This is a genomic window from Bradyrhizobium sp. SBR1B, assembly GCF_014198205.1.
Classification (GTDB): Bacteria; Pseudomonadota; Alphaproteobacteria; order Rhizobiales; family Xanthobacteraceae; genus Bradyrhizobium.
Map to the genome: position 1 here is coordinate 401,837 of NZ_JACIHC010000006.1, position 51,852 is coordinate 453,688.

Annotated in this window: 42 protein-coding genes; 13 read left to right on the forward strand and 29 right to left on the reverse strand. The window is 64.9% G+C overall.

Going from position 1 to position 51,852, the window contains the following annotated elements:
- Positions 1 to 88: 88 nt before the first annotated feature.
- Both GGD61_RS19035 and GGD61_RS19040 read left to right on the forward strand, forming a co-directional pair.
- Positions 89 to 754 carry a hypothetical protein gene (locus tag GGD61_RS19035; RefSeq protein ID WP_092256753.1) on the forward strand — a complete coding sequence of 222 codons (666 nt, stop codon included), beginning with the start codon at positions 89 to 91 and terminating at the stop codon, positions 752 to 754.
- Between the two features lie 66 nt (positions 755 to 820).
- Positions 821 to 1,354 carry an REP-associated tyrosine transposase gene (locus GGD61_RS19040; protein WP_092256755.1) on the forward strand — a complete coding sequence of 178 codons (534 nt, stop codon included), beginning with the start codon at positions 821 to 823 and terminating at the stop codon, positions 1,352 to 1,354.
- 107 nt (positions 1,355 to 1,461) lie between these two features.
- On the opposite strand, the gene GGD61_RS19045 is transcribed toward GGD61_RS19040, so the two are convergent.
- The 6 genes from GGD61_RS19045 to GGD61_RS19070 form a co-directional block, all read right to left on the reverse strand.
- Positions 1,462 to 2,211, reverse strand: coding sequence for a phosphorylase (locus GGD61_RS19045; RefSeq protein WP_177237111.1), 750 nt, complete (start codon positions 2,209 to 2,211; stop codon positions 1,462 to 1,464).
- Entirely contained in the window at positions 2,208 to 4,205 is a 1,998-nt protein-coding gene (gene shc, locus GGD61_RS19050; protein WP_183230992.1) for a squalene--hopene cyclase, read from the reverse strand. Before shc ends, GGD61_RS19045 begins: the two co-directional genes overlap by 4 nt.
- A 64-nt stretch (positions 4,206 to 4,269) precedes the next feature.
- The gene (hpnE, locus tag GGD61_RS19055) at positions 4,270 to 5,526 is read right to left on the reverse strand and encodes a hydroxysqualene dehydroxylase HpnE (protein ID WP_092256765.1); all 1,257 of its coding nucleotides are present in this window, start codon (positions 5,524 to 5,526) and stop codon (positions 4,270 to 4,272) included.
- Positions 5,526 to 6,365 (reverse strand): presqualene diphosphate synthase HpnD, encoded by an 840-nt coding sequence (hpnD, locus tag GGD61_RS19060; protein WP_183230993.1) that lies wholly within the window; start codon positions 6,363 to 6,365, stop codon positions 5,526 to 5,528. Before hpnD ends, hpnE begins: the two co-directional genes overlap by 1 nt.
- Positions 6,355 to 7,239 carry a squalene synthase HpnC gene (gene hpnC / locus GGD61_RS19065; protein ID WP_092256772.1) on the reverse strand — a complete coding sequence of 295 codons (885 nt, stop codon included), beginning with the start codon at positions 7,237 to 7,239 and terminating at the stop codon, positions 6,355 to 6,357. Before hpnC ends, hpnD begins: the two co-directional genes overlap by 11 nt.
- 192 nt (positions 7,240 to 7,431) lie before the next feature.
- Positions 7,432 to 7,665 carry a hypothetical protein gene (locus GGD61_RS19070; protein WP_018315694.1) on the reverse strand — a complete coding sequence of 78 codons (234 nt, stop codon included), beginning with the start codon at positions 7,663 to 7,665 and terminating at the stop codon, positions 7,432 to 7,434.
- A 460-nt stretch (positions 7,666 to 8,125) separates the two neighbouring features.
- Between GGD61_RS19070 and GGD61_RS19075 the strand changes: the two genes are divergently transcribed.
- Entirely contained in the window at positions 8,126 to 8,623 is a 498-nt protein-coding gene (locus GGD61_RS19075) for a hypothetical protein (protein WP_018315692.1), read from the forward strand.
- A gap of 92 nt (positions 8,624 to 8,715) precedes the next feature.
- Positions 8,716 to 9,549: a hypothetical protein gene (locus GGD61_RS19080; RefSeq protein ID WP_092256781.1), complete on the forward strand. Its 834-nt coding sequence runs from the start codon at positions 8,716 to 8,718 to the stop codon at positions 9,547 to 9,549.
- Here the strand turns inward: GGD61_RS19080 and GGD61_RS19085 are convergent.
- The 5 genes from GGD61_RS19085 to GGD61_RS19105 all read right to left on the reverse strand — a co-directional run bounded on the left by GGD61_RS19085 (position 9,515) and on the right by GGD61_RS19105 (position 17,490).
- The gene (locus GGD61_RS19085) at positions 9,515 to 10,783 is read right to left on the reverse strand and encodes an MFS transporter (RefSeq protein WP_177237112.1); all 1,269 of its coding nucleotides are present in this window, start codon (positions 10,781 to 10,783) and stop codon (positions 9,515 to 9,517) included. The genes GGD61_RS19080 and GGD61_RS19085 overlap by 35 nt on opposite strands.
- A 222-nt stretch (positions 10,784 to 11,005) precedes the next feature.
- On the reverse strand, positions 11,006 to 13,372 hold the full coding sequence (locus GGD61_RS19090) for an RND family transporter (protein WP_018315688.1): 2,367 nt from the start codon (positions 13,370 to 13,372) through the stop codon (positions 11,006 to 11,008).
- Between the two features lie 208 nt (positions 13,373 to 13,580).
- Positions 13,581 to 14,366 carry an ethanolamine ammonia-lyase subunit EutC gene (eutC, locus tag GGD61_RS19095; protein WP_183230994.1) on the reverse strand — a complete coding sequence of 262 codons (786 nt, stop codon included), beginning with the start codon at positions 14,364 to 14,366 and terminating at the stop codon, positions 13,581 to 13,583.
- A gap of 6 nt (positions 14,367 to 14,372) precedes the next feature.
- Positions 14,373 to 15,959, reverse strand: a complete 1,587-nt coding sequence (locus GGD61_RS19100; RefSeq protein WP_183230995.1) for a B12-binding domain-containing radical SAM protein — start codon at positions 15,957 to 15,959, stop codon at positions 14,373 to 14,375.
- Positions 15,960 to 16,107: 148 nt separating this feature from the next.
- Positions 16,108 to 17,490, reverse strand: a complete 1,383-nt coding sequence (locus GGD61_RS19105) for an ethanolamine ammonia-lyase subunit EutB (RefSeq protein WP_183230996.1) — start codon at positions 17,488 to 17,490, stop codon at positions 16,108 to 16,110.
- Positions 17,491 to 17,712: 222 nt separating this feature from the next.
- Here GGD61_RS19105 and GGD61_RS19110 point away from each other — a divergent pair, with 222 nt between their 5' ends.
- Positions 17,713 to 19,452, forward strand: coding sequence for a methyl-accepting chemotaxis protein (locus GGD61_RS19110; protein WP_183230997.1), 1,740 nt, complete (start codon positions 17,713 to 17,715; stop codon positions 19,450 to 19,452).
- Between the two features lie 241 nt (positions 19,453 to 19,693).
- On the opposite strand, the gene GGD61_RS19115 is transcribed toward GGD61_RS19110, so the two are convergent.
- On the reverse strand, positions 19,694 to 20,086 hold the full coding sequence (locus GGD61_RS19115; RefSeq protein ID WP_183230998.1) for a hypothetical protein: 393 nt from the start codon (positions 20,084 to 20,086) through the stop codon (positions 19,694 to 19,696).
- Positions 20,087 to 20,650: 564 nt separating this feature from the next.
- Here GGD61_RS19115 and GGD61_RS19120 point away from each other — a divergent pair.
- Positions 20,651 to 21,991 (forward strand): epoxide hydrolase family protein, encoded by a 1,341-nt coding sequence (locus GGD61_RS19120; protein WP_183230999.1) that lies wholly within the window; start codon positions 20,651 to 20,653, stop codon positions 21,989 to 21,991.
- Between the two features lie 25 nt (positions 21,992 to 22,016).
- Here GGD61_RS19120 and GGD61_RS19125 read toward each other — a convergent pair whose 3' ends face one another.
- Positions 22,017 to 22,781 carry an SDR family NAD(P)-dependent oxidoreductase gene (locus GGD61_RS19125; protein WP_092256807.1) on the reverse strand — a complete coding sequence of 255 codons (765 nt, stop codon included), beginning with the start codon at positions 22,779 to 22,781 and terminating at the stop codon, positions 22,017 to 22,019.
- An 82-nt stretch (positions 22,782 to 22,863) separates the two neighbouring features.
- Complete coding sequence (locus tag GGD61_RS19130) at positions 22,864 to 23,880, reverse strand: zinc-dependent alcohol dehydrogenase family protein (RefSeq protein WP_183231000.1); 1,017 nt, start codon at positions 23,878 to 23,880, stop codon at positions 22,864 to 22,866.
- A gap of 220 nt (positions 23,881 to 24,100) precedes the next feature.
- On the opposite strand from GGD61_RS19130, the gene GGD61_RS19135 reads away from it, so the two are divergent.
- Complete coding sequence (locus GGD61_RS19135; protein ID WP_179733929.1) at positions 24,101 to 25,009, forward strand: LysR family transcriptional regulator; 909 nt, start codon at positions 24,101 to 24,103, stop codon at positions 25,007 to 25,009.
- Positions 25,010 to 25,074: 65 nt separating this feature from the next.
- Here GGD61_RS19135 and GGD61_RS19140 read toward each other — a convergent pair whose 3' ends face one another.
- The 15 genes from GGD61_RS19140 to hpaR form a co-directional block, all read right to left on the reverse strand.
- Positions 25,075 to 26,289 carry an acyl-CoA dehydrogenase family protein gene (locus GGD61_RS19140; RefSeq protein WP_183231001.1) on the reverse strand — a complete coding sequence of 405 codons (1,215 nt, stop codon included), beginning with the start codon at positions 26,287 to 26,289 and terminating at the stop codon, positions 25,075 to 25,077.
- Positions 26,290 to 26,475: 186 nt separating this feature from the next.
- Positions 26,476 to 27,687 (reverse strand): ABC transporter substrate-binding protein, encoded by a 1,212-nt coding sequence (locus GGD61_RS19145; protein ID WP_183231002.1) that lies wholly within the window; start codon positions 27,685 to 27,687, stop codon positions 26,476 to 26,478.
- 116 nt (positions 27,688 to 27,803) lie between these two features.
- Positions 27,804 to 28,379 carry an HdeD family acid-resistance protein gene (locus GGD61_RS19150; RefSeq protein WP_026201537.1) on the reverse strand — a complete coding sequence of 192 codons (576 nt, stop codon included), beginning with the start codon at positions 28,377 to 28,379 and terminating at the stop codon, positions 27,804 to 27,806.
- 128 nt (positions 28,380 to 28,507) lie between these two features.
- Complete coding sequence (locus GGD61_RS19155) at positions 28,508 to 30,031, reverse strand: FAD-dependent oxidoreductase (RefSeq protein WP_092256819.1); 1,524 nt, start codon at positions 30,029 to 30,031, stop codon at positions 28,508 to 28,510.
- A 27-nt stretch (positions 30,032 to 30,058) separates the two neighbouring features.
- Complete coding sequence (folE, locus tag GGD61_RS19160) at positions 30,059 to 30,685, reverse strand: GTP cyclohydrolase I FolE (protein ID WP_092256823.1); 627 nt, start codon at positions 30,683 to 30,685, stop codon at positions 30,059 to 30,061.
- 136 nt (positions 30,686 to 30,821) lie between these two features.
- Positions 30,822 to 31,712, reverse strand: coding sequence for an alpha/beta fold hydrolase (locus GGD61_RS19165; RefSeq protein ID WP_092256828.1), 891 nt, complete (start codon positions 31,710 to 31,712; stop codon positions 30,822 to 30,824).
- 113 nt (positions 31,713 to 31,825) lie between these two features.
- Positions 31,826 to 32,653, reverse strand: a complete 828-nt coding sequence (locus tag GGD61_RS19170; RefSeq protein ID WP_018315673.1) for a hypothetical protein — start codon at positions 32,651 to 32,653, stop codon at positions 31,826 to 31,828.
- 214 nt (positions 32,654 to 32,867) lie between these two features.
- On the reverse strand, positions 32,868 to 33,746 hold the full coding sequence (locus GGD61_RS19175; RefSeq protein WP_092256831.1) for a transglutaminase family protein: 879 nt from the start codon (positions 33,744 to 33,746) through the stop codon (positions 32,868 to 32,870).
- A complete protein-coding gene (locus GGD61_RS19180; protein WP_092256833.1) occupies positions 33,743 to 36,265 on the reverse strand; it encodes a circularly permuted type 2 ATP-grasp protein in 2,523 nt (840 codons plus the stop codon). The genes GGD61_RS19175 and GGD61_RS19180 overlap by 4 nt, the downstream gene beginning before the upstream one ends.
- Before the next feature lie 27 nt (positions 36,266 to 36,292).
- Entirely contained in the window at positions 36,293 to 39,562 is a 3,270-nt protein-coding gene (locus tag GGD61_RS19185) for a DUF2126 domain-containing protein (RefSeq protein ID WP_183231003.1), read from the reverse strand.
- Positions 39,563 to 39,883: 321 nt separating this feature from the next.
- Positions 39,884 to 41,188, reverse strand: coding sequence for a methyl-accepting chemotaxis protein (locus tag GGD61_RS19190; protein ID WP_177237113.1), 1,305 nt, complete (start codon positions 41,186 to 41,188; stop codon positions 39,884 to 39,886).
- Positions 41,166 to 41,684: a PAS domain-containing protein gene (locus GGD61_RS19195; RefSeq protein WP_183231004.1), complete on the reverse strand. Its 519-nt coding sequence runs from the start codon at positions 41,682 to 41,684 to the stop codon at positions 41,166 to 41,168. Before GGD61_RS19195 ends, GGD61_RS19190 begins: the two co-directional genes overlap by 23 nt.
- 230 nt (positions 41,685 to 41,914) lie before the next feature.
- The gene (locus GGD61_RS19200; protein WP_092256842.1) at positions 41,915 to 43,438 is read right to left on the reverse strand and encodes a UxaA family hydrolase; all 1,524 of its coding nucleotides are present in this window, start codon (positions 43,436 to 43,438) and stop codon (positions 41,915 to 41,917) included.
- 95 nt (positions 43,439 to 43,533) lie between these two features.
- Entirely contained in the window at positions 43,534 to 44,310 is a 777-nt protein-coding gene (locus tag GGD61_RS19205; RefSeq protein WP_008549964.1) for an HpcH/HpaI aldolase/citrate lyase family protein, read from the reverse strand.
- Between the two features lie 383 nt (positions 44,311 to 44,693).
- Positions 44,694 to 45,212, reverse strand: a complete 519-nt coding sequence (hpaR, locus tag GGD61_RS19210) for a homoprotocatechuate degradation operon regulator HpaR (RefSeq protein WP_018315666.1) — start codon at positions 45,210 to 45,212, stop codon at positions 44,694 to 44,696.
- 111 nt (positions 45,213 to 45,323) lie between these two features.
- On the opposite strand from hpaR, the gene hpaH reads away from it, so the two are divergent.
- From hpaH to GGD61_RS19240, 6 genes are all read left to right on the forward strand, one after another.
- Positions 45,324 to 46,130 carry a 2-oxo-hept-4-ene-1,7-dioate hydratase gene (hpaH, locus tag GGD61_RS19215; RefSeq protein ID WP_183231005.1) on the forward strand — a complete coding sequence of 269 codons (807 nt, stop codon included), beginning with the start codon at positions 45,324 to 45,326 and terminating at the stop codon, positions 46,128 to 46,130.
- 31 nt (positions 46,131 to 46,161) lie between these two features.
- Positions 46,162 to 46,560 carry a 5-carboxymethyl-2-hydroxymuconate Delta-isomerase gene (locus GGD61_RS19220; RefSeq protein ID WP_018315664.1) on the forward strand — a complete coding sequence of 133 codons (399 nt, stop codon included), beginning with the start codon at positions 46,162 to 46,164 and terminating at the stop codon, positions 46,558 to 46,560.
- A complete protein-coding gene (gene hpaE / locus GGD61_RS19225) occupies positions 46,553 to 48,091 on the forward strand; it encodes a 5-carboxymethyl-2-hydroxymuconate semialdehyde dehydrogenase (protein ID WP_092256850.1) in 1,539 nt (512 codons plus the stop codon). The genes GGD61_RS19220 and hpaE overlap by 8 nt, the downstream gene beginning before the upstream one ends.
- A 123-nt stretch (positions 48,092 to 48,214) precedes the next feature.
- Complete coding sequence (gene hpaD, locus GGD61_RS19230; RefSeq protein WP_018315662.1) at positions 48,215 to 49,198, forward strand: 3,4-dihydroxyphenylacetate 2,3-dioxygenase; 984 nt, start codon at positions 48,215 to 48,217, stop codon at positions 49,196 to 49,198.
- Positions 49,198 to 50,067, forward strand: a complete 870-nt coding sequence (locus GGD61_RS19235) for a fumarylacetoacetate hydrolase family protein (RefSeq protein WP_183231006.1) — start codon at positions 49,198 to 49,200, stop codon at positions 50,065 to 50,067. Before hpaD ends, GGD61_RS19235 begins: the two co-directional genes overlap by 1 nt.
- A 19-nt stretch (positions 50,068 to 50,086) precedes the next feature.
- Positions 50,087 to 51,715: a thiamine pyrophosphate-dependent enzyme gene (locus tag GGD61_RS19240; protein WP_092256858.1), complete on the forward strand. Its 1,629-nt coding sequence runs from the start codon at positions 50,087 to 50,089 to the stop codon at positions 51,713 to 51,715.
- Positions 51,716 to 51,852: the final 137 nt, after the last annotated feature.

Sequence of the window (51,852 nt, forward strand, 5' to 3'; positions counted from 1 at the left end):
CGTCCATGTGCAGGGAACAGGACATATCCCGATTTGCTCGGTAAGGGGACGACTAGCTCAAGCTGGTCGGGATGTCGCCGTGCGAGCAATGGCCGTCGCGCTGATCTCGTTCTCATTGCTTGCGTGCGGTGTATCGCCTTCCGTGGCTCAGGAGGACCAGAGCTTCCAACATTTCATCTGGCAGAGAGACGAATCCAACGGGATGGAAGTCGCGATGTCGACAGGCGAGCCAGCCTTCAATTTCTTTGATGTTGGCAACCTTTCGCCGAACAGTCTCTACCTCGTTCAACAGGTTCTCGGTGACATCTCGCGCGCCGCTGGAAAGAAGGTCGATCGGAGCCTGACGAGCTCTTCAATCGCGGTGTTTCATGACACGAACGTGTTTCTTCGTTTGAAGAATGACAGAGCCGCTTTCACGACTTTGGGAATCCCGGAGCATGTCATTGATGATCTCAAGGGGCGAATTACTGATGACGCAAGGTGCCTCTCAAATACTCGAACGGACGCCAAAGGCAATGTCATCTTCACGGTGATTCTTTTATCCGAGAGATTCAATGATTGCCTGGTCAGCGGGTTGAATTATTCATTTGGCATTCGTGCGTCGAACGTCAGTATTGCAACGCTCCTTAGCGTTTGCGTTCTATACGAGGGACGAAATCGCGGTCTTCGCGATCGCCAAAGTCTTTCCCGAGAAGCCCCGAAACTTCGCGATCTGTGTCTGGCCAAGGCTGAAGCGCACAGCCCGGATGGGTAGAGCCCGTAGGACGGGTCGAGCTGTTCGCGAAACCCATCACACTTGTTTCGTGATAACCTCACGCCCATGACCGGGTACCGTCGCAACCTAGTTCCGGGCGGATGCTTCTTCGTCACCGTCAATCTGGCGGAGCGGAAGCTATCGTTGCTGACGGATCATGTCGGACTGTTGCGCTCCGCGTTTCGTGAGACGCACCGGCGCCATCCCTTTACGATCGATGCCATCGTGGTGTTGCCAGATCACCTTCACACCGTGTGGACGTTGCCCGGAGGCGACGCCGATTTTGCGATGCGCTGGCAATTGATCAAGTCCGCGTTTTCGCGCCGTCTGCCGCGAAACGAGAGGATATCCCAGAGCCGTTCGACCAAAGGCGAACGGGGCATCTGGCAACGCAGATATTGGGAGCATACCATTCGCGACGAAATCGATTTCGTTCGGCACGTCGATTATGTTCATATCAATCCGGTCAAACACAGGCTCGTCGACCGGGTCCGCGACTGGGCGCCGTCCTCGTTTCATCGTCACGTGGAGCTCGGCACCTATCCAGCCGATTGGGCGGGCGATCAGTCAGATGATGGCCGCGATTATGGAGAGCGGTGATCGGAAAGTGATGGGTTTCGCAAGGGCTCAACCCATCCTACGCCCCAACGAAAAAGGCCCGGTCGCGCGACCGGGCCTTTCCTCTATTCCCAGCTTTCCGTCGCCCCTCAGGCCGCCTTCGACACCAGCTCCTCGCTCTCGATGATCTCGGTCCCGATCAGATAATCTCGGCAACCACGCAGCGACCGCAGCGCGCGGTTGAAGTCGATGCCGGTCGAGACCAGCGCATGCAGCGTTGCCGGATTGCGCACGATGCCGCGCAGCACGGCGGCGAGGTCGATCTGGCCGTTCGGCTTGATCGCGGCACGGGCGAGCGCCGGCAGCGCGCGGTGGGCGGGGTCACTGATGACGCGGACCGCGGCAAAGGGCAGCCCGGCCTCGGCGGCGTAGGCGGCGGCGATGTGGCTTTCCATGTCGACGGCCGAAGCGCCCGTCTCCGAGTGCAGCGCCGCCTTGCAGGCGCGCTTGGTGACCACTTCCTCGGCACCGGCGAGGCTGCCACGCACCACGCGGCGACGGCCCGAGGTCAGGCGGTCGATCAATTCGTCGCCGAGCGAGAGCCCTGCGGCCCAACGGGTGTCGCCGTCGAGCACCTCGGTCGCCAGCACGACGTCGCCGGAGCGCAAGCTCGGGTCGAGCCCGCCGGCCACGCCGAACGAGATCACGCCGCGAATCGTCTCCGGATCCACCACCGTCAGCAGCGCCCGCAACTGGGTCGGGCTGCTGGATGAACAAATAACCGCCATTCCGGGCCCGGCTGCGATGCGGGCCTCCTGAACCAGTCCGGTCACGATCAGTATCGGCCGCGGGTCGATGGCATTACCCGCGGTAAGATAGTCCCCCGTCCCCAAAGTCACATTCCGACCCCTACCACCCTGCTGTTGGTGTTCCGCAAGTTCCGATACCGCGCCAACGCCCACAGCGGGAAGAACTTCGGGTAACCATGATATCGCAGATAGAATACACGCGGAAAGCCTGTGGCGGTGTACCGTTGCTCGTCCCACAGTCCTTTTTTGTTCTGTGTTGCAATCAGGTACTCCACCCCGCGGGCGACGGCCGGGTGATCAACCTCGCCTGCCGCCATCAGGGCAAGCAAGGCCCATGCCGTTTGCGAGGCGGTCGAGGGGGCGGCCTCCCATCCCCGGTAGTCGAGGCGGTAGCTGACGGCGTCCTCGCCCCAGCCGCCGTCCTTGTTCTGGATCGAGGCCAGCCAATCCGCGGCCTTGCGAATCATGGGATCCCCGTGGTCGACCCCGGCCATGTTGAGGGCGCAGAGCACCGACCAGGTTCCATAGATGAAATTCATGCCCCAGCGGCCGTACCAGGAGCCCTCAGGGTGCTGGGTCTTCCGCAAATAGGCGACCCCGTCGGCCACGTGCTTGCTGGTCTTCTCGGTCTCGCCGAGCTGGGCCAGCATCGAGATGCAGCGCGCCGTGACGTCCTCGGTCGGCGGGTCGAGCAGCGCGCCATGGTCCGAGAACGGGATGTTGTTGAGATAGTATTCGAGATTGTTGACGTCGAAGGCGGCCCAGCCGCCATCGTCGCTCTGCATGCCCTCGATCCACTCCCGGCCGCGATCGATCGCGGCGTCGTAGCCGGTCGCACCGTGCTCCCGGCGCATGCGGTCCATCGACATCACCACCACGGCGGTGTCGTCGAGATCGGGGTAATGAGCGTTGTTGTATTGGAAGGCCCAGCCGCCCGGACGCACGTCGGGCCGCTTCACGGCCCAGTCGCCCTTCAGCTCGAGCTCCTGCTTCGGGATCAGCCAGTCGAGGCCCTGCTTGGCCGCCGGCACCGCCTTGTCGCCGCCAGCTTCCAGCAGCGCATGCGCCGTCAGCGTCGTGTCCCACACCGGCGAGACGCAGGGCTGGCAATAGGCTTCGTCGTCTTTGATCACGAGCAGCTTGTCGATGCCCCGGCGTGTGATCGCGCGCGGCGGGAAGTTTTCATCCTTGCCGAGCGCGTCGTACATCATGACGATGTTGGCCATGGGCGGGTAGATCGCGCCCATGCCGTCCTCGCCGTTGAGCCGCTCCTCGGTGAAGGCGAGCGCCGCATCGATGGCGCGCTTGCGCAAGGCCTTCGGGAACATCGGCTCGATCACGCGCAAGATGGCGTCGAGCGAGCGAAACAGCACGAACCAGGCCATGCTCTGGTGCGGCGCCTTCGCGGTCATGCCGATCGAGCGCGGATCCTGCAGGAATAATTCGTCGATGCCGACGCCCTTCGGATTCTTGGCGAGCGGCTTCAGCGCTGCGAGCACCATCAACGGCACCATCGTGGTGCGCGCCCAGTATGAGATCTTGTTGAGGTGGAACGGCGACCAGAATGGCAGCAGCACGATCTCGATCGGCAGCACCGGCACCGCGCGCCAGGTGACGACGCCGAACATCGCCAGCAGGAAACGGGTGAAGACGTTGCTGTGAATCGCGCCGCCGCGGGCGTGAATGGCCTCGCGCGCGCGCACCATGTGCGGGGCGTCGACGGGATCGCCGATCATCTTCAGCGCGAAATAGGCCTTCACGCTGGCGCTCATGTCGAACTCGCCGTCATGCACCAGCGGCCAGCCGCCATGGGCGCCCTGCACGCGGCGCAGATAATTGGCGATCTTGGCTTCGAGCACGGCATCGACCGGCTCTGCGAGATAGTGGCGCAACAGGACGTATTCGGCCGGAATCGTGCAGTCGGCCTCGAGCTCGAACACCCAATGGCCGTCCGCCTGCTGGAAGTCGAGGACGCCCTGTGTCGCCGATGCAATGCTCGATTCCAGGATGCCCGATTGCAAGATTCCTGGTTGCAAGGTCCCTGGTTGAAGGGCTTCGCGGCTGGTCGCGTTCACGGAATCCATCTCGCTCGATTGCTCCGATAGTCGATTGAAATTGGCCGGGACGTCTGCCCGTCAGGGCCGCCTTTCAGGATCCTTTGGCGGCGAGAACCAGATCGGCGGCGCGATCACCGGATCGAACCGATCCCTCGATGGTTGCAGGCAATCCCGTAGCAGTCCAATCCCCCGCGAGGAACAGGTTTTTCAGCGCAGTGACCGGCCCCGGACGCAGGGCATTCTGCGCCGGCGTCGCCGCAAATGTGGCACGACGCTCGCGCACGATCTGCCAGGGGGGCAATTCGCCGGATACCCCGCCGGCCTTGCAGACGTCGTTCCAGATCGCCTGCGCGAGTTCCTCGCGCGGCATGTCGACCAGCCGGTCACCGTTGCTGATGGTGACGGACAGCCGGTTCGGGAACGCGAACAGCCATTCCACGACGCCGCCGATCACGCCCAGGATCGGCGCCGAACCCGGCGGCGGTGTGATCCGGAAATGCGCGTTCACGATGGCGCGGAATTCGGTCGGGGTCTTCACGCCCGGCAGCAGGCTCGCAGCAGCGCGCGGCGGCACCGCCATCACTACGACGTCCCCCTCCCCGATCTGAACGACATCCTCGCCGCCGAAATTCAGCGCGCTGGCCTTGCCATCAGTGCCGGTGAAGGACCGCAGCTCATGGCCCAGCTGCACGGTATGGCCACGGTCCTGCAGGAACTTCACGGCCGGCTCGATCAGCACGGCGCTGAGACCATCGCGCGCGATCAGGGGACGGCAGGCCTGTCCGCCGGCAAGCAGCGTCTCGCGCACGATGGCGCCGGCAAGGCCAGCCGAGCCCTCGGGCGGATCGACGTTGAGCGCCGCGAGCAGCAGTGGCTGCACCAGACGCTGATAGAGCAGGCCTTCGCAAGGAATGGATTTGCCGACCAACGTGTCTTCCGACGCCCAGATCAGCGGCGCCAGCTTCAGATAATCGGTGAGGCCCGTGTCGGGCACGCGGCGGCCTTCGTCGAGCACCCAGGTCGGCAGACGACCATTGCCGAGATCGATCTGCCAGCGCTGCCCGGTCTTGACGTCGACGAAGGGAAACTGCGCAGTTTCAGGACCGACGAGGCCCGCCTCGGTGCCGATCGAACGCGCATAGGCGCGCGCGTGGCTATTGCCCGACAGCAGCAGATGATTGCCGTTGTCGATGGTGAGATTGGTGGCGCCGTCGAAATAGGAACGGCAACGGCCGCCGGCCTGCTGCGTCGCCTCGTGCACGGCGACCTTGAAGCCGGCATTGGCGAGCCGCACGGCGGCGGAAAGGCCGGAAATCCCGGCGCCGATGATATGTGCTGTCTTTTGCATCAGATGAAAGCGTAGCGGAGCAGGATCAGGATACGTGTGACCTTTGACACACGCACCGGCTGGCGCGGCGCGTTGAAGCCGCGCGCAATCAGGAGATCCAGAATGGAATGATAGTATTTCGACATGATCCGCGGCGCGCGCACCGTGCGGCGCTTGTTGCGGTTCATGATCTCGTCCGACTTCTCGAAATGCGCCTTCGCACGCTGCGTCAGCGGCAGGCAGACCTTCGGCAGCGCGCGCTCGGCGATGACGCGGTTCGGATCGTCGGAGGTGATGCCGGCATGCAGCAGCGCCTCCCGCGGCAGATAGAGCCGGCCAAGGCCAGCGTCTTCGTCGATGTCGCGCAGGATATTGGTGAGCTGGAGCGCGCGGCCCAGATGATAGGCGAGCTGGATGCCGTCTTCCTCGGGCAGGCCGAACACCCGCACCGACAGCCGTCCGACGGCGCTGGCGACGCGATCGCAATACAGATCCAGCGTCGCCATGTCGGGCGCGCGGATGTCCTGCGGCACGTCCATCTCCATGCCGTCGACGATGGCGAGGAAATCCTCGCGCTTGAGGCCGAAGGTCTTCACCGAGCCGACGTAGTCCTTCAGCCGCGGCGGCGGATTGCCCTGATAGAGCGCGTCGATGTCGTTGCGCCATTCCTGAAGCGCGGCGAGCCGCTCCGCGCGAGGGCCGTCGGAATCGGCGATGTCGTCGACCTGGCGGCAGAAGCTGTAGATCTGGAACATCGCTTCGCGCTGGTCATGCGGCAGGATGCGCATCGCGGCGTAGAACGAGCTGCCGGATGCGGTCGAGCCATAATTGGCGCCGGGCGAGGTCGCCTCAAGCGTCATGTGCAGTCCCCGGTCTGGAAATGGCCTTGCGTCCGATTGCGCGGCGGCCGGCCTCGCCGATCATTCCGGCAAGGCTGAAGATGAGCAGTTCGAACTTGTTCAGGTGCACCCGCTCGCGGAGGGGATCGCGCACCTTCAAGAGGCGCACGATGCGATCGGCATAGGCCTGGATCACCGCGACGTCGACGCCGAGGCGGAAATCCCGGATCTCCGCGGCCAGCGACCTGCCCTCGTCGAGCAGCGCTTCGTTGCGCGACGCAAGCGCCTGCAGGCAGGCCAGCATCGCCGGCGGCGACTGTGTCAGCCCGAGCTGCTCGACGGAAGCACCGTGTGCTGCCAGCGCATCGCGCGGCAGATAGACGCGGTTGAGCTCGCGGAAATCCTTGCCGCAATCCTGAAGGTGATTGTTGATCTGCAAGCCTGCGCAGAGCGCATCCGATGCGGCCCAGGTCGAGGTGCTCTCGCCGTGGACATCGAGCATGAAGCGGCCGACCGGCATCGCCGAGTAACGGCAATAGTGGATGACCTCGTCCCAGTTCTCGTAACGCAGCTTGGTCACGTCCATGCGGAACGCGATGAGCACGTCGAGCGCATGGCGCGGCGCCATGCCGCGCTCGGCCAGGGCACGGCGCAGGATGACGGCCTCAGCCTGGGTCTCGCCCTTGCCGAGCAGCTCCGCCTCGAGCAGGTCGAGATAAGCGAGCTTCTGGTCGGGCGGCAGGGTCGCGTGGTCGGCGATGTCGTCGGCGGTGCGGACGAAATTGTAATACGCCAGGATCAGGGCACGATGACGCGGATGAATGATCCAGGACGCGACGGGAAAATTCTCGTCGCGGTCACCCTTACCGGATCGCAATTCGCTCGCAGAGGTCATCGAGGGCTGGTTTACAATCGTTTGGACAGGAAGGGCTTGTTCGCTCGCGCGGGCTCATGCCGGCGATCCGCCGCGGCCCCCATATAGGGGAATACGGCCGCAAAACCAATCCTGTCTCTCGATGGCTGCCCCTTGCGGATCGGGCCCGAAAAGGCGGCCCAAAGGTCGCCTTTTGTAGGCCAGTGGCCGAGCTTACTGGTTGTGGGTCTTCAGGACCTGGTCGCAGGCCTGGGAGATCTTGGCCCGGTTCTCCTTGAGGCAGGCCAGGATGGTGAAATCGCCCTGGTCGATGACCGGACGGCAGAACTTCTGCACGTCGCGCGTGCAGGCCTTCTGCTCGGCGTCCGTGCCACGGCCCTGCTGGGCGAACGCCGCCGTCGAAACAGAAGCCGACAGCAGGGTGAGAGCGACGAGAAGCTTACGCATTGTATTCCTTCATTCTGACGGCAGAATCGCACCGGACTCGGACTGCACAGGGCGGACGACCGGAACGGATTGTTCTGATGGCATGTCGCCGCGGGAGGTGCGGCCTCAGAGAAGGCACAAGCACTGGCAAATGCGGCCAAATTGGCGCCACGCCCACCAAATCAGGTCTTCCCTGCGCCTTCATTGGCAGATGTAAGAGATTGATACTACGTCATAATTCGGAAGCGCTGCGTTTTACTGCATACCTGTTGCAGAGCTGCATCTGTCCGCCCCGCCTTTCCCGCCGGAAACACGCAGAAACAGGGCAAATCGACCGGTCCAGGACTGGCGAGAGGCGTCGTGAACCGCCATCTCTGGCGGCCGGGCTTTGAACCTGACACTGGCTCGGAGCACTAAACTTTCGATGTGGCGAGACGTTATCACGCGTAAGCGGGCGTCGTTCCAAAACGGGATATTTGAGATGAAATTCTTTGGGCGATCTGGACTGGCAATCAAGGCGGCCGGCATCGGAGCGGCGCTGCTCTTCTCGGTTTCGGCAGGCCACGCTCAGTCGTCCGGCCCCTTTGCCGGTTTCGACGGCGCGTGGACCGGCACCGGCACGGTGTCGCTGTCCGACGGCTCCACCGAGCGCATTCGCTGCAAGGCCGACTACAAGGTCGCCGGCAGCGGCCTCAATTTGAAGCAGGCTCTGCACTGCGCGTCCGACAGCTACAAGTTCGACCTCACCAGCGACGTGACGAGCCAGGGCGAGCGCATCTCCGGAAACTGGAGCGAGTCCAGCCGCAATATCTTCGGCAACCTCCAGGGCACCGCCGGCGGCGGCCAGATCGACGTGTTCGTCGAGGCCAACGGCTTCGCCGCCAATCTGTCGCTGCGCACCAACGGCACCAAGCAGACGGTGCAGATCAGCTCCAAGGGCGAGATCCGCGGCGTCAACATCACCATGACGAGGAGCTGATTTCGTCCGGCTTCAATGGAATCATGGCCCCCGGTTCTCGCGAGCCGGGGGCTTTTTGCTGACATGAACTTACCCGGAACGGACTTGCCGAGATGGACCCGATACGCAGGCATCTGCTCAAGGCCGCCGGGCTCTTCGTGGCCTCTCGCGCCTTCGCCAATGATCACCAGGGAGCGAACATGCAGCCTTCGTCCGTGAAGCCGCGTCACGTGCTCTGCTTCCTCGGCAAGAACGAAAGCCTGCTGCGACCGCCGAAGGCGGTGGCCGAGACGATCGCCGATTTCGGTTTCGAGATCGACCGCACCCATTCGCAAGCAAAGCCCGATCCGCACATGGCGCGGTCGTTCGGCGTGTGCTGGGACCGCGTCTTTCCGAAGGCATGGTCCGCGGCGGACGAGGCTGCCGTGGCCAACCACAAATCAGTCCTCTACGTGCTGGGCCCGCCGATGGCTCAGCAGAAGACGGCCGTCTTTTCGGCCGCCGCCTTGCAGATCGTGGACGAAATGTTCGACGCGGGCGCCGTGGCCGCAAAAGGCGAAAGCGCCGGCATTGCCCACGGCGTCGCGCGGTGGCGAAGTCTCATGGATCAGGCGCGCAAGGGCGCCATCACCAGCCAGGGCCTGAGCATGACCCTCGCCGTCGGCAAGGCCTGTCGCCTCGCCTTCGCCAAGCGCCCGCTCGCCGGCGATCGCTACTTTGAGAGCGTCGGCTATCACCTCGTCGGCCTGCCGGAGGTCCACGTCGCGAAACCACTCGGCAACGAATGGTCCGCGGTGATGCTGATGGAGGAGATCGCCAACGCCATGGCCGAGCACGGCATCGAAGCGACGCTGCGCGATCGCAAGCTCATGCTGTCGCACGAGCAGGACTACGCCGAGAGCGATTTCAAGTTCAATCCGTACGGGATCGTCCGGCTCGACGCGTGAGCGGGACAGCCGCGACGAGCAGCCCGAGCAGTCCGTAGGCACCTGCCAGGACCAGGATCAGGCCGCTGTCGCCGGCAGTGTCGACGGCAGCGCCGGTGAGCGGGCCGCCCAACATTCCGCCGATGCCGCTGGCGAGCGTGAAGGCCGCACTGCCCGCCAGCAAAGTCGGGCCACCGAAACGATCGCCCAGTTCGGCAAGCGCGACCGTGGTGACGCCGTATGCGCACGCGCCCCAGACGAACAGCAGTATGAACAGCATGAGCAGTCCCTGCTGGACGGCAATGGCGAGCAGGACAGCGCCGGCTGCGGTCGCGGCTGCAAGCCCCAAAAGCACGAGCCGCCGCGGACACCGGTCCGCAAGCCAGCCGACCGGCACTTGCAGGAACACGTTGCCACCATTGAGCAAGGCAAGGCCGATGGCCATCGCCTGCTCGGAATATCCGTTCCTCATCCCGAAGGCCGGCAGAAAGGTCAGCGTGGCATGATCGAACAGGGCAAAAGTCGCGACCGCGGCGAGCAGCACGGGCGCGCGCGGAATGAAGCTCGTGATCGGCGTGCGCTCCTTGACGGAGAAGCTGGGTAGCCGCGTCGCGAAGATGGCCGTGATCAGCGCAGCGGCGAGCAGGGCCAATATGCCGACCGCGAATGGCCACCACCCCGAGGAGCCCGTGAGCGCAAGCGCGAAGGGCCCAAGCGAGAAACCGGCGGCCAGCACGGCCGCATAGAGTCCCATGACGCGGCCGCGATAGACCGGCACGGCGATCTCGTTCAACCACGCCTTGTTGACGATGTAGAAGCCGCCGATGGCGAGACCAAGCACGAACCGCGCCGGAAACCAGATCCATAGCGTGCGAAAGACCATCATCAGGGCGAGCGCTGCGGCCGCGATCAGGGCAAGCCCGACGGCAGCCTTGTAGGCGCCCGTTCCCTGCACAAGACGCGGCACGCAAAGCGCGGAGCTCAAGAGCCCGATCGGCATCATCGCGGCATTGGTGCCGATCAGAAGGCCGCTGAATTGCTCGCTCTTGAGAACGAGAGCGAGCAGCGGCGACGACAGGCCGACCGCGACCGCGAACACGCCCACCGTTGCGGTCACGAGGGCGACCTTCGCCCAATCTGGCGCGGACGCGCCAGGTCCGGCCGTTCGAGCCAGGCTGGCAAGAGTCGGATCCGGCGCCTCGACGCTGTCGATGCCACCTCCAGACGCCGCCTCATCAGCCGGCTCAGCGCGCATGTCGCCCATCCTCAGAGCTGAGGCTGTCGTCGAAGTTTCTCAAAGTGCCATCGTTCGCACGCTTGTTTGTTGGAACGACAATATCAGCTGGAGCCGAGCTCTGGTTGAACAGGCCGGCACAGCAAAGGTTCGTTCAGCCGTGAAGAAAAGATCGGCAGTTCCGCGCGGACGCGGGTGGGCTCTCCCGGAATCGTGCGGATGCCGTGGTGTGGGCGATGACGACTAGATCGCCGGCTTGTCGGTCCCTTGCAGCTTGGCGTGCAGATTGATCAGCCACATCGCCGTCGGCCGCAGGATGAAGAGGTCGGCGACCAGGGCCATCACCATCGAGAACGCACTGAGCCAGCCGAACAGCCGCAGCGACGGCAGGTCGGAGAACACGGTGACGACGAGGCCGCAGGCCAGCACCACCGTGGTCAGGATCAGCGCCGGGCCGACCAGCACCGTCGCCCGCTCCACCGCGAGCGCGGAGCCGACACCCGGCTTGCTCTCGAGCCGGAGGCGGTTGAGGAAGTGGATGGTGGCGCTGAGGCCGAGCCCGAACGAGACGGTAAGCGCGACGACGCTGGCGAATTGCAGGCCCTCCCCCATCGCCCACAGCACCGTTCCAGACATCACCACCGGGAAGATGCCCGGGAGGATGCAGGCGAACATCACCACCCAGGAGCGGAACGCAAGGCCGATGAAGATCGCAACCAGCGCGAATTCGACGGTGAGCCCGCGGTTCAGCTTCTCGATCATGCTGGCCGAGTTGCGCGCGGCGATCGCGGCAAGGCCCGTCACCGCGACCTCGTAGCCCGGATGCTTCTTGCGGACGGCGTCGAGCTCGGCATCGAGCTTGTCGACGATCGGCAGGAGCTGGCTGGAATCCTTGTCCGGCACGCGGCCGGCGACCACCACCGCGTCCTGCTCGGCATCGATGAAGCGCCGCACCAGATGCTCGGGAATGACGCTGACATATTCCTTCAGCGTGGCGACGTCGGCGCTGCCGGCCTTTTCCGCAAGCCAGCGGCGCAGGGTCTCGACCGACCAGACATTGCCGACACCGGCCGCCTTCTCCACGGTCGCATGCACGTCCGCGATGGTCTGCAGAGTCTCCGGCGAATAGAGCGATTCACCCTTGGGGAACTGGATCAGCACATTGACCGGGTTGGCGCCGGTGAGCTTGGCATCGAGCCGGTTGCTGGCGGCGACGGCCTGACGCTTGTCCGGCACCTGGTCGGCAAGCCGGTAACGCGGCTCCAGATTGGCGTAGATGACGCCGAGGCCGCCGACGAACAGCACTGCGATCAGACTGAACAGGCCGGGCCGGCCCACCATCCGCACCGCGATCCAGTAGCAGAAATTGCGCAGCGCCTGGACGCCGGCATCTGCGCTCTGGAATTTGACCGCGAACGTCTTCTCGTTGCGCACGAGCAGCACGCCGAACACCGGCACCAGCGACAGCACCGCAACCAGCGCGATGATGGTGGCGGCGAGGCCCGCCTCGCCGAACTTGCGGATCAGGTCGGAGTTGGAGAACTGCAGCGCGATGAAGGAAATGCCGGCGGTGCCGTGCGTCAGCACGCAAGCCGGGCCCACCACCAGCACCGCGTTCTTGAACGCGGTGAACTTGTCCTGGCCCGCGATCAGCCGGTCGCGCGCGGCGAAGGTGAGCTGCATCGAGTCCGAGAAGCTGATGACCATGATGAGCGGCGTCATCACGTTCAGGAACATGTTGAGATTGAAATTGGCCCAGCCGAGCGCGCCGAGCGCCAAGAGGATCGCGATCATCGGCGGAAACGCCGCGGCGACCATGAACGAGATCTTGCGGAAGAAGATGATGGCGATGATGCAGCCGGCGAGGATGCCGAGGATGTTGTAGGTCAGCCCGTCGCGCTCGACGGCATTGCGGATCTCGAGCTGCATCACCGGCACGCCGGAGAGCTGCACGTTGAGACCGGTATCGCTGAGATCCTCCTTCATCAGCGCGCGGATGTCGCCGACGGTCTTGGTCAGCTTGCTGGACGCCACCACCTCCGGATCGAGCGACAGCACGACGAGCGCCAGCGTGCCGTCTTCCGACAACAGCTTGCCGCGGATGATCTCGTTGTTTTTGACGGTCTCGATGAACTTGTCGTAGTCGGCGCCTTCGGGCAGCTCGGCCGGGAACAGCGCCGCCGGCAGCTTGCCCGGCGCCGGCGCCTGGCGTGCCGAGAACAGCGAGACCAGCCCGCGCGTGCCTTCGACCAGCTGCAGGTCGGTGATGAAGTCGCGCAGCTTCTCCAGATTGTTCCGGGCCAGCAGGTTCTTGCCCTCGACCACAACGAGGACGTCGAATTCCTCGGCCGGGAACTTCTTCGTCACCTCTTCATATTGGTGGAATTCGCGACTGTCGGAGCGAAACAGCTGCGACAGCGAATCGTCGATCTTGATCCGGTGGATGCCGAACACGGCGCCGACGATCAGGACGAGCAGGACGATGCAGGAGACGATCGGCGCCCGGACGGCGATCAGCCCGATGCGCTCCAGCCCGAAGGCGATCGAGGACGTAGGTCCCTGCTCGACCTTGTCGACATGAACCTCATTCTCGCTGTGCTTTTCGAGCATGCCTTATCCAGTTCCTAAATCGGCTCGGTCTGAGAGCTTATTGCGCCCCGCGAACGGCTTGAAAACGCCATACCAATGGGAGGCTTGCCCTTTGAAAATGCGCGGAAAATCGCCGCCCGGGGTTTAGCAGGTCAATCACCCTTCTCGCAAGCAGGCGAAGTGTGGGCAAATCGATCAAGATGCGGCGATTTCGGGGCCTGACCACAGGTCATCCCGGCGAAGATGTGCCAATTCGACGCGGCGCGCGGTCCGCGCTCTCGTCCTTCAGCGCCACGCCGGTGACCTGCCGGGCCAGCCCCTCGCGAACCAGCCAGGCGATCTTGAAGGCGGCCTCGTCGTAGCTCAACCCAGCGTGGTGGATATTGGACACGCAATTTCGCTCGGCGTCGGTGCGGCCGGGCTTCGGGGCAAAGGTCAGATAGGCGCCAAGGCTATCGGGCGCGGACAGGCCCGGCCGCTCACCGATCAGCATAAGGGCCATGCGCGCGCCGAGAATGGCGCCGATCTCGTCGCCGAGCGCGACGCGCGCGCCTGAGGCGACGACGACATGGCCGACCGCGACGTCGTCCCATTCCGCGAGCAGCGGCAGCAGGCGCCCCACCAGCGCCACCGCATGGGCGTGGACCGCCGCCGCGGACAGGCCGTCGCCGATCACGAGCGCAAGCCGGCACGGCGCCGAGGCCGCTCGTGCCAAGACCTCGGCCGAGCCGGGGTCGAGTCGTCGTCCCAGATCCGGCCGCCGCAGATAGTCTTTGCGGTCGAGCGCCTGACTCCTCACCTCCGTGACGGCAAGACCCAGCGCGCCGAGATCGGCGGCCAGGCGCGGCGCATCGAAGGCGGCATGCACGGCATCGCGGGCGCGGGCATGATCGAGCGTGAAATCGAGCAGCGCCTTGGTCGGCACGCTCGCGCCGCTGCGGCCGAGCGCCACGCGCGCGGGCGTGAACGCCCGCAGATCGAGGGTCGGACGGCGCGGCAGGGCCGGATCAGACATGTCGCATCATTCGGCGGGAACGGCGGCCTCGCGCAGCCGGATCGAATAGTTCGAGGCGTTCTGCCTGCCGCTGGAGGCCGCGCGCGCAAAGGTGATGAGGTGGTGCGCGATCAGGGTGCATCCGATCAGGCCTTCGATATCGCCGCGCTTGATGCGCCCCAGCGCGAACTTCCAGAACACGCGCTTGTAGTCGCCGAGCACGCCGACCTTCCAGAAGATGTTGCGCAGCATGACGAGGCCACGCCTGATGTTGGCCCAGGTCTTCATCTCGTCCGGGGTCGGCACCTTGAGGCGGTGAACATAAACGTGGTCGCATTGATACTGGAAGCGCGCGTAGACCTTCTCGGGCGCATACGCGACCGCCATGGCGTGCTTCCAGGACGCGACGACGTCATCATAGGGCAGCAGGAAGTCGACGTTGGAATCGCGGCCGTCGTCCTCGATCAGGCGCCCCTCGCGCTCCAGCCGGTCCCACAGCGGCGTCTTCGGCAGCGCCTGAAGCAGGTTGATCGTCAGCAGCGGAATCCGGGACTCCTCGACGAAGCCGAGCAGCGCCTCGGACGTATTCGGCTTGTCGGTGTCGAGCCCCATGATGATGCCTGACACCACCTCCATGCCGTAGGAGTTGATGGTGCGCACGCCCTCCAGGATCGGGACCATCATGTTGTGGTCCTTCTGCATCGCCTTCAGCGCGTCGGGATCGGGCGTCTCGATGCCGCAGAAGATGGTGATGAAATAGGCCTCGCGCATCTTCTCGAGGATTTCGGGCCGCTTGGCGATGTTGAGCGTCGCCTCGCAGGCGAGCCGTACCACGTAGCCGGTCCGCTTCTGCCATTCGATCAGATGCGGCAGCAGGTCCATCGCCGCCTTGCGATTGCCGATGAAATTGTCGTCGACGAAATAGACCGTGTCGGTCATGCCGCATTCGCGCAGGCGGTCGAGCTCGGCGATGATCTGCTCCGGCGACTTGAGGCGCGGGTTGCGGCCATAGAGACCAGGGATATCGCAGAACTCGCACTGATAGGGACAGCCGCTGGAATACTGGATGCTGCCGAGGAAGTATTTCTTCACGTCGGCAAGCTCGTAGGCCGGGATCGGAAACTCCGTCATCGGCACGCGGTCTTTGGTGGTCAGCACCACCTGGGCCTCGGGACGCGAGGCGTCGCGCGACAGGATCTCGATCAGCTGGTTGGTGGCATCGCCGAGCTCACCGACATGGAGATAGTCGAAGGACGGATAATAGTCGGGGCAGGCGCTGACGGAGGGACCGCCGAGCGCGACCGGCAAATTGAATTCATGAGCGCGGCGGCAAATGTCGTTCATCTGCTGGCGCTGGATGTGCATGCCGCTGACGAAGACCGCTTCCGCCCACTCGAACTCTTCCCTGGTCGTGCGACGCAGGTTCTCGTCGACGAATTTGACCTGCCAATCCGGCGGCAGATAGGCCGAGATCAGCAACAACCCCTGCGGCGGCATGAAGGCACGGACACCATCGGTCAGGGGATAGGAATGCTCGAATGTCCCGAACGACGAGGTGTAGCGCGGAAACACACAGAGAATCCGCCGGGACGTTCCGTTACTTTCAGCTCGCATCTAAGCTCCCCCGCCACGACTGATGGTGCGGAAATTGCCAGCCAGACACATAGCGTAACGCTGCCGCCGGAATTTCTCAATATTGTGGCACAAGCATAATTCGGAGAGGGACCAATGGTTTCCTGAAGGCCTTAGGGAGCTTCCGGCCTCAGGCGATCAGCCGCGAGGCAAAATCGGGCAGCAGGCCTGCATCGCCGGCAAGACGGAAATCGGCGCCCGTAATCCCTGCCTGCGCCAGCCAGTCGTCGAATTCCGGCGCGCGGCGCAGACCGAAGACGTCACGGACATAGAGCGCGTCGTGAAAAGACGTCGACTGGTAGTTCAACATGACGTCGTCGGCGCCGGGCACGCCCATGATGAAGGTGACGCCGGCGGCGGCGAGCAGCGTCAGCAGATTGTCCATGTCGTCCTGATCCGCCTCGGCATGGTTGGTGTAGCAGATGTCGATCCCGAGCGGCAGGCCGAGCAATTTGCCGCAGAAATGATCCTCCAGTCCCGCCCGGATGATTTCCTTGCCGTCGTAGAGATATTCCGGGCCGATGAAGCCGACCACGCTGTTGACCAGCAACGGGGCAAAGGCGCGGGCGACCGCATAGGCGCGCGCCTCGCAGGTCTGCTGGTCGACGCCGTGATGGACGCCCGCCGACAGCGCCGAGCCCTGGCCGGTCTCGAAATACATCACGTTCTGCCCGACCGTGCCGCGCCCCTGCGACAACCCGGCCTGCTGCGCCTCCTTCAGAAGCGCAAGGTCGACTCCAAAACTGCGGTTGGCGGCCTCGGTGCCGGCGACCGACTGGAAGACGAGGTCGACCGGCACGCCCTGCCCGATCAGCGCCAGCGTCGTCGTGACATGGGTCAGCACGCAAGCTTGCGTCGGGATCTTCAGCCGCGTGATGATCTCGTCGAGCAGCCGCAGCAATTGCGCGATGACGGCCGGATCGTCGCTCGCGGGATTAATTCCGATGCAGGCATCCCCGGCGCCCAGCAGGATGCCGTCGAGGATTGAGGCGGTGATGCCCCTGGCATCGTCGAAGGGATGGTTGGGCTGCAGCCGCGTGCTCATCCGCCCTTTCAGGCCGATAGTGTTGCGGAAGGCGGTGGTGACCTCGCATTTCCGCGCCGCCAGAATCAGATCCTGATTGCGCATCAGCTTCGACACTGCAGCTGCCATCTCCGGCGTGATGCCGCCCGCCAGCTTGCGCAGGACATCCGGCGTCGCCGCATCCGACAGCAGCCAGTCGCGGAAGCCGCCGACCGTCAGGGACGCCACTGGCGCGAAGGCCTTCGCGTCATGGCTGTCGATGACGAGGCGGGTGACCTCGTCGGCCTCGTAGGGGATGACCGCTTCCTGCAGGAATTGGCCGAGCGGGACGTCGGCGAGCGCCATCCGCGCCGCGATCATCTGCTCGGCAGTGTCGGCGGCGATCCCGGCCAGCCGGTCGCCAGAGCGCGGCGGCGTCGCCCTGGCAAGGAGGTCGCGCAGGTCCGCGAAGGTGTGGGTCGTGGCGTCGATGGTATGGCGGTAGACCAAGGGTCGCTCCGGGGTGCGTCGGCCGGTGGCCGACCTGAGACTATCCTGAAACTCTACCTTCGGATCAAGACGCTGAAATAACTTGCCTTTCCTACGACCAAGGACGGAGGCAGCCAACGGCCGTGTTAACGCCGCATCCATTTTCGTTCTGCATAGTTTTGCATCAATTCTACACGATCCCGTTCACCGGCCGCTGCAGGCCATTCCGGGCCCCCGAAAACCATGACATCAGACGAATCTGGGAATGCCGCCAAGCTGGCCGGCCGTTTCACGCTTGCCACCAAGCTTTATGCGATCTTCGCGCTGTTCGCGTTGCTGACGGCGGCGATCGCGATGCTGTCCGATTACAACAGCCGCCGCGGCGCCGACCTGACCAGCGCGATCGAGACGGCGAACGCCGCCGCGCTGAACGTCGAGCGCGTCAACTCGCTGGTCTATGCAGTCGTGATGGAGTCGCGCGGCGTCTACATGTCGACCGAGCCCGCCGTGGTGAAGAAATACGGCGAGGGCCTGCTCAAGTTCAACGCCCAGATCCTCGATGTCGTGAAGCGCTGGGAGACCATCGTCAAAGCCGACGATGCCGAGCAGTTCGCCACCTTCAAGAAGCGCATCGAGCAGTTCGTCGAGTTCCGCAAGGAGCTGGTGCGCCGCGGCGTCGAGATCAATGCGGCCGCGGGCCGCGAATGGGGCGACAACGACGCCAACCGGACCGTGCGCTCGGCGCTGAACAAGGATCTCGAAGCGCTGTCCAAGGTCTATGCCGAGCGCGCCAAGCAGATCGCGCAGCAGACCGAGACCAATCGCGAATTGTCCTTCGTGCTGACCTGCCTCGGCGGCGTGGCGCTGGCCCTGGTCGTGATCGGCATCGTCATCATCGCCCGCTCGGTCGCCCGGCCGCTCGCCGCGATCACCGCGACCATCAAGCAGGTCGCCGACGGCACCGAGAATGTCGTGGTGCCGCACTCCGACCGCGCCGACGAGATCGGCGCGCTGGCGCGCGCGATCCAGGTCTTCCAGGAGGCCATGGGCCGCAACCGCAACCTCGCCTCGCAGGTCTCGCAGGGCTCTGCGGCGCGCGAGGAGCGCGCGCGTCACATCGAACAATCCGTCGAGGAGTTCCGCGGCGCGATCGGCGCCATCATGCGCGGCCTCAGCGACAACGCCTCGGTCATGCGCGAGACCGCGCAGACCATCACGCGCGTCACCGCGGATGCCTCTAGCCGCGCCGGCACGGCGGCCAACGCCACCGAGCAGGCCTCGCACAACGTCACGGCGGTGGCGGGCGCGGCCGAGGAGCTGTCGGCCTCGGTGGTGGAGATCGGCCGCCAGGTGCGGCAGAGCGCCGGCGCGGTCGAGCAGACCGGCCAGCGCACCGAGAAATCGATCTCCGAGATCGAGAGCCTCGCCGCGGCCACGCAGCGCATCGACGGCGTGCTCAATCTGATCCAGGCAATCGCCGAGCAGACCAACCTGCTGGCGCTGAACGCGACCATCGAGGCCGCCCGCGCCGGCGACGCCGGCCGCGGCTTTGCCGTGGTCGCTCATGAAGTGAAAGCGCTCGCGGGCCAGACCGCCAAGGCCACCGCCGAGATCAGCGAGAACGTCTCGATGATCCAGGCCTCGACCCGCAACGCGGTCGACGCCGTGCGCGAGATCGGCGGCGCGGTGCGCGAGATCAACGAGGTCACTTCCGCAATCGCCGGCGCCATCGGTCAGCAGGACCAGGCGACGCGCGAGATCTCGTCCAACGCGCAAAGCGCCGCACAAGGCAACGAGACGCTGGTCGCCAACATCACCTCGCTGCGAGACGCCATCGGCGAGACCGATACCGCCGCATCCTCGGTGTTGACGGCGGCGGGCAGCCTGACCGAGACCGCAGAGACGCTGTCGCGCGAGGTTGAGAAGTTCTTCCAAAACCTGCGCGCGGGGTCGGCGGACGGCCGCATCGCCAAGGCGGGATAACGGCGCGTCCACCGCTGCAGGGCCTTCGATGAGGTCGCTCCGACAAAAAACTGAAAAACAACCCCATGCACAGTAGCCAGGGCAGCTGAATCAATGGCTTAGCTGCCGTGCGAAATCATTCTGATTTTACGAAATAGAATTGACTCGTCGGGCAAGACACCGGCATGATGTCATCATGGCGATGGCGGTCTGCTCGGGATCCTAGTCGCCCCACTCGGGGGGCGTCCCGTTCGCCGCGCCCTCAGGCGCGCCGGACGTAACCATTGAAGCTGAGGAAAGCACCTATGGCGCCAGTTATCAGCGCTACCACGACGGTAGCGGCCCGGCCGCTGTAGACGGTCGAACCGATCGCCACCGCGACCTGCGGCAAGACGATACGCATGATGCCGCCGAGGGTCATCAGCCAGCCCATTGCTGTGATGATCGAGCGCCAGTCCGCCTGCCATCTATTGTGCAGATTGATGATCGCGAGGCCCGCAAGCAACGACAGCAAGCCGGACAGATAGAACAGGATGCCCGTGTGGAGCGCCTCCACGATCATGCTTTGGTACATGCCGAGGTTGATCAGTATGCCGAGCGCGACCGCGACAAATGTTGGCCCCATCAGCCTGGCGAGAAATAGCGAGCGGTCCATGGTGCGTCTCCGCCGCGCGAGCTGCCCGTACAAGGGACAATTCGATCATCGGGCAGGCGCGCTATGCGGCAATTCATTGTTGCCGAGTATCGGCTGGCCTGGTGCTCGGTCCAGTGGCGGATGCGGCCTTGCGAGGCCCATCGTACCAGGCGGCGTCTCGTTGCTCGCCGTCCTTGTGTCGACCCGATCAAGCGTCGTGACGAACGCCGCGAGTATTGCGACGATCACCGCAGCAGCGAAAAGGACGACTGAGGTGCGGTGGCTATTCCACTCGTTACTCATGAGGGGCCTCCACAACTAACAGAAACGTAATACGACTGGGATGGTTCCCAGCGCCGCTACCGCCGGCTGCCGCCGTTATCCCGGTCCGCCCTGCCCTTGTGAGCGGACATGGACAGCCATGCTGAGCTTGTCTCGCTTCGCCACGCCGAGCGTTCGCGACAGCTCACAGCATTTAACAACGCCTAACGAGCCATTGGCGAGCTTCCAGGCCATGTTGCAGGGACAGACGAAGGACTGTCCTGCCCCGCAGGCACCGATCGCCCGAAGCCAGGAGGCCATCCCATGCCCGTATCATCCAATTCGTCATCCGATTCCGGGATCATCATTGACAGAGATCGGCGCGCGCTTCTGAGCACCGCCGTGCTTGGAATTGCAGCAGCGATTTCCGCGAGCGTGTTTCCCGCGCACAAAGCATCGGCTGCCGGCGAGAGCGCAATTCGCCCCTTCCGGATCGATGTCCCCGAGGCCGATCTCGTCGAGCTTCGACGTCGTGTGCTGGCGACACGATGGCCTGACCGCGAGACGGTTTCCGATCAGTCGCAGGGGATCCCCTTGGCGAAGCTCCAGCCGCTGATGCACTATTGGGGGACGGCGTACGACTGGCGGAAGATCGAAGCCAGGATGAACGGGCTTCCGCAATTCATCACCGCTATCGACGGGATCGACATTCATTTCATTCACGTGCGCTCCAGGCACCCCAATGCGCTCCCTGTCATCATCACCCACGGCTGGCCGGGATCGGTTTTCGAGCAGCTCAAGGTGATCGATCCGCTCACGGATCCAACGGCCCATGGCGGGCGGCCTGAAGACGCGTTCGACGTGGTGATCCCCTCGATGCCTGGCTACGGATTCTCAGGCAAGCCGCTCGATACCGGCTGGGGTCCCGAGCACACCGCGCGCATCTGGGCAGAACTCATGAAGCGACTGGGTTACACCCATTACGTCGCCCAGGGCGGCGACTGGGGTTCGCCGGTCTCCAGCGCGATGGCGCGACTGGCGCCGGCAGGCCTGCTCGGCATTCACATCAACTTGCCGGCGATCGTGCCGCCCGAGATCGCCGCGATCCTCGCCGCCGGCGGGTCTGCCCCGGCGGGACTGTCCGAGAAGGAACGCACGGCGTTTGACGCATTCAGCGCGGCGGCCAGGATGGGCAACCGATCGTATGCGGTGATGATGGGAACAAGGCCGCAGACGATCGGCTACGGCTTGACGGATTCTCCCGTGGGACTGGCGGCCTGGATGCTCGGTCATCCAGGCTTCTCGCATTGGAATTACGATGGCACCGACCCCGAGAAGTCCCGCGACGAGGTACTGGACGACATCACGCTCTACTGGCTGACAAACAGCGCGGTTTCATCGGCGCGACTTTACTGGGAATACAGCGGGCGCAGTCCCGCTCTCGCCGCCCCCGAGAAGACCGCGGAGATCTCGCTCCCGGTGGCCATCACCGTCTTTCCCGGCGAGAGCTATCAAGCCCCGGAGACGTGGGCCCGGCGCGCCTATCGCAACCTCACCTACTTCCATGAGGTCGACAAAGGCGGTCATTTTGCGGCCTGGGAGCAGCCCGAGCTTTTTTCCGCGGAGCTACGCGCCGCGTTCAAACCGCTTCGGCCCGCAATCTGACGCACTCTGCGGCTCGACATGTGGATCAACGCATGACGAAGCCGCCGTCCACCGAGATGGACTGGCCGGTCACATAGCTCGCAGCATCGCTGCATAGCCACAGAACCGCATTTGCGATTTCCTCGGGGCGTCCGACCCGCCCCATTGGAATGCTCTTTTCCATGGCCTTGAGCGCATCGCCTTGCCCGTCGGCCACCATCTGGTCCACCATCGGCGTCCATATCAATCCCGGGCAAATGGCATTGACGCGGATGCCACGCGTTCCATATTCGAGCGCCGCGCTCTTGGTGAACCCAAGGATACCATGCTTGGCGGCGTGATAGATCCCGCGTTCCGCACCACCGACGAGGCCGCCGAGAGACGAACAATTGACGATGGCGCCGCTGCCCTGCTTGCGCATCTGCTGCAATTCGAACTTCATGCAGCTCCATACGCCCTGCAGATTGATCCCCATGACACGTTCATAATCCTCGCGAGTGGTATCGGCTGTCTCCGCGAGCACGTTCTGGACGCCGGCGTTGTTGTAGGCGGCATCGAGCCGACCGAAAGTCTCGACCGTCCTTGAGACCATGGTTTCGACCTCGGCATCATCGGCCACATTGCAACGGATGCCGATCGCCTTGTGACCTCGAGCATTGAGTTCGTCGGCGGCAGTGCGCGCCGCATTCTCGTTCCAGTCCGCGAGTGCGACAGACGCCCCCGATTCCGCAAAAGCTTTCGCCGCCGCGAGGCCGAGACCGGAAGCTGCGCCGGTCACCAAGGCGACCTTGCCTTCGAATGAAATGTTCATGTCGATCTCCTTTTGGACTCGTCGGGCTGCCGATCGGGAGCCTGCAAAAGCCGCTCCCGACAGACATCACCCTGCTCCGCGGTCACACCGTCAGCAGCGTCTTGATCGCGCGGCGCTGGTCCATCGCCTTGTAGCCCTCGGCGACCTGATCGATCGGCAGCGTGAGATCGAACACCCTGCCCGGCTGTATGCGTCCATTGAGGACGCGGTCCATGAGATCGGGCAAGAACCGCCGCACCGGGGCAGGACCGCCCATCATGCGCCGCTGGCCGAAGAACAGGGCCTGGCCGTCGAAAGTCACACCATGGGGAACACCGACATAGCCGATACTGCCGCCGGGACGCGCGCATTCGAGGGCCTGCGACATCGCTTCCTGCGTACCGACGCATTCGAGCACCGAATCGGCGCCGACGCCCCGGGTCAGGTCCTTGACGCGCGCGATGCCTTCTGCGCCGCGCTCCACGACGATATCGGTCGCGCCGAACGCTTTGGCCAGATCCTGCCGCGTCTTGTGGCGGCTCATGGCGATGATGCGCGAGGCGCCCATCTCTTTCGCCGCAAGCACGCCCATGAGGCCGACCGCGCCGTCACCGACCACCGCGACCACGGAGCCCTGCTTCACATTCGCAGCGTCGGCCGCGTACCAGCCGGTCCCGAGCACGTCGGAGGTCGCGAGCAGATGCGGGATGAGATCGCTGCCCGGCACCTCCCTGGTCGCGACGAGCGTACCATCCGCAAGGGGGACACGGGCGTAAGGCGCCTGCGCGCCCGACATGAACTCGCGCTTTTCGCACGACGATTGAAAGCCGAACTTGCAATGCGGGCAAGTATTGTCCGACAGGCAGAACGAGCCGACGACGAACTGGCCGGGCCTGACGGTCCGCACCGCACTGCCGATCTCGACGACCACGCCGCAATATTCGTGACCCATATGCGCGGGGCCGTCACTCGGCTGCAGGCCGCGATATGGCCAGAGATCGGAGCCGCAGATGCACGTCGCCGACAGCTTGATGATGGCGTCGGTCGGGTGGACGATTTTGGGATCGTCGACGGTTTCGTAACGGACATCGCCGGGTCCGTAGAGGATCGTCGCTTTCATTGCTTTTCTCCTTCGAGTCACAAAGCCGGACTCGCCGACACACAAGCGGCGCATCGCGTCGAGACACCAAGCAACAGCGCGAAGACCGCGATCCACGCGGCTGCGGGGTACGAAGCCCCAGCCTGCGCGTTTACGACAACATCTAGGGTCCCGGGCGGCGGTCGATTAGCCGATATAATTTGCTTGCATTAATCGATACGGGCCATGAATAGTGGCGGCCATGGCAAGCCAGGATTTCAACGATTTGCTGGCTTTCGTGGCCGTCGCCCGCGAGCGCAGCTTCACGAAGGCCGCCGCGAAACTGGGCGTGGTGCAATCGACGCTCAGCCATACGATCAAGCGCCTGGAATCGCAGATGGGGCTGCGGCTGCTCACGCGCACGACCCGAAGCGTCGGCCTGACCGAGGCGGGCGAGCGCCTTCAAAAATCAGTTGCGCCGCGCATCGAAGAGATCGAGCGCGATATCGCCGCGCTGATGTCGCTGCGTGACAAGCCGTCGGGCACGATCCGGATCACGCTCTCGGACCATGCGCTGGACACGGTCGTCTGGCCGAAGCTGTCGCCCGTCTTGGAAAAATACCCCGACCTCAAGGTCGAGTTCAGCCTCGACACCGCCTTCCGCAACATCGTCGAAGACGGTTTCGATGCGGGCATCCGCCTCGGCGAAAGCGTCGAGAAGGACATGATCGCGGTGCGCATCGGTCCGGACTGGCGGCTCGTCGCGGTCGCCTCGCCTGCCTATCTGAAGGAGCATCCGAAACCAAGACATCCGCAAGACCTGCTGAAGCACGTCTGCATCAAGCGGCGCGCGGCCGCCGGCGGCCATTACGTGTGGGAGTTCGCCAGGAACGGTCCCGACCTGCGGGTACGCGTCGAGGGACAACTGACCTTCAACGATTCCCGAGCGATGATCGACGCCGCCATCAAAGGTTTCGGCATCGCCTATGTCCCCGAGGACATGGTGACACGGCACGTCCGTTCCGGTGAGCTCGTCATCGTGCTCGACGACTGGTCGCCGAAATTCGACGGCTACTATATCTATTATCCGACCTCGCGGCAGAACTCGGCTGCATTCAAGGTGATCGTCGACGCACTCCGCCATCACGAAGCGCGAGGAAGACGCGGCTAGTTTGCCTCGCCGCCGCGCTTGAAAATAGCGCGAAGCCGCACATCAACGAATCAAGCGCTGGTGCTCTATCCCATCACCCCGCCGCGCTTGATCAGCTCCTTGCCGACAGCGGCCAGATGCACCTGGTCCGGCCCGTCGCCGATGCGGATGAAGCGGGCGTAGACATAGGCACGCGCCAGGAACGTATCCTGCGAGACGCCGGCGGCGCCGTGGATCTGGATGGCGCGGTCGATGACGCGGGCGGCCATGCTGGGCACCACGATCTTGGCCGCGGCGATCAGGTCGCGCGCGGCCTTGTTGCCTTCGCGGTCCATCTTGTCGGCAGCTTGCAGCGTCAGGAGCCGCGCCTGCGCGATCTCGCAGAACGAGTTTGCGATGTCCTCGCGCACCGAGCCCTGCTCGGCGATCGGCCTGCCGAAGGCCACGCGGGAGACTGATCGCTGGCACATCAATTCGAGCGCACGCTGGGCGCAGCCGATCAGCCGCATGCAATGATGGATGCGGCCGGGGCCGAGCCGTCCCTGCGCGATCTCGAAGCCGCGGCCCTCGCCGAGCAGGATGTTCTCCGCGGGCACGCGGACGTTCTCGTAGACGATCTCGGGATGGCCGCTAGGGGCGTCGTCATAGCCATAGGTGAGCATATCGCGGACGATGCGCACGCCCGGCGTGTTCCTGGGCACCAGGATCATGGATTGCTGGCGGTGGCGGTCGGGATCGTCGGGTGCGGTCTTGCCCATCACGATCAGGATCTCGCAGTCCTCGTTCATCGCGCCCGATGTGAACCATTTGCGGCCGTTGATGACGTAATCGTCCCCGTCGCGCTTGATGGCGCACTGGATGTTGGTGGCATCGCTGGAGGCGACCTGCGGCTCGGTCATCGAGAAACCCGAGCGGATGCGCCCCTCCAGCAGCGGCTTCAGCCAGCGCTCCTGCTGTGCAGGCGTGCCGTAATTCGCGAGCACCTCCATGTTGCCGACATCGGGCGCCGAGCAGTTGAAGATTTCGGGCGCCCAGAGGATGCGGCCCATGATCTCCTTCACCGGCGCATAGTCGAGATTGGTCAGACCCGGGCCGTGCTCGCCCGACAAGAACAGGTTCCAGAGCCCCTGCTCCCGCGCCAGCCGCTTCAGCTCCTGCAGCACAGGCGGCGTCCTGTAGCGCGCGGCCTCCGGCTTGACCTGCTCGTAATAGAGCTCCTCGACCGGCTCGACATGCGTCCGCATGAACTGCCGGACGCGCTCCTGGAGCTCCAGCGAACGTGAGGAGTGTTGGAAGTCCATTTTCAATCCTCCGCTCGCCGACGCTCGCGTCGGTCCCGTAGGGTGGGCAAAGCATCCGCCGTAGCTCGAAGAGCGAAGGCGGAAGCGTGCCCACGTTCCTGTTTCCGTATTGAGCAGGTCGTGGGCACGGCGCAAGTGCGCCTTTGCCCACCCTACGATTCCGAGATCGCGGAGAGAGCCCTGCCCTCACGTCCCCTTCAAGAGTTCGCTCGCGACCACCCAGTCGTTGCCGTCGAACTGCAGCATATAGCCATCCTTGATCGGGCGGAAATCCTGCGGGGTGGTGTTCAGCGTGATGCCGGGCATCAGCAGCGACAACGGCACGCTCCTCAGGTTCGCCGCCTGCGCCATGATGTTCTCGCGCGTCAGATTGTCCTTGCACTGCTTCAGCAGCACCACCAGCGCCTCGGCGACGGTGTAGCCGTAGAGGCCGGCGACGTTGTTGACGTCGGCATTGGGCAGGCGCTTCTTCATGAAATCGATATAGGCCGTCATCGCCGGGTCGTTCTTCGGCGCTTCGACGAACGGCTTGAGCGCGCCGAGCGAGAGCACGCCTTTGCCGGCCTCGAGGCCCGCAGGGACCATCACGGTCGCCTTGTTGGCGCAGCCGCTAGCGAGGAAGCGCGTCGGCTGCCAGCCGACCTCGTGGGCCTTGCGGATCGCCTGCGCGCAGGCGCGCGGCGTCACCGAATAGATCATGAAGACGTCGGCCTTGGTGTTCGCCAGGGTCAGCACCTGGGAATCGACGGTGGGATCGGCGACCTCGAAGCTCGAGGCCATCGCGATCGCCTTGTCGGCGTCAGCGCCGAGCGCCTCCTTGACGCCGCGCAAGTATTCCTTGCCGGCATCGTCGTTCTGATAGAGCACGGCGAAGCGCGCATTCGGGTTCTTGGCGCGGGCATAGGCGACGTCGATCGCAGCCTCGCTGGTGTAGTTCGGCGCCCAGGGCAGCGCCATCGACCAGGGCATGTTGGCCGGATCGTTCCACTTCGAGGCCGAGCTGATCAGGAACAGCTGCGGCACCTTGTTGCTGTTGAGATATTTTGCGATCGCCGAGCTTGGCGCCGTGCCCATGGTGGCGAAGATGAAGGCGACGCCGTCACCTTCGACCAGCCGCCGCGCCGCCTCCATGGTCTTGGGCGGCGAGAACGCGTCGTCCAGCGAGATCAAATTGAGCTTGCGGCCGGCAACGCCGCCCTTCTCGTTGACCTCGTCGAAATAGGCCGCGATGACCCTGCCCGTGATGCTGAGCGGCGACGCCGGCCCGCTATAGGGCATGGTGTTGCCGATCTTGATCTCGGTGTCGCTGACGCCGGGACCGTAGGATTTTTGCGCGGAGACGGATGTGGACAGGCAGGCGGCAGCGAGCGCTGCGGCCAGGGCCAAGGCGGCTTTCATGGTTTCTCCCCAGTGCTCATCGTCCGCGCGAGGCGGCCGCGCGGCGTGCTGCTTTTTGCCAGCGCGTCAGATCAGCGGAGTTCCGCAAGATGGTCTTGCGTCGAGTTGCTGATGGCTTAGCCGCGCCGCTTCAGGCTGAAGCCCAGGCTGATCCAGCCTGCTCCCGCCATGATCAGATCGATGCCGAGGAACAGACCGAGGATGTAGACGCTGTTCACCGGCCAGCGTGCGACGATCAGCAGGCCAAGCAGCAGCGTGATGACGGCCGACAGCGCCACCCAGACCCACGGGCTCTCGCGCTTCATGCTGAAGGCGAGAAACAGCCTGACGGCGCCCGAGGCGATCAGCGAGGCGCCGAGAAACAACGTCAGCAGGACCGCCGCGAACAGCGGATTCTCGAAGGTCAGGAAGCCCGCGATCACGTAGAGCACGCCGAGCAGGGCCCAGATCAGGAACTTGCCCCAGCTCTTCATCTGGAACGCGCCGATGATCTCGGTGACGCCCGCGACGATCATCATGGCGCCGACCACGATGACGCTCGCCACCGTCGCCATCACCATGCTGCCGAGTGCAATGAAGCCGGCGATGAGATAGACGACGCCGAGCGCGACGATCCAGCCCCATTTGGCATGCAGCGCCGCGATGCCGGAGCCGAGACTTGGGTGATGTGACGTGTCCGAAGCACTGGTCATGACGGCCACTCCTGCTTGCGTAGCCCGGGGGCACGCGCCAGAATAGCACGCACCGTGCCGGGACGACAGCCAGCAGAACACCCGTACCGGCAGTAACATTGACGCAAATCAAGATCGACTGCGGCGCATCAGCCGCGGGACCGCTCCATCTCTAGCTCGGCCTTGAGGTTGTCGAGATCGCGGTAGATCGACGCAACCGCCAGCACGCGGCCGTCCTTGCGGTACTTCAACAGGCAGTCCTTGCCTCCGATGCTGCCGTCGATCGCGATCTCGTCAAAGCTCTCGGCGTGGCCGACATAGTTGATCGGCACGTCGTAGTGTTGCGACCAGAAGAACGGCACCGCGTCGAAGCGCTCGCGCTTGCCGAGCATGTTGCGCGCCGCGGTCTGGCCCTGGCGTTCGGCAACGACCCAATGTTCGACACGGATGGTTTGCCGGGAATGCGGATCGGGCCAGCGCGCGATGTCGCCGGCCGCGAAAATGCCGGCGACACTGGTTTCGAGATATTCGCTCACGCTGACACCGCGATCCGCTGCAAGGCCGGCGTGCTCGGCCAGCGCAAGGCGCGGCTTGACGCCGATGCCGACCACGACGAGGTCGGCTTCGATGACAGCTCCGCTCTTTAGCGTGGCGCGGGTGCCGTCGAGCTTTTCGACCGTGTCCTTGAGGTGAAAGATCACGCCGTTCTCTTCATGGAGCGACCGGACGAAGTCGCCCATCTCCGAGCCGAGCACCTTCTGCATCGGCCGCTCTTCCGGCGCGACGACGTGCACCTCGATCTTGCGCGCCCGCAGGGACGCCGCGACTTCGAGGCCGATGAAACTGGCGCCGATGACCAAAGCGCGCCTGGCACTCCCCGCTGCCTTGATGATGGCGCGGCTGTCGGCGACGGAGCGCAAGGTGTGGACATGCGGCTGGTCGGCGCCCGGGATCTGCAGTTTGACCGGCTCGGCGCCGGTCGCGAGCAGCAGCCGGTCGAACGGAAGCCTGTCGCCATTGCCGAGCGTGACGTTGCGCGTCTTCGCATCTATGGCGGAGACGCCGGTGTTGAGCCTGAGATCGATGCCCGCGTCCTGATAATAGTCCTCGCCCCGCAGCGGCAGCCAATCCTCCGGTGCGCTGCCCGCGAGATAATCCTTGGAGAGGTTGGGCCGGTCGACCGGCATCGCGCCGTCATCGCTGAGCATGGTGATGGCGCCGGCAAAGCCCTCGCGCCGGAGCGTCTCGGCGGCCGCGAAGCCGGCTGCACCGCCGCCGACGATGACGAATTTCTCCGGCGTCGGCGCGTTGCGATGAGCGATCGACGGCTTCGGCGCCTCGCGCTTGCGCTGAACGATGACGTTGTCCCGATCGCGCGCGACCTCCCACACCGCCAGCGCGTTCAGCGCCGGCGGGCGGGTGGCTTCGCCGGTGCGCAAGGAGAAGCAGGCATGATGCCAGGGACAGCGGATGGTAACGCCCACCACCAGGCCCTCGGCGAGCGGCCCGTGGTAATGGCTGCAGGCCGGCTCGATCGCAAAGATCTCGCTGCCGGCCTGCACCAGCAGGACGTCTTCCTCGCCGACATGACCGAGCAGTTTGCCATCCCTGAACGCGGTCAGCGACACGCCTTTGCTCAGGTCGGGTCGGCTCGGCTTGTTGTTCTCGGTCATGGCGCCGTCTCCTTGAGCAGCCGCGGGTCAATCGTCCGAATTGGCGAGCCCCAACAGTTCCTGGCGCGTCAGCGCATTGTCGCGGAACACACCCAGCATGCGGCTGGTGACGAGATCGGTCCCGGGCTTGTGCGCGCCGCGCGTGGTCATGCAGTGATGCGTCGCCTTGATGATGACGCCGACGCCTTCAGGCTTGAGCACGTCGTTGATGGTATTGGCGATCTGCGCGGTCATCTTCTCCTGGATCTGGAGGCGCTTGGCGTAGATGTCCACCACGCGCGCAAGCTTGCTGATGCCGACGACACGGCCCTGCGGGATATAGGCGACCCAGGCGCGGCCGACGATCGGCGCCATGTGGTGCTCGCAATGGCTCTCGAAGCGAACGCCGCGCAGGACGATCATCTCGTCATAGCCTTCGATCTCCTCGAAGGTCTTTTGCAGGATTTCCGTCGGGTCCTGCGCATAGCCGGAAAAATACTCCTCAAAGGCGCGTGAGACCCGGTCCGGCGTCTCACGCAGACCATCGCGCGCGGGATCGTCGCCGGCCCAGCGGATCATGGTGCGGATCGCCTGCTCGACCTCGAGCCTGTCAGGCCGTTCGACCGGCGCCTGCGCCACCGCGACACGTTCCAGCTTGCGCACTTGTGACTTCATCGAGATCCTCCCCTGCAACGAGCCGCATACAGAAGCGGCTCCTCAGCTTGGACGGCTGCAATCGCAAAAGGTTCCCAGGATCAGGAAAAATCGGAGGGACGGCAGACAAGCCAGCCGGCCGGACGAGAAACGAGCTTTATGAGGCCGCTTTCCGGACCTCGACCACCGCCTGCGCCCATTCGGCCGGCCGCTCCTGCGGCAGATTATGACCGGCATCGGTGAAGACACGCCGCTCGAATGGACCCTCGAACTTGCTGGCGTGATGGGCGGTGCCGGGATTGACGCCGTCGCTGTCGCCGTCGATCGCAATCGTCGGGACGCGGATCGGCGGCTGGTCTGCGAGCTTCGCCTCGATCGCGGCATAAGCAGGATCGCCCGCGACCAGCGCGTAGCGGTGGCGGTAGGAGTGGATCACGACGTCGACGAAGTCAGGATTGTCGAACGACACCGCGCTCTGCTCGAACGTCGTGTCGTCGAACGCCCATTTCGGTGACCACATCGCCCAGAGCTGGCGGGCAAAGCCACGCCGGGTGCGCTCCAGCGCGCGGCGTCCGCGCTCGTTGTGAAAGAGATATTGATACCAGAGCGCGGCTTCCTCCGGCGGCGAGGCCGGCTCCATGGAACGGGCGATGTTCTGGATGTTGTAGGAATTGCCGGAAACGAGGGCGATCACGCGCTCCGGATAGAGCGCCGAGACCACGCAGGCCGCGCGCCCGCCCCAGTCGTAGCCGCCGACGACGGCGCGCTCGATACGAAGCGCGTCCATGAAGGCCAGCAGATCGGCGCCGAGCGCCGCCTGCTCGCCGGAGCGCGGCGTATCCGGGGAGCGAAACCGCGTCGGTCCGTAGCCGCGCAGCCAGGGCACCAGCACGCGCGCGCCGGCCTCGGCAATGATCGGCGCGGTCTCGGCATAGGCGTTCACGTCATAGGGAAAGCCGTGGCCCAGGATGCAGGGCCAGCCGTCAGGTGCGCCGTATTCGCGATAGGCAATGTCGAGGACGTCCGTGGTGATCGTTTTTTGTTGCATGGTTGTTCACGGCGTTGGGGATTTCGTAGCCCGGATGGAGCGCAGCGCAATCCGGGAACGCCAGCATCCGCGAATCCCGGAGTTCGCTGCGCTCCATCCGGGCTACAACAGGTCTACCGCTGCGGCCCGGACAGCGAGATGTCGCGCTCGGCGCGGAAGACGTTGCTGTAGAGATTGGCGATCCATTGCCGGCCGATCTCGGTCTTGTTGAGGTAACCGATCTCGGTCTGGATGTGCGGTGCGACGCTGTTCCAATAGAATTGTGGATAGCGGTTCACGATGTCGGCCGGTGAATCGTAGCCGAGCTGGCGATTGATGCCGACCTCCTCGAACTCGTAATAGAGCGCATTGGCCTTGCGCAGATAATTGGGATCGCCGAGCTGGCCGATGAAATCGGCGGCGCGCAGGATCGAGGCATCGACGTCATACTCATGGCCTTCCTGGGCCGGAAAGCGCGTTCCCTCGATAGCGCGGGCGATGCGTTCAGGATCGAGACCCGGAATGTGCTGCAGCCGCCGCAAGACATAGAGCTTCGAGCGGTCGACGTGATACATCATCAAGCTGGCGTCCGACGCACCGCGCGGCAACGAGATCTTGGTGTCGGCGGCATCGATGACGAAGCCGTCGATGTCATCCTCCTCAAACAGGCCGCGGACATAGCCGATATCGTGGGCGAGGCAGGCGATCAGGACATGGACGTAGTCCTCGGCCGTCAGGTGAGTATGGAGATTTCGGCCACTGAGGATCGAATGGCCCGCCAGCGTCACCAGCATCGTATGTTCGATATTGTGGTAAAGTGCATCGCTGTTACCGATGCATTCCATCGCGGTGCGGGTTGCGCTCTCGACCATGCTTGCAGCCGTCTCGCCGTACCGACGCCGCATAAACGTACCCAGCAGCTTCTCCAGGGATTCAGCCGCCAGTCTCGGCAACGTCATCATGGATGCAGCCCCGCGTGCCGGTGGTGTCCCATGTCAGCTCCCGAAGTCTCGTTCTTGTCCTCGACGCAACGACCCACCATAGCCCATCTTGGGCCGAGTGACCAAACCCCCGGGAACGCGATTACGGAAATATGTTACCGTTGTGCTATGCAAGATCGCGGTTGCGGTGAAGGCGCGGCACGCCCGCGTGGCGAGCCCGGCCGACGAGGCGCGTTTATTCCACCATCACCACGTCCACGGCGACGCCGAGTTTCTGCTTGGGTGAGCCGACGATGATGCCGTCGACCGGCGAGACGTCGGAAAAGTCGCGTCCGACCGCAAGCACGATATGGTCGTTGGCAATCAAGAGATCGTTGGTCGGGTCGAAATCGACCCAGCCAAGCTCCGCCCCGCACCACAGCGACACCCAGGCATGGGTGGCATCGGCGCCTTGCAGGCGGGCCTGCCCCGGCGGCGGAATGGTGCGCAGATAGCCGCTGACATAGGCCGCCGGCAGACCGAGCCCGCGCAGCCCTGCGATCATCACATGGGCAAAATCCTGGCAGACGCCGTGTCGCTTGTCGAAGACCTCGTTCAGCGGCGTCGAGATCACCGTCGCCTTGGGGTCGTAGCGAAACTCGGTGCGGATGCGGTGCATGAGATCGACTGCGCCCTCGAGGATGCCCGCGCCCGGCGCAAAGCTCATCCCCGCATATGCGCTGACCGGACGCAACACCGGCACCAGCGGGCTGGCGAAGACATATCCGACCGGCGAGGACGGTCCGAGGCTGGTCGCCTCGAAGGCGATGTCGCGGATGCTCTCCCAGCTCGGACTGTCGGCATCGCGCGCCGGCGGCCGGCGCGACACCGAGACACGCGAGCGCGAGTCGATCCGCAAATTGCGATGCGCCGCTTCGATCACGATGCTTTCGGTCAGCGTGCCAAAGAAGTCGCGCCGGACGTTGCGCTCGGCTGGGCGCGGGCGGATCTCGACCTTGTGCGAGATCAGCTCCTGGCCGCCACCGCTCCTCGGCTCCAGCCGCAGCGTGCAGCGGGCGAAGCTGACCGGATTCTCGTACTCGTAGGTGGTGACGTGACGGATGTCGTAGATCACGCCAGCCCCGTCAGCTTTTCCGGCCGGGCGGCATTGGGGCCGTGCGGGAAGTAGTGCTGACCGATCGCATCGGCGAGGCTGAGCAGGTCCTGCTCCAGCGCGAACAGTGTCTTGACCTCGAGCTTCTCGGCCTCCGCGGTCGCCAGCATCGCCTGCATCGCCACCGCAAGGCGCTGCGGCTTCTCGATCAGGCCGTGCTCCTTCAGGCTGGGCAGCGCGGCGATGTGCTCGTTCAGCGTCGTCACCTGGAACGCCACCGAACGCGGATTGTAGCCGTCGAGCACGGCAAGGTCGCGCACCGGCGCCAGGATCGGCGCCAGCAGATAGCGCGAGCGATAGGTGATCTGGCAATCCACCAGCGTCAGCAGGATGTCGAGATCCTCGTCGCCGGCCTCGTCATAGGCGAACTGGCGCGTGAAGCGCGTGGTGTTGATGGCGCGCTCGGTGCGGCGGCCGATGTCGAGAAAGCGCCAGCCGGCGGCGCGGTTCATGTTCTCCTGCGCCAGTCCTGCGAGGCTGGCGAGCTCCTGCAAGGTCAACTCGGCCGCGCTCAGCACGCCGTCGTCGCCCTCGACCTGATAGGCCAGGCGCTCGGCCATCTCGGTGATGACCTGCCAGGCATCGGGCGACAGCCGCTCGCGCAAGGAGGTCGCCGTGCGCTGCGCCGCGCGTACCAGCGACAGCGCCGAGCCGAAACGTTCCGCGCTCTGCAACGCTTCGGCGGTGATCCGCCCAGGCGCGGCGCGCGAAGTCTGCGAGATCGCGCCCCAGGCCACCAGCAGGCGCTGGATGCGTTCGCCCGACTGCAGCGAGGCCGCGGTGCCCTTGTTGGGCCCGCTCGGCGAGCCCAAGGCGCGCACCAGCCGCAGCGTCGCCTCGGCGCGTTCGAGATAGCGGCCGAGCCAGAACAGATTGTCGGCGGCGCGGCTCGGCAGCACGCCGGCGATGCGGCGGATGCGGACCTTGTCGGTCGCCGGCAGCAACGTCGCGGTCGAGACCTGCTTGTCGGAGACCACCCAGACGTCGGCGGCGCGCGCACCGTCGCCCATCGACACCGCGCGCGCATCCGGCTGCTCGGCGATCCGGCAGAAACCGCCGGGCATGATGGCCCAGCCGTCGGGCGTGGCGGCTGCGAACACGCGCAGCACGAACGGACGCGGCGTAATCTGGCCCTGCTCCCACACCGGCATGGTCGACAGCCGCACCACCTCCTGGCCGACATAATCCATGCCGCGCGCGGCGATGGCGTCGATCAGGCGCTGGCGGTCGCTCGCATCCAGCTCGCTCGCGAGCACCGGCCCCGCGCTGTCGAAACCGGGCACGCCGCGCCGATAGGCGCCTTCGATCGCGACCTCGTCGAGCCGCGCCAGCACCTCCTCGCGCGCGCTGCGCTGGCCGCACCACCAGGTCGCGATGTGCGGCATCTTCAGCTCTTCGCCAAGCAGGCGGCGGCTCAGCGCCGGCAGGAAGCCGAGCAGCGCCCGCGCCTCCAGCACGCCCGAGCCCGGCATGTTGGCGACGACGACGCCGTCCTTGCGCAGCACGTCGATCAGGCCGGGCACACCGAGATGCGAGGAGGCATCGAGCTCGAGCGGATCGAGCGAATTGGAATCGACCCGGCGGAGCAGCACGTCGAGCCGCTTCAGCCCGGCGACCGTGCGGATGTGGATGCGGTTGTCGCTGACGGCGAGATCGTCGCCCTCGACCAAGAGGAAGCCGAGATAGCGCGCCAGCGTCGCGTGCTCGAAATAGGTCTCGCTGAAGCTGCCGGGCGTCAGCACGCCGATCCTGGGCTCGTCGCGGTCGGCACGCGCGCGCAGGCTGTCGCGGAAGGCCTCGAAGAACGGCGCGACGCGCGGCACGTTCATCGACTTATAGAGGTCGGAGAAGGCGCGCGAGAGCACGAGGCGATTCTCCAGCGCGTAGCCCGCGCCCGACGGCGCCTGGGTGCGGTCGCCGAGCACCCACCAGCGGCCGTCGGGGCCGCGGCCGACATCAGCAGCATAGATCGACAGGTAGCGCCCGCCCGGCGGCGGCACGCCGCAGACGGGACGCAGATATTCGGGACTACCGGCGATCGCGGCCGCGGGCAGCGCGCCTTCCGCAACGAGGCGGCCCTCGCCATAGATGTCGCGCAGTACCAGCTCGAGCAGCTCGGCGCGCTGGGTGATGCCGGCGCAAAGCTGCTGCCAGTCGGCCTCGTCGATCAGGAGCGGCAGATGGCTGATCGACCACGGCCGGTCGGCGCTGTCGCCGGGCGCACGGTAGGTGACGCCGGCTTCGCGCAGATGACGGTCGGCCATGCCGAAGCGACGCTCGATCTCGTCGGGCGCGAGCGCCCCGAAGGCATCGAAGAATCGGCTCCAGACCGCGCGCGGGACGCCGTCGGGCCCCAGGAACTCGTCGGGAATCCCGGGCAGGCGGCGATAGTCGCGGACCCATTGGGCAAGGCGGCGCTGGCCTTCACGCTGGCCTTGCGCCCTACCCGCCTTGTCCTGCTCGGCTGCGCCCTCGCTCATGCGCCTCTCCCTGCCCAACCATCATACTCATTGCAGGAGCGGGGTCCGCAAGTCGAGGGTCAGCGGAAACTCAAGTGTGCGTTCCTCGGGCGGTGGCTGGACCGGCCCCGGCGTATGGCCGTGGTCCTGGAAGCGCGCCAGCCGCCGCGCCTCGGCCTCGTAGGTGTTGACCGGCTTGGTGTCGTAGCTGCGGCCACCGGGATGGGCGACGTGGTAGACGCAGCCGCCGAGGGAGCGGCCATTCCAGGTGTCGATGAGATCAAAGGTCAGGGGCGCATGGACCGGGATGGTCGGGTGCAGGCCGGAGGCCGGCTGCCAGGCCTTGAAGCGGACGCCGGCCACGGCCTCGGCCGAGCGGCCGGTCGCGGTCATCGGCAGGCGGCGGCCGTTGCAGGTGACGATGTGGCGGCCCTCGACAAAACCCTCCGCCTTGACCTGAAGCCGCTCGACCGATGAATCGACATAGCGCACGGTGCCGCCGGCCGAGCCCTCCTCGCCCAGCACGTGCCAGGGCTCCAGCGCCTGGCGCAGCTCCAGCGTCACGCCGCCATGATGGACGCGGCCGAAGGCGGGGAAGCGGAATTCGAGCTGGGCCAGATACCATTCCGGCTCGAACGGATAGCCTGATTGCTTCAGCTCAGTGAGAACGTCGAGAAAATCCTCCCAGATGAAATGCGGCAGCATGAAGCGGTCGTGCAGCGCCGTGCCCCAGCGCACGAACTTGCCGGCCTGCGGCTCGCGCCAGAACTTTGCGATCAACGCGCGGATCAAGAGCTGCTGCGCCAGCGACATGCGCGGATCGGGCGGCATTTCGAGCGCGCGGAATTCCACGAGGCCGAGCCGGCCGGTCGAGCCCTCCGGGGAATAGAGCTTGTCGATGCAGATCTCGGCGCGATGGGTGTTGCCGGTGATATCGACGAGCAGATGCCGGAACAGCCGGTCGACCAACCACAGCGGCGTCTGGTAGCCCGGCGGCGGCACGTGCGAGAGCGCGATTTCGAGCTCGTAGATGCTGTCGTGGCGGGCTTCGTCGATGCGCGGCGCCTGGCTGGTCGGGCCGATGAACAGGCCGGAGAAGAAGTAGGACAGCGACGGATGCCGCTGCCAGTACAAGACCAGACTCTTGAGCAGGTCGGGCCGGCGCAGGAACGGCGAGTCCTGCGGCGAGGAGCCGCCGACAACGACGTGGTTGCCGCCGCCGGTGCCGGTGTGGCGGCCGTCGACCAGGAAGCGGTTGGCGCCGAGGCGAACTTTCCCGGCGTCCTCATAGAGGCCGGCGGTGATGTCGACCGCCTCGCGCCAGCTCTTCGCCGGCTGGATGTTGATCTCGATGACACCGGGATCCGGCGTCACCTTGATGACCTCGATGCGCGGATCGAACGGCGGCGGATAGCCCTCGACGTGGACGGGGAGCTGCATCTCCTCGGCCGTGGCTTCGAGCGCCGCGATCAGCTCGAGATAGTCTTCGATGCGCTCGACCGGCGGCATGAAGGCGCAGAGCACGCCATCGCGGATCTCGACCGACATCGCGGTGCGGACCGGGACCGACGTGTTGAGCTGCTCCGGCGCGATCCGCGGCGGCGACTGCGGGCGCGCCGCAAGCGTGAACACCGGCAGCTTGCCCCGCGGCTCCATCGGGTCCTGCTCGACGATGTACGGATATTGGTTCGGCGGGACGTGGCCGAGCGAGCCGATCGGCAAGCGCAGGCCGAGCGGGGAATCGCCGGGCATCAGGAACAGGTGATTGCGCCGGAGAGCCCAACGCTCGCTGCGCCAGCGCGGCGGCGCGTTCCAGCGCTGCACCGGCAGCACGAAGCCGCGCGGCGTGTTGAGGCCCTCGTCGAACACCCGCGCCATCCGCGCGCGCGCTTCCGGATCGGACAATTTGGAGTCGGAGGGATCGACGTTGACGGGGAGCTCGGCTTCCTTCTGGAGCCAGTAGGCGGTGTCCTCGTAAGCCGGGATGATGTAGCCGGGATCGAGCCCGAGGCGCGCCACCGTACCCTCCATGAAGGCCTCGGCATCCTTCGTCTCGGCGCGCCGCGGATTCCCGATCCTGGCGATGAGGTCGGCATTTTTCCAGATCGGCACCCCGTCCTTGCGCCAGTACAGGCCAAACGCCCAGCGCGGCAGGCTCTCGCCCGGATACCATTTGCCCTGGCCATAATGCAGCAGGCCGCCGGACGCGAAGCGCGTGCGCAGGCGGCGGATCAAATCGTCGCCCAGCGCGCGCTTGGTCGGGCCGACGGCCTCCGTATTCCACTCCGCAGCTTCGAGATCGTCGACCGAGACGAAGGTGGGCTCGCCGCCCATGGTGAGCCGCACATCCTGCGCGGCGAGATCGCCGTCGACCTGCTCGCCGAGATCGTTGAGTCGCGCCCAGGATTCGTCGGAGAACGGCTTGGTGATGCGCGGCGCCTCGCGGATGCGGCGGACGCTCATATCGAAGGCGAACTCGACCTCGGCAAAGCCGGCGCTGCCGGAAATCGGCGCAGCTGAACGATAATGCGGCGTGGCGGCGACCGGGATGTGGCCCTCGCCCGCGAGCATGCCGGAGGTCGCGTCGAAACCGATCCAGCCGGCGCCGGGCAGATAAACCTCGGCCCAGGCGTGCAGGTCGGTGAAGTCGTTCTCCACTTCCGGCGGTCCCTCGATCGGATCGATGTCGGGACGGATCTGGATGAGATAGCCGGAGACGAAACGTGCGGCGAGGCCGAGATGACGGAAGGTCTGGATCAGGAGCCAGGCCGAGTCGCGGCACGAGCCTGCGCCCGAGGCGAGCGTCTCCTCCGGCGTCTGCACGCCGGGCTCCATGCGGATGATGTAGCGGATCTTCTTCTGAAGCTCGCGATTGAGCTCAACCAGGAAGTTGACCGTGTTCGGAGCGTCCTGCGGGATCGTATCGAGATATTTCGCAAACAGGCGATCGGGCTTGATGGTCTCCAGATAAGGCGCCAGTTCGGTCTTCAGGTCGTTCGGATAGTCGAACGGAAAACTGTCGGCATAGGGTTCGACGAAGAAGTCGAACGGGTTGACCACGGTCATCTGCGCCGTGAAGTCGACCTCGATCTTCAATTCGGTCGTCTTCTCCGGGAAGACGTAGCGGGCGAGCCAGTTGCCCTGCGGATCCTGCTGCCAGTTCACGAAATGGTTGGATGGCGTGACCTTGAGCGAATAGCTCATGATCGGCGTGCGCGTATGCGGCGCCGGCCGCAGGCGGATGGTCTGCGGGCCGACATCGATCGGGCGATCGTATTTGTAGTGCGTGACGTGGTGTAATGCGACGTAGATCGACACGGGGTGCGATGCTCCAGCAGCTTTTTTGAGCAGAACACCTGAGGTGGACGCGATCAAGCACTAACAACGGGCAGCGAGTGCCTAGGTAAGGTGCGGGCTACGCGGACAGTATCGTAGGGTGGGCAAAGCGACTTGTCCGCCGTAGCTCGAAGAGCGAAGGCGGAAGCGTGCCCACGACCTGCGTTTGATTGGTGAGAATTCGTGGGCACGGCGCGCAAGTGCGCGCCTTTGCCCACCCTACGGTTCTGCCTTTGGTGATGGGTCCCGGACCGGTGCGCGCTTCAGGGCACGCCTGGGACGACAGCGGTGAGCGGCGCAGCCCTACGCCGCCGACGTCAGCCGCTGCAGGAATTGCGTCACTTCGCGCCTGAGTGTCTCGACTTCGCCGTGGACGCGTTCAGAGGCGCTGTTGACGCGGCTCGCGACGCGGCCGGTGTCGGCAGCGGCTTCGCTGATGCCTGACACGTTGGAGGACACCTGCGAGGTGCCGACTGATGCTTCCTGGACGTTGCGGGCGATCTCGCGGGTCGCGGAGCCCTGCTGCTCGATCGAGGCGGCGATGCTGGCGGTGATGCCGTCGATCTCCGCGATGGTCTGCGCGATCGCCTCGACGGCCGCGACCGAATTGGTGGTCGATTGCTGCATCTCGCCGACCTTGGCGCTGATCTCCTCGGTCGCCTTGGCGGTCTGGTTGGCGAGGCTCTTGACCTCGGAGGCCACGACGGCGAAGCCGCGGCCGGCCTCGCCTGCCCGCGCCGCCTCGATCGTGGCGTTGAGCGCCAGCAGGTTGGTCTGCTCGGCGATCTCGCTGATCAGCTTGACGACGTCGCCGATCCGCAGCGCCGCATCCGCGAGGCTACGAATCTCGCTGCCGGCACGATTGGCTTCGTCGACGGCGCGGCCGGTGCTCGTGGTCGAGCCGGCCACCTGGCGGCTGATCTCGGCGATCGAGGATGCGAGCTGTTCCGCGGCGCTCGCCACCGTCGCAACGTTGCTCGAGGCCTGATCGGACGCACTGCGCATGCCGGTGGTCTGGCGGTTCGTCGTCTCCGCCGCCGCCGCCATCTGGCCGGCATCGGATTCGAGGTCGGTCGCGGCGCTCATCAGGCTGCCCGCAACTTCGTCGAGATGCGTGCCGAACTGCTTTGCGAGGCCCGCGATCTCGACCACGCGGCGGCCGAGGCCGTCGGTGCCGGCATTGATGACGGTTGCCGAGCGGCGGAACGAGCCGGGCAATCCGCGCGCGAGGATCTTGCGGAAATACTTGCCGCGGCTGGCATAGTCCATCGATGCCGAAGCCTCGCGCACGAAGGCATCAGTGATGTCGAGCATGTCGTTGACCGACTTCTGGATGGCGCCGATCCGCCCGGCCTGCCGCTCGCTCAGGATCCGCGCTTCGAGATCGCCGCGCGTCGCCTTGCGGCAGACATCGGCGACCTCATCGACGGCCACCGCCGTGCGGTGCTGACACCAGACGGCGTAGCCGAGCAGCAGGATCGCCGCGCCGAGCGGCGCTGCGCCGACAATTCCGGTCCAGCCGAGCAACGTGACGACGAACGCGATGCTGGCGAGAAGGCACGCGACTGCGGTCGCTCCCTGCGCCTTAGAGAGAGAGCATAAATTCATCGTAACCGACACCGTTTTGCTTGAGCAGACCGACCATCATTTCGAAGCTCGCACGCATGCCGTCCTTGGCATTGGCGTGACGCGCCTCTTCCGCACAGAGCGCTTTGTAGATCGGCTTGATGCGCTCGACCGGCGCCGGATCGGGCCTGCGTCGATTGGAGTGATAGCCGATGATGTTGCCGTGATCGTCGAGCGTCGGGGTGACATGGGCGAACACCCAATAATGGCTGCCATCTCCCGCGAGATTGACGACGTAGGCGAAGATTTCCTGCTTGGCCTGGAGCGTATCCCACAGCAGCTTGAAGACGCAGCGTGGCATGTCGGGATGGCGGATCAGGCTGTGGGGCGCGCCCATCAGCTGCTTCCAGGGGTATTTCGCCATGCGGAGAAAGACGTCATTGGCGTAGGTGATGCGGCCTTTGAGATCGGTCTTCGATACAATCAGCTCCTCCTCACCGAGGAGATTTTCCACCCCAGTAGGACGTATCGCTTGCATCGGTTCGATCCTCAAAAGGCCGGCCCCACCACGCTGTGGAGCGCATCATCCGCCTGTCTAGGACAACATTGTTAATCAGGTGTAAGCCGCAGATCCCCGGCGAGAGGAGCGTGCCTCCGTATCATTACGTAGCGAACGATCGGTGCATTTCGCGCGACCACACGCGCTGCCCATCGCCCGCGCGTTACCCCCAATGACACGCAATTGCATCTATGCTGCGCGACGCGCGATTACATCGTCGCGCCGAGCACCCAGGGCGCGAACTCGGCGCCGCCAAAATCGAAGCTCTCGCTCTTGGTCGGCTGGCCGGAGGCGGTCTTCAGAATGAGCTCGAAGATGCGCTGGCCGCATTGCTCCACGCTCTCCTCGCCTTCGAGGATGGTGCCGCAATTGACGTCCATGTCCTCTTCCATGCGCTTGTACATGGGCGTGTTGGTGGCGAGCTTGATCGAGGGCGCCGGCTTGCAGCCGAACACGCTGCCCCGTCCCGTGGTGAAGCAGACGAGATTGGCACCGCCCGCGACCTGCCCGGTTGCCGCAACAGGGTCGTAGCCGGGCGTGTCCATGAAGACGAAACCCTTCTTGGTGATGGGCTCGGCGTAACGCAGTACCTCGACGAGATTGGTGGTGCCGGCCTTCGCCATCGCGCCGAGCGATTTTTCAAGAATGGTGGTGAGGCCGCCGGCCTTGTTGCCGGGGCTCGGATTGGCGTTCATCTCGGCGCCTTCGCGCTCCGTGTATTCGTCCCACCAGCGCATCAGGTCGACCAGCTTCTCGCCGACCTCGCGACTGACGGCGCGGCGCGTCAAGAGATGCTCGGCGCCGTAGGTCTCCGGCGTCTCCGACAGGATCACGGTGCCGCCGTGACGCACGATGAGATCGCTGGCCGCACCGAGCGCGGGATTGGCGGACACGCCGGAATAGCCGTCGGAGCCGCCGCATTGCAGGGCGACGGTGAGCTCGCTCGCCGGCACCGTCTCGCGCTTGACCTTGTTGGCGTCAGCCAGCGCTTCGCGCACGAAGGCGATGCCCGCCTCCACCGTCTTGCGGGTACCGCCGACCTCCTGGATGTCCATCGCGCGCAGGCGTCCCGCGAGCTTCTGCTCCTCCATCAGGCCGCCGATCTGGTTCACCTCGCAACCGAGGCCGAGCACGATGACGTGGGAGAAATTGACGTGGCGCGCATAGCCGCCGAGCGTGCGGCGGAGCAGCGCCAAGGGCTCGTTCTGCGTCATGCCGCAGCCGGTCTTGTGGGTCAGCGCGACCACACCGTCGACATTGGGGAAATCGGCCAGCGGATTGTCGCCGGTGAAGGGATTCTTCTTGAAGACGTCGGCGACGAGGCTTGCGACATGGGCACTGCAATTCACCGAGGTGAGGATGCCGATATAGTTGCGCGTGGCGACGCGGCCGTCCGGACGGCGGATGCCCTCGAAGGTCGCCGGCAGGTCGAAATTCGGCGTCGGCTTGACGTCGGCGCAATAGGCATAGTCTTTTGAGAAGTCGCCCATGCCGATATTCTGCACGTGCACGTGCTGGCCCGGCGCGATCGGAATGGTCGCAAAGCCGATGATCTGGCCGTAGCGGATGACAGGCTCGCCCACAGCGATCGGCTTGATCGCGACCTTGTGGCCGGAGGGAATGCGCTCGACCGTGGTCACGCCGTCAGCAACAACGGTGCCGGGCGGCAGGCTGGCGCGCGCGATCAGCACGCCATCATCGGGATGCAGGCGGATGACGGGGCTGATGGTCATGGCAGGTCTCCTTGAGCGAATAGTGAGTAGCGAGTGGCGAATGGAAAAAGGGGAGCAGCACTATTCGCTCCCCCCCATTCGCCATTCGCGAGGTCTTAGGCCTTTCCGCCCGAATCCTTGCGGGTGGCATTGACCTGCATCTTGGCGTAGGTCGTCATCAGGCCGACCTCGTTCGAGAGCGTCACCAGCTTGAAGCCCATGTTGATGGCGCGCGCTGCGCCTTCGGCGCCGCTGCAATGGATGCCCGGGTTGAGGCCGCGCTTGCCGCATTCCTTGATGATCTTCTCGTAGATCGCCAGGATCTCGGGCTCGCTGCGGTCGAGCTTGGGCTCGAGGCCGTAGGAGAAGCCGAGGTCGGACGGGCCGATATAGACGCCGTCGATGCCTTCGACGTCGAGGATCGCTTCCATGTTCTCGACCGCGGTCTTGGTCTCCATCATCGGCAGCAGGATGGTGTCGGCATTCGCGGTCTTCTGATACGAGCCCGCGGTGCCGTACATGCCGGCGCGGATCGGGCCGTTGGAGCGCACGCCCTGCGGCGGATATTTGGAATAGGAGACGAGGTTCCTGGCTTCCTGCGGCGTGTTGACCATCGGGCAGATCACGCCATAGGCGCCGCCGTCGAGCACCTTGCCGATGATGCCGGGCTCGTTCCAGGGCACGCGGACCATCGGGGTCACGGGGTGCTTGTCCATGGCCTGGAAGCACTGCACCATCGACAGATAGTCCTGCACGCCATGCTGCATGTCGACGGTGACGCTGTCGAAGCCGCATTGCGCGATCATCTCGGCCGAGAAGCCGGAGGGTATAGCGAGCCACGCGTTGACCACGGCCTTGCCCGACTTCCAGATTTCCTTGACCTTGTTCGCCACGTTGCCTTCCTTCTTTGTTGTTTGAACCTTCGTCACCATGACGAGCGCCGCGACAGCACGACCCGCTGTTAGCGCGAACCGGAGCGCCGCGCTACGCTCGCAATGACGCAACGCCTATGCGCTCGCGCGCTGGATACCGACTTCGCTGACACTGACCTCGCGGGCGGCGCCCACTATTGCCGCCTGGGGTGTCATCCGGCAAGGGATCGGGCCGCTCTGTCACGATTTTCCGCCCCGGATCGCCCGGAATCGGCGCCCCCGATCCCCCGCATCGGCTCGGCGTGCATGGGCAGTTTAGCCCCTGGCATCGACACGGCCAGCGTCGCCCACCTTCGAATCGACGTCAAACCATCGCCGACGACCAGGTTCCGGCCATCACGTGCTCACTCTTCGGCACTTGCCTCCTCGCTTGCGCCAAGCTCTGCAAGACTCTGTTCGAGCGCACCGAGCATCTCCTGCAATTCGGCGAGCTTGCGTGCACCGAAGCGTCGCGTGATTTCGGCATAGATCGCTTCCGACGTCGGCGCCACCGAGGCCATCAGCTTCACGCCCTCTTTCGAGATCGAGACCATGCTGCGGCGCTGGTCCGCCTTCGCCGTCTTTCGTTCGATCAGATTGCGCGCCTCGAGATCGCGCAGGATGCGCGACAGGCTCGGTCCGAGCAGGAACGCCGTGCGGGCGAGTTCCGTGACCTCGACCGTTTCGATCGCCGCCAGTGCACGCAGGATGCGCCATTGCTGCTCGGTCAAGCCGTGCTCGCGCAGCGAGGGACGAAACTGCCGCATCACCGCTTCGCGGGCTCGCAGCAGCGACATCGGCAGCGAGCGGGAGAAATCGCGCATCGGCACCTGCCGTGCGGCAGGCGCGCTTCCGTTGGCTGGATCAGCCGGTCTCTTCACCATGATGCCCTTTCAAACCGCAAAACGTTTGCAGTGCAGCAAGCCGAAATTGTGTTTGACGCATTCACTTAACATGTTAAGTATCTCCCGGCACCTCAGTTTGTATGATCACAAATGGCGCTTTCCAACGACGATATCCAAGCTTGCGCACGGCGTCTGCATCAGGCGGAGAAGACCCGCGTGCAGATCCGGCAGCTGTCGCAGGATTTCTCCGGCATCACCATCACCGATGCCTACGCGATTCAGAAGGCCTGGGTCGACGTCAAGATCGCCGAGGGGCGCATCGTCAAGGGCCACAAGATCGGCCTGACCTCGAAGGCGATGCAGGGCGCGCTCAACATCGACGAGCCCGATTCCGGCGTGCTGCTCGACGACATGTTCTTCGCCGATGGCGGGATCAGTCCGACCGAGCGCTTCATTGCCACGCGGGTCGAAGCCGAGCTCGCCTTCGTCATGAGCAAGCGGCTCGCAGGGCCGGACTGCACGCTATTCGACGTGCTCAACGCCACCGACTTCGTGGTGCCGGCCCTGGAGATTCTGGATACGCGGATCAAGCGCGTCGATCCCCAGACCAAAGCGACGCGAAAGATCTTCGACACCATCGCCGACAATGCGGCGAATGCCGGCATCGTGCTCGGCGGGCGGCCGATCCGGCCTTTGGATGCAGACCTGCGCTGGATCGGCGCGCTGTGTTTCAAGAACGGCCAGATCGAGGAGACCGGCCTTGCCGCCGGCGTGCTCAATCACCCGGCGACCGCTGTGGCCTGGCTCGCCAACAAGATCGCGCCGCTCGGCCTTGCGCTGGAGCCTGGACAGGTCGTGCTTGCCGGCTCCTTCATCCGCCCGATCGAGACCCGCAAGGGCGACACAATTCAGGCCGATTATGGCGCCTACGGATCGGTCAGCTGCTACTTCGCTTAAGGCGCACAAGAATACAGGGAGTGAAACCGCGATGCCGCATTTCACGATTGAATATTCGGCCAATCTCGACGGCCGCCTCGACATCGCGGCGGTGTGCGAGATCGTGCGCAAGGCGGCGGTCGAGACTGGCATCTTCCCGCTCGGCGGCATCCGCGTCCGCGCCATCAGGTGCGAGCACTATGCGATCGCCGATGACAGGCAAGACTACGGCTTTCTCGACATGGTGCTGCGCATCGGCGAAGGCCGCGACCTTCCCACGCGCCAGAAAGCCGGCGAGCACGTCTTCCAGGCACTCTCCCGCCATCTCGATCCCGTCTTCGCTGCCAGCAAATTCGCTTTGTCGTTCGACATGCAGATCAACGACAAGGACACCAGCTGGAAGCGCAACAACATCCACGACGCCCTGAAAGTGGAAGCCGCCCATGGATAAGCCCAGTCCGAAAGCCGATGTATTCCAGGCCAACCGCGACCGCGTCGCACCGCTGCTGAAGAAGCTGCGTGCCGACGGCATCGGTCACATGATCGACGGCAAGGCCGTTGCCTCGATCTCCGGCGAGACGTTCGAGACGAAGTCACCGGTCGACGGCACGACGCTCGCGAGCGTCGCGCGCGGCACCGCCGAAGACATCGACCGCGCCGCAACGGCCGCTTCGCTTGCCTTCAAGTCCTGGCGCGACATGGGCCCGGCGATGCGGAAGAAGCTGCTGCATCGCGTGGCCGACGCGATCGAGGACAACGCCGACGACATCGCGGTGCTCGAATGCATCGACACCGGCCAGGCCTATCGCTTCATGGCCAAGGCCGCGATCCGCGCCGCCGAGAATTTCCGCTTCTTCGCCGACAAATGCGCCGAGGCGCGCGACGGCCTCAACACGCCGAGCGACGAGCACTGGAATATCTCGACGCGCGTGCCGATCGGCCCGGTCGGCGTGATCACGCCGTGGAATACGCCGTTCATGCTCTCGACCTGGAAGATCGCCCCCGCGCTTGCCGCCGGCTGCACCGTCGTGCACAAGCCGGCGGAATGGTCGCCGGTCACCGCGGACATGCTCAGCAAGCTCGTCAAACAGGCCGGCGTTCCCGACGGCGTGCTCAACACCGTCCACGGCTTTGGTGAGGAGGCCGGCAAGGCGCTGACCGAGCACCCCGCGATCAAGGCGATCGGCTTCGTCGGCGAGAGCGCGACGGGCTCGGCGATCATGGTGCAGGGCGCGCCGACGTTGAAGCGCGTGCATTTCGAGCTCGGCGGCAAGAACCCCGTGATCGTGTTCGACGATGCCGATCTCGACCGCGCGCTCGATGCCGTCGTGTTCATGATCTACTCGCTCAACGGCGAACGCTGCACGTCATCGAGCCGCCTCCTGGTTCAGGCCGGCATTGCCGACAAGTTCACGGAGAAGCTCACCGCGCGCGTGAAGGCCCTGAAGGTCGGCCATCCCCTCGATCCCGCCACCGAGATCGGGCCGCTGATCCACGAGCGGCATCTGGCAAAAGTGTGCTCCTATTTCGACGTCGCGCGCCAGGACGGCGCTGTGATCGCCGTCGGCGGCAACGCCCATGACGGCCCGGGCGGCGGACATTATGTCGAGCCTACCTTGGTCACCGGCGCACACGGCAAGATGCGCGTGGCGCAGGAGGAGGTGTTCGGACCGTTCCTCACCGTGCTGCCCTTCAAGGACGAGGCTGAAGCCGTCGAGATCGCCAACGACATCCGCTATGGCCTGACCGGCTATGTCTGGACCAACGATGTCGGCCGTGCACTGCGCGTCGCCGATGCGCTGGAGGCTGGCATGATCTGGCTCAACTCGGAGAATGTCCGCCATCTGCCGACGCCGTTCGGCGGCATGAAGGCGTCCGGCATCGGCCGCGACGGCGGCGATTACTCGTTCGATTTCTACATGGAAACCAAGCACGTCTCGCTGGCGCGAGGCACGCACAAGATTCAGAAACTGGGAATTTAACGCTTCGTCGTTCCGGAGCGCGAAGCGAATCCGGAACCTCGAGATTCTCAGGTGCGCAATTGCGCACCATAGTTCGGCTCTTCGAGCCGCCCGGAATGACGACCGAGCCGAGGGGAAACGCAAATGCCCGTACCGCAACACATCTTCGAGCCGCCGTTCAACATCATCCGCTCCAGCCACGTCGTGCTTGACGTCACCGATTTGAAGCTGAGCCGCGAGTTCTATGAGACCATTGTCGGCCTGCACGTCGAGGACGCCGACGACAAGGTCGTGTACCTGCGCGCCGCGGAGGAGCATCAGCACCACTCTTTAGTGCTGCGGAAGGCTGCAGTCCCGGCGTGCGCGCGGCTCGGTTTCAAGGTCGGCAACGATGGGGATCTCGACAAGGCCGCTGCTTTCCTTTCCGAGAACGGCCTCTCCTACGCCTTCGTCGACCAGCCGTTCCAGGGCCGGACCCTGCAGTTCACCGACCCCTTCGGCTTCCAGATCGAGCTCTATGCGTCGATGGACCGGCGGCCGCATCTGCTGCGCCGCTATGATCTCTACCGGGGCTGCCACCCGCAGCGGCTCGATCATTTCAACGTCTTCGCCGCCGAGGTGCAGGACACCGTCGAGTTCTACGCCCGGCTCGGCTTCCGCCTCACTGAATATGCCGAGGAGGATGGACCGAACGGCCGCATCGCCGCGGCCTGGATGCATCGCAAGGGCAATGTCCACGACTTCGCCATCACCAACGGCAAGGGCCCTCGCCTGCACCATTTCGCCTACTGGACGCCGACGGCGATGAACATCATCCATCTCTGCGACGTCATGGCGTCCCAAGGCTTCGTCAAGAACATCGAGCGCGGCCCCGGACGCCACGGCATCTCCAACGCATTCTTCCTCTATGTGCGCGATCCCGACGGACACCGGCTCGAGCTCTACACCAGCGACTATTTCACCGGAGATCACGACCATGAGCCGCTACGCTGGTCGCTGCGCGATCCGCGCCGCCAGACGCTGTGGGGCGCACCCGCGCCGCGTTCCTGGTTCGAGCAGGGCTCGCTGTTTAGTGGGCAAGCCGTGCGTGAGCCGAAGTTTGTGGCCGACGTGCTGGTGGCGGATTGATGAAACTCCCTCGCCTCGCCACCTATTCCGTCAAGGGTGATGTCAGCTACGGTGCCGTCCTCGAGGGCGGCATCGTCGACCTCTCCGCGCGCTACGCAAAACACTATCCGACGCTGCGCGAGGTGATCGCGGCCGGCAAGCTCGTGAGCCTTGCCGAGGAAGCCGCCGGCCGCACGCCGGATCAACCGATCGCCGATATCACCTGGCTGCCGCCAGTGCCAGGGCCGGAGAAGATCATCTGCATCGGCGTCAACTATCCCGACCGTAACGCCGAATACAAGGACGGCCAGGACGCGCCGAAATATCCGAGCATGTTCATGCGCTCGCCCCGCTCCTTCGTCGGCCACGACACGCCGCTGGTGCGCCCGCGGGCGTCCGCGCAGCTCGATTATGAGGGCGAGATCGTGCTGGTGATCGGCAAGCAAGGACGGCATATTCCGGAAAGCAGCGCGCTCGATCACATCGCGGCGCTCACGCTGTGCAACGAAGGCTCGGTGCGCGACTGGCTGCGCCACGCCAAGTTCAACGTCACCCAAGGCAAGAACTTTGATTCCAGCGGCAGCCTCGGCCCATGGCTCGTGCCCTACGTCCAGGAATCGCAGATCGCCGATGTCAGGCTCACCACGCATGTCAACGGCGAGCTCAGGCAGGACGATCGCACCAGCCGGCTGATGTTCTCCTTCCGCTATCTCATCAACTATATCTCCACCTTCGCAACGCTCGTCCCCGGCGATATCATCGTCACGGGCACGCCGACCGGCGCTGGTGCCCGGTTCGATCCGCCGCGTTACCTGAAGCCCGGCGACGTCATCGAGGTCACGGCCGAAGGCATCGGCAGCTTGCGCAACGGTGTCGTCGACGAAGCCTGAACAAGATTGGAATGATGCAATGACCACCCTCACCGGCGGCGAAGCGATCGTAAGCGGCCTGGTCGCCCATGGCGTCGACACCGTGTTCGGCCTGCCGGGCGCGCAGGTCTACGGCCTGTTCGACGCCTTCCATCAGGCCCAGCTCAAGGTGATCGGCGCGCGGCACGAGCAGGCCTGCGGCTACATGGCGTTCGGCTATGCGCGCTCCAGCGGCAAGCCCGGCGTGTTCAGCGTGGTGCCCGGCCCCGGCGTGCTCAATGCGAGCGCCGCACTGCTCACCGCGTTCGGCTGCAACGAGCCGATGCTGTGCGTCACCGGCCAGGTGCCGACGCAGTTTCTGGGCAAGGGCCGCGGCCATCTGCACGAGATGCCGGACCAGCTCGCGACCTTGCGCACCTATGTGAAATGGGCCGACCGGATCGAATATCCCGGCAATGCGCCGACTGTCGTCGCGCGCGCCTTCCAGGAGATGATGTCGGGACGGCGTGGCCCGGCCTCGGTCGAGATGCCCTGGGACGTCTTCACCCAGCGCGCGGACACCGCCGCTGCCCGGGTGCTGGAGCCGCTGCCCGCGCCGCAGCCCGATCCGGATCTGATCAAGCAGGCCGCCGCGCTGATCAAGGCGAGCAAGGCGCCGATGATCTTCGTCGGCAGCGGCGCGATCGAGGCAGGCGAGGAGATCCTCGAGCTCGCCGAGATGATCGATGCGCCCGTGGTCGCCTTCCGCAGCGGCCGCGGCATCGTCTCCAATGCGCATGAGCTGGGCCTCACCATGGCCGCGGCCTACAAGCTGTGGCCGACAACCGATGTGATGATCGCAATCGGCACCCGCGCAGAGCTGCCGGCATCCGGCTTCCGCTGGCCCTATCAGCCGAAGGGGCTGAAATCGGTTCGGATCGACATCGACCCGACCGAGACGCGCCGGGTCGTCGTCGATGCCGCCATCGTCGCCGATGCCAAGGCCGGAACGGCCGATCTCGTCGCGGCCGTGAAGAAAGCCGGCTTTACGCGGACCCGTGGCCGGCGGGAGGACATCCGCGAGGCGACCGCGGCCGCGCAAGCCGAGATCCAGCGCATCCAGCCGCAGATGGCGTATCTCAACATCCTGCGCGAGGTGCTGCCGGCGAACGCGATCGTCACCGATGAACTGTCGCAGGTCGGCTTTGCCTCCTGGTACGGCTTTCCGATCTACCAGCCGCGCACCTTCATCACGTCAGGCTATCAGGGCACGCTCGGCTCGGGCTTCCCGACCGCGCTAGGTGCCAAGGTCGCCAACCCCGACAAGCCGGTGGTGGCGATCACCGGCGACGGCGGCTTCATGTTCGGCGTGCAGGAGCTTTCCACCGCCGTGCAGTTCAACATCGGCGTGGTGACACTGGTGTTTAACAACAACGCCTATGGCAATGTCCGCCGCGACCAGCGCGAACGTTTCGACGGCCGCGTAGTGGCGTCCGACCTCGTCAATCCGGATTTCGTCAAGCTCGCGGAGTCCTTTGGCGTTGCGGCTGCGCGTGTCACGGCGCCGGATCAGTTCAAGGCCGTGCTGGAAAAGGCGCTCGCGCATAGCGGGCCGTATCTGATCTCGGTCGAGGTGACGCGCGATTCGGAGGTCAGCCCCTGGGCGTTCATTCACCCGCCGAAGCCTTAGTCGGAGCATCGTCGTTCCAGGGTTCTTCCCTTCTCCCCTTGTGGGCCTGTTGCGTAATCCGCCAGTTGTGATTCCCTAGGGCAAAGCCTTGGGGGAATGACGATGGCGGTGAAGCGGACAGGACAGCCGAGCTTTGT

What these genes read in the sequence shown, in the direction of transcription:
- GGD61_RS19070 (WP_018315694.1), bottom strand. Translation starts at nt 7,665, where the DNA reads ATGCGTAAGCTTCTCGTCGCTCTCACCCTGCTGTCGGCTTCTGTTTCG.
- GGD61_RS19155 (WP_092256819.1), bottom strand. Translation starts at nt 30,031, where the DNA reads ATGACCGAGAACAACAAGCCGAGCCGACCCGACCTGAGCAAAGGCGTG.
- GGD61_RS19150 (WP_026201537.1), bottom strand. Translation starts at nt 28,379, where the DNA reads ATGACCAGTGCTTCGGACACGTCACATCACCCAAGTCTCGGCTCCGGC.
- GGD61_RS19100 (WP_183230995.1), bottom strand. Translation starts at nt 15,959, where the DNA reads ATGCGAGCTGAAAGTAACGGAACGTCCCGGCGGATTCTCTGTGTGTTT.
- folE (WP_092256823.1), bottom strand. Translation starts at nt 30,685, where the DNA reads ATGAAGTCACAAGTGCGCAAGCTGGAACGTGTCGCGGTGGCGCAGGCG.
- GGD61_RS19120 (WP_183230999.1), top strand. Translation starts at nt 20,651, where the DNA reads ATGCCCGTATCATCCAATTCGTCATCCGATTCCGGGATCATCATTGAC.
- GGD61_RS19240 (WP_092256858.1), top strand. Translation starts at nt 50,087, where the DNA reads ATGACCACCCTCACCGGCGGCGAAGCGATCGTAAGCGGCCTGGTCGCC.
- GGD61_RS19170 (WP_018315673.1), bottom strand. Translation starts at nt 32,653, where the DNA reads ATGATGACGTTGCCGAGACTGGCGGCTGAATCCCTGGAGAAGCTGCTG.
- GGD61_RS19195 (WP_183231004.1), bottom strand. Translation starts at nt 41,684, where the DNA reads ATGCAAGCGATACGTCCTACTGGGGTGGAAAATCTCCTCGGTGAGGAG.
- GGD61_RS19235 (WP_183231006.1), top strand. Translation starts at nt 49,198, where the DNA reads ATGAAACTCCCTCGCCTCGCCACCTATTCCGTCAAGGGTGATGTCAGC.
- GGD61_RS19135 (WP_179733929.1), top strand. Translation starts at nt 24,101, where the DNA reads ATGGCAAGCCAGGATTTCAACGATTTGCTGGCTTTCGTGGCCGTCGCC.
- GGD61_RS19220 (WP_018315664.1), top strand. Translation starts at nt 46,162, where the DNA reads ATGCCGCATTTCACGATTGAATATTCGGCCAATCTCGACGGCCGCCTC.
- GGD61_RS19180 (WP_092256833.1), bottom strand. Translation starts at nt 36,265, where the DNA reads ATGAGCGAGGGCGCAGCCGAGCAGGACAAGGCGGGTAGGGCGCAAGGC.
- GGD61_RS19125 (WP_092256807.1), bottom strand. Translation starts at nt 22,781, where the DNA reads ATGAACATTTCATTCGAAGGCAAGGTCGCCTTGGTGACCGGCGCAGCT.
- GGD61_RS19075 (WP_018315692.1), top strand. Translation starts at nt 8,126, where the DNA reads ATGAAATTCTTTGGGCGATCTGGACTGGCAATCAAGGCGGCCGGCATC.
- GGD61_RS19115 (WP_183230998.1), bottom strand. Translation starts at nt 20,086, where the DNA reads ATGGACCGCTCGCTATTTCTCGCCAGGCTGATGGGGCCAACATTTGTC.
- hpnC (WP_092256772.1), bottom strand. Translation starts at nt 7,239, where the DNA reads ATGACCTCTGCGAGCGAATTGCGATCCGGTAAGGGTGACCGCGACGAG.
- hpaE (WP_092256850.1), top strand. Translation starts at nt 46,553, where the DNA reads ATGGATAAGCCCAGTCCGAAAGCCGATGTATTCCAGGCCAACCGCGAC.
- hpnD (WP_183230993.1), bottom strand. Translation starts at nt 6,365, where the DNA reads ATGACGCTTGAGGCGACCTCGCCCGGCGCCAATTATGGCTCGACCGCA.
- hpaH (WP_183231005.1), top strand. Translation starts at nt 45,324, where the DNA reads ATGGCGCTTTCCAACGACGATATCCAAGCTTGCGCACGGCGTCTGCAT.
- GGD61_RS19110 (WP_183230997.1), top strand. Translation starts at nt 17,713, where the DNA reads ATGACATCAGACGAATCTGGGAATGCCGCCAAGCTGGCCGGCCGTTTC.
- hpaD (WP_018315662.1), top strand. Translation starts at nt 48,215, where the DNA reads ATGCCCGTACCGCAACACATCTTCGAGCCGCCGTTCAACATCATCCGC.
- hpnE (WP_092256765.1), bottom strand. Translation starts at nt 5,526, where the DNA reads ATGCAAAAGACAGCACATATCATCGGCGCCGGGATTTCCGGCCTTTCC.
- GGD61_RS19090 (WP_018315688.1), bottom strand. Translation starts at nt 13,372, where the DNA reads ATGCTCGAAAAGCACAGCGAGAATGAGGTTCATGTCGACAAGGTCGAG.
- GGD61_RS19085 (WP_177237112.1), bottom strand. Translation starts at nt 10,783, where the DNA reads ATGCGCGCTGAGCCGGCTGATGAGGCGGCGTCTGGAGGTGGCATCGAC.
- GGD61_RS19080 (WP_092256781.1), top strand. Translation starts at nt 8,716, where the DNA reads ATGGACCCGATACGCAGGCATCTGCTCAAGGCCGCCGGGCTCTTCGTG.
- GGD61_RS19190 (WP_177237113.1), bottom strand. Translation starts at nt 41,188, where the DNA reads ATGAATTTATGCTCTCTCTCTAAGGCGCAGGGAGCGACCGCAGTCGCG.
- GGD61_RS19145 (WP_183231002.1), bottom strand. Translation starts at nt 27,687, where the DNA reads ATGAAAGCCGCCTTGGCCCTGGCCGCAGCGCTCGCTGCCGCCTGCCTG.
- GGD61_RS19140 (WP_183231001.1), bottom strand. Translation starts at nt 26,289, where the DNA reads ATGGACTTCCAACACTCCTCACGTTCGCTGGAGCTCCAGGAGCGCGTC.
- GGD61_RS19035 (WP_092256753.1), top strand. Translation starts at nt 89, where the DNA reads ATGGCCGTCGCGCTGATCTCGTTCTCATTGCTTGCGTGCGGTGTATCG.
- GGD61_RS19165 (WP_092256828.1), bottom strand. Translation starts at nt 31,712, where the DNA reads ATGCAACAAAAAACGATCACCACGGACGTCCTCGACATTGCCTATCGC.
- GGD61_RS19200 (WP_092256842.1), bottom strand. Translation starts at nt 43,438, where the DNA reads ATGACCATCAGCCCCGTCATCCGCCTGCATCCCGATGATGGCGTGCTG.
- hpaR (WP_018315666.1), bottom strand. Translation starts at nt 45,212, where the DNA reads ATGGTGAAGAGACCGGCTGATCCAGCCAACGGAAGCGCGCCTGCCGCA.
- GGD61_RS19130 (WP_183231000.1), bottom strand. Translation starts at nt 23,880, where the DNA reads ATGAAAGCGACGATCCTCTACGGACCCGGCGATGTCCGTTACGAAACC.
- shc (WP_183230992.1), bottom strand. Translation starts at nt 4,205, where the DNA reads ATGGATTCCGTGAACGCGACCAGCCGCGAAGCCCTTCAACCAGGGACC.
- eutC (WP_183230994.1), bottom strand. Translation starts at nt 14,366, where the DNA reads ATGTCTGATCCGGCCCTGCCGCGCCGTCCGACCCTCGATCTGCGGGCG.
- GGD61_RS19040 (WP_092256755.1), top strand. Translation starts at nt 821, where the DNA reads ATGACCGGGTACCGTCGCAACCTAGTTCCGGGCGGATGCTTCTTCGTC.